Source organism: Ruminococcus sp. OM04-4AA (genome assembly GCF_003462585.1).
GTDB classification, from domain to species: Bacteria; Bacillota; Clostridia; order Lachnospirales; family Lachnospiraceae; genus Mediterraneibacter; species Mediterraneibacter faecis.
Map to the genome: position 1 here is coordinate 1 of NZ_QTZH01000025.1, position 45,541 is coordinate 45,541.

Here is a 45,541-nt window from a genome sequence, read left to right on the forward strand (position 1 = left end):
TCTGATTTTTTTATAATCCGAATTAGTTAATAGTAGTGAAGCTTTTATAAAGGTAAAACAAGAAAGACACCTTAAATCGTTCGTGTTGTATAATAAAAGAAGAAAAGAGGGCTGAATTAGATGAATTATTATATCAGTGATTTACATTTGTTTCATGAAAACTCGATTAAGTTTGATGAAAGACCATTTGAAAGTCTGGATGAAATGCACGAGACGATCAAGAAACGATGGAATAGTAAAATAACAAATGGAGACAGGGTATTTATTCTTGGAGACATAAGTTATAGAGGTAAAAATGAAGATTTGATTGCTTATATTTCTACATTGAAGGGACAAAAAATACTTGTGAAAGGAAATCATGATGATGTGTCGGATTATAGATATCATCAGCTTTTTGCAGAAGTTTGTGATTATAAAGAAGTTCATGATTCAGCTAATGGAAAGAATTATAATCTCGTTTTAAGCCATTATCCAATTTTTAGTTGGAAAAGGATGGGAAAAGGATTCATTTTATTATATGGTCATACGCATGACAGTAATGAGGATACTTATTATCAAAGCTGTTTGATGAAAATGGTGGAAAGCGATTGTCAGCATGTGTATAAAACAGAAGTTAAAGCAATAAATGTAGGATGCATGAAACCCTGGATGAATTATGAACCGCGAACATTGACAGAATTATTGTCCTATCCACAATGAATTAGATGCTAGAAGGGAGATAGTTTTATGGCTACATATGTTATTTCGGATATTCATGGACAGTACAACATGTTTATAGAATTACTCGATAAGAGTGATCTAAAAGATACGGATACTTTATACATTTTGGGAGATGTGCTTGATAGGGGGCCTCAGCCTATTAAGACAATAAGAAAGCTTATGGAAATGCCAAATGCAATATGCCTGGTCGGTAACCATGAATTTATGGCGATGAAATGTCTGGGATTTTTGATGAAAGAAATTTAAACAGACGGGAAGAATTTAAAATGAAGGGGAAAATAGCAGCTTTAAGACCCGTAAATGTTGGATCTGTCACATCAATATGTGTTCGGATAGCCTGAACACCATGCAGCATCTCTTTTCTTATTAACAGTAATGATTTGAAATAATGTCATTACCGTTAGGTTGCTATTTGTTCTTTACGCACAAATCATAGCATCCGGTCAGAATACAGTCAATAAAATGCAAAATCAACGCTTTTATTTTATTCTTGCGTACAAAAAAAGTCAATTCACTTTGTGCGTTACACACAAAATAAACCGGACAGATGTAAAAGCATTATCTCCTGAAAAAACGACATCATAAATATTTTTGCGAGTTTCCTGTAAGGAGTACACTGACTCAAAATCTCTTGCAAGTATATCGCTGTAGCGATATACTTAATACATAAGGAGGAGCTGGTATGAAAAAAATATTATATCATGGATCAGAATTCTTAATTGAAAAACCAGAGTTCGGGAAGGGTGCCAGACACAATGATTACGGAAGAGGTTTTTATTGTACAGAAAATATAGAATTAGCAAGAGAGTGGGCATGTGCAAAGCAAAAAAATGGATATGTGAATATTTATGAATTGGACATGGAAGGATTAAAAGTATTGAATCTGAATGATTCAAAATACCACATATTGAATTGGCTTGCTATTCTTGCAGATAATAGAACGTACTGGCAGAATGGAAGTATTGCAGAAGAGGCAAAAAAATACATAAAAGAGCATTTCCTGATAGATATTACTCCATATGATATTATTGTAGGATATCGTGCAGATGATTCATACTTTTCGTTTGCCCAGGATTTTGTTTCGGGAGTAATTTCGTTGGAAAAATTATCCGAGGCGATGCGGTTAGGTAAATTGGGCGAGCAGATTGTATTAAAAAGTCCGAAAGCTTTTGAGACGATTTATTTTCAGAATTATGAAAATGTAGATGCGGAAATATATTATATCAAGAAAGCGGAGCGCGAGCGTGAAGCAAGACGAGAATATAGAAGACGTAAAAAAGAAAGTGCAGATATTCATGAGTTATTCATGCTGGACATCATGAGGGAGGGTATGGAAAATGGTGATACACGCTTATTCAGATGATTATCTTACGTCAGCCCAACGAATATTGGGAGATATGTTGGATTTCGCGGTGAACACATATGATATGGATATTGATAAATTTTTTGAAATGTTTCTGGTTTCAAATGTGTCACGGCAATTTGAAATTGGAAATCCTACTTATGTAGCCGGAAAAACAGGGTGTGAGTTAGTCAAAGAAGTGATTCGGGATTCTGGGTTAGTAATGGAAGAGTACCCAGATGAGATGTATTTGGATAAATCACCAGAATATTGGAGTGGCTGGGCATTGGCCTATTATCAGTGGTATCGAGGAAGAACATTTTCACGCATCTACAGGGCGGTATCAATGACGGAAATTCGAAATATGTATGAAGTATACCACGAGATGGATTTGGCACATTTCGTGGAGCGGTTGGATGAATTATGGAACCAACATTATCCGGAGACAAATCTGAAACGAATTCGTGATTTGGCGGGACTATCACAGCGAGAACTGGCAGAACTGTCAGGAGTATCTGTGCGGCAGATACAACTCTTTGAGCAAAGACAGAGAGATATCAATCAGACCAGAGCAATTGATGTGTTGCGATTGAGCAGGGCGCTTGGATGCAAGAATGAAGATTTGCTGGAACTATGAGGATCAGGCTAAAGCAAAGAATCGTCTAAAGACAGCGAGATATGGGAAAGACCTGCATCTCGCTGTTAAAATAGATGCTCCTGAGTTGGTGTTTTAGGAAATTGTCTTAAGGACTCTTTTTAGAATTGAAGTCAGAACAGGGGCAGTTATTGCAGTAAAGATCATTCCAGGAGCTGCGCTTACTACTAAAGGCTGCCAGGCAACACCCAAGATTGTTGCCAATACCAGTCTGGCTGCAAACGTTCCGGCAGGACCAGCAATAATGAGGGCCAGTGGGTCCTTTTTTAATACTGTTAAGATAAGACCGGCTACAATACGGTACACCATTGCGATAATGACATTGTATATAGTCTGAAGACCTAATATCATCCCAATAATGCTGGCAATGATGCCGATGGTAAGATAATGTAGAAATCCTCTGATTCTTCCGATGCTTATGGCTAATGGGGCTGATAATTGAAATTCAGTTCCTGGAATGGGTGATGGGATTTTAAATAAGCCCGAGATGAACAGCAGAACAACCCACATGCCGTCCATAGTCAGATTTTTGACGCTAAAAAAATGATTGGATAAAATTCTTTCTTTTGATTCTTCTGTAGTACTCATAGTTTTCCCATCCTTTTGTTTAAAATATTTCTGCCATTTCCCATTGAGAGAGATTAAAAGCAAAGTTATTGTATACAATAAGCAACTAATTGTCAACCATTAAATAAAAAAGGTTGACAATTAGTTGCGAGTAAGTATATACTTTGCCTAAAGTATGCAAGAAAAAAGGAGAATGCAATGGGAAAAGGGATATTTGTAACCGGTACAGGTACGGATGTTGGTAAAACATACGTTACAGGATTGATTATAAAAAAGATAAAAGAGAACGGGATGACTCCAGGCTATTTTAAAGCTGCTATGAGTGGAAATGAAAGAGAGGAAGATGGAACGCTGATTCCTGGTGACGCTTTGTGGGTTAAGAATGTATCAGGAATCTCCCAGTCAGTAGAGGAAATGTGCCCGTATGTCTATGAGCATGCTTATTCTCCGCATCTGGCTTCACGTCTGGAAGGAAATCATGTTGAGATGGCAGTTGTTTTGGATAATTATAGAAAAGTAAAAGAGAAATACGACTATATAACAGTTGAGGGAAGTGGCGGTATTTTATGTCCGATCTGTTTTGATGAGGCACGTATTGGGTTGACAGATATAATAGATGAGATGGAACTTGACTGCATTCTGGTTGCAGATGCAGGACTTGGAACAATCAATAGTGTTGTACTAACTTATGAATATATGAAAAACAGAAATATGAATATAAAAGGAATGATTTTTAATCATTATATAGCGGATAATATCATGCATGAAGATAATATACGCATGTGCGAATATATGACGGGGCTTCCAACTCTGGCGAAAGTTTCCATGGGAGACGTGGACTTGAATATTGATATAGCAGAATTAATTTCATTATACAGATAACAATATAACGGAATGAGGAAAGCAAAAATAAGAATAATTTTAGGAGATAAACTTATGATCTGGTATCCATATGTACAGATGAAGAAAATGAAGACACCATATAAAATTGTAGATGCAGAAGGAGTTTATTTGTATACGCAGGATAATAAAATGATAGATTCCGTATCTTCCTGGTGGTGTATGATACATGGCTATAAAAATAAAGAAATTAACGAAGCAATGAAGAATCAGATTGATCAATTCAGTCATGTTATGCTGGGTGGGCTTACTCATGAACCAGTCTTGAAATTATCAGAAAAACTAAAAGATTTTCTCCCGGGAGATCTTGATTACTGTTTTTTTTCAGATTCGGGTTCGGTTGCTGTAGAGGTTGCCTTGAAAATGGCATTGCAATTTAATATTAATCGTGGCAGCGGAAGAAAAAAACTCCTTTCGCTTACCAGCTCGTATCATGGAGATACATTTATGTGTATGAAGGCCGGAGATGATGAGGATTATCATTTTATATTATCAGAAGATGATAAGAAGGATGTAATTCACATTCCAACGGAAATGGATGCATTGGAAAAAGTATTTCGGACACACGGAAATGAATTTTATGCATTTATTGTAGAGCCACTTCTTCAGGGAGCCGGCGGGATGAAAATGTATAGTATTGATTTCCTGAGAAGGGCAAGAGAACTTTGCAATGAATATGATGTTGTTTTTATATTTGATGAAGTTGCAACTGGTTTCGGACGTACTGGAAATCGTTTTGTGTCTGATCTTGTACTTCCGGATATTATCGTGCTTGGAAAAGCATTGACTGCCGGGTATATAGGACATGCAGTGACAGTAGCAAATCATAAAATATATAATGGATTCTATTCTGATAAGGATACAGATGCACTTATGCATGGTCCTACATTTATGGGAAATCCGGTCGCATGCAGTGCAGCATTAAAATCTATAGAAATATTTGAGCGTGAAAATTATATGGAAAAAATCAAGCATATAGAGGATATGGTTAGAAATCTGGTCTCCGGATTCACTCATCCGCTTATCAAAGAAATCAGATATATGGGTGGTTGTCTTTGTTTCCAGGTACATGACCCATCATGTCTTATCGGATTTCAGGAGTATGCATATCAACGAGGAGTATTTTCAAGACCATTTCTCGATATTATGTATGCCATGTTTCCGTATATCATACAGGATAATGAGATCAGGCAGATTGTTGATGTCATGAAAGACTGGTTCACTGAACAGAAAGGAATTTAATCTATGAGTGCGGAGGAATTGTACAGTATTAAGATGCGTGCAAGCAAAAAGGAAAACGGTACGGATGTACACATATCCGGAGCAGAGAAAATCGTTGAGGCACCGGATGTTGATATATTTGCCAATGCGCTGATAGAGAGAGGAATGCATCATTCCAAGGGTGAAGCAGATGCGTTGAACTTGAAGATAAATAAAGTCTGCAAGGAGAACATTATTTATCTTGATGCACTTTCAGTAGAGACAATTGAGGTCGAAACATGGGAAAAAGGGCAGGAAGAGATAAAAAAATATTTAAAAGAAACTGGAATAGACAATCCGCAAGATGTCATGCAATTCTTAGATGAAACTTATGCCATGAGAGGAGCTATGCTTCTTGATGTTGACAGGCTCATTCGTTTAGAACCGGATAAAAAACGTGGGATTCGTGCTACCAATATGGATCAGGAGAGAATGAAAGGGGACAGAATCGGAAACGAGAAGAATCATTATGAAGAAGCAATTGTACTTGCGACAAAAGTGGCAAATTGTCCTGGTATTATTGGTGAGATATGTATTTCAGATGATCCCGAGTACGTGACCGGTTATGTGAGCTCAAAAGAAATCGGTTATAGAAGAATCACGAAGATGAAGAGAATGGGGAGCGAAAAAGGAGGAAGAATATTTCTGTTTCGAGGAACAGATGCAGAAGAACAAAAAGCAATTGATTTTCTTCAGAATCAGCATGTGATCGTCAGAAATGTACCCAAAAAGATTTGCAAAAAATCAGATATGAAAAGACCACAGAAGTGGGATAAAATTGATAAAGCACTGGTATCTTTAAAAGAAAACCATCTTTTTCGCACAATGAAGACAATAGAATCGGCACAGAGTTCACATGTAACTATAGATGGAAAAGATTATGTATTAATGGCATCCAATAACTACCTGGATATTGCCAGTCATCCTTCCATAAAATCAGCAGTCGTAGAATCGACAGCTATGTATGGATTTGGCTCCGGTGGCTCCAGACTTACAACCGGAAATACAGTGATACATAATGCACTGGAGAATAAGATTGCTTCCTACAAGGAAACAGAAGCAGCGATCGTGTTTAACACAGGATATGTTGCAAATGTAGCAACAATATCCGCAATGGTGAAAAAAGGAGATACTGTTTTTAGTGATGAATTAAATCATGCAAGTATTATTGATGGATGCCGTCTTTCAAAAGCCAAAATTGTAACATATGCTCATAATGATATGGATGATCTGCGAAAAAAAATACAAGAGAATCCATGTGAGACAGGCATTGTTGTCAGTGATGCAGTTTTTTCTATGGATGGAGATATATTAAAGCTTCCGGAATTTCTTGATATCTGTGAAGAGAATCAATTGTTTTCCATGGTAGATGAAGCACATTCCACAGGAGTGATCGGCAAAACCGGTCATGGAATCCGGGAATACTGGCAGGAAAAAAGACAGGTAGATATTTTAATGGGAACATTTAGTAAGTCGATAGGTGGCGAAGGTGGTTATGTGGCCGGAGAGACAAGACTGATAAACTATCTGAGAAATGTGGCAAGAGGATTCATATTTTCTACTTCACTTTCGCCAGTAACCATGGCTGCGAATCTGGCTGGAATCGAAGTTCTTGAAAAGGAAATCTCAAGAGTAACAAAATTGCAGTACAATGTAAAATATTTTTGTAGACAACTCGGGAAATATGGTATCAATGTAAAATCTGAAACTGCCATAATTCCTGTTATTATTGGTGATGAGGAAAATGCACTGACAGTTTCCAACTATCTTCATGAGAATGGATATTTTATATCAGCGATACGTTATCCAACTGTTGCTAAAGGAGCAGCAAGGCTTAGAGTCGCGCTTATGTCCAGCCATACAGAAGCAGAACTGAAAAAGTGTGCAGAATTAATAGGAAAAGCCTTATTGATGAAGTAAAAATATGTTAACACTTTAGGAGTGAATAATCATCCAAAGACAGCGAGATATGGAAAAGACCTGTATCTCGCTGTCTTTTTATTAAGAAATTCTTAGTTTTCATCTGCAACAGTTTTTTTATTTGTAGACTCTAGTGTATATAACCTATAATAAAGATAATGTGAAACTATTCATAGACTTCATGAACCAATACAGGTGATTCACAAAAATGGTTATAAGAATCTTCAAATGAAAAAGATGATTCGAGAGGAGGGAACGAATGAAGGATAAAGAAAATTCAAGGGAAATACAATTCAAAGAGGAATTGGTTCGCAAGGCCAAGAATGGAGATACGAAAGCATTTTCCCTGTTATATGCCGGCGTTTGCAAGGAAATGTATAAATTCGCATTATATATGATGAAGCATACAGAAGATGCAGAAGACGCGGTAAGTGAGACCGTTATATCTGCATTTGAAAATATTGCGAAGCTCAAGAATGAGAGTAGTTTTAAAAGCTGGATCTTTACAATTTTAGGAAATCAATGCAGAAAAATGTTGGGAAAGCGTGGAAATCATGTGTCAGAGGAAGAGACACCAGAGGCTGGACACGAACCGGACTATGAGCAACATTTTGATGTGAAGGAGGCATTCGCAAGGCTTGAGGAAGAAGAGCGTATGATCCTTTCGTATTCTGTATTCGCTGGATATGGAAGTGAGGAAATTGCGCAGATGCTTGAGATGAATGCAGCAACGGTTCGATCAAAGAAAAGCAGGGCACTTGGGAAGATGCGTAAGATGTTGGAAGCAGGATGATCTATAAGAGCTGGAGTTGAAAAAAATAGAAGAAGGAGGCGGAAAAGATGGAAGAAAATAGAGAAAAGAACAATAAGAAGATTGAGAATGAAAAGCGTTTAGAACAAGATTTGAGACAGATGGCAGATGATGTGATCCTTCCGGACTCACTGGAGCCGGAGGCAATTCAGAAAATGCTTCAGGCAAGACAGGAAGAAAAGCAGCAGGGATCAAAAACGAAAAAGAACAAAAAGAACTGGAAACGTATCGTTCCGATCGCAGCGGCGGCATGTGTCTGTGTGATAGTTGGAGCGACAGTTGGAATCAAGCAGATCAACAAAGGAAACAACAAAACATTAGATGCAGCGACTATCGCATCAGCAGCAGATCAGAAAGAGACAACCCAGACACTTATAACAGCGAAAGATTATAAAGAAATTGAAAAATGTATCAAAGAGTACAATAAGCAGATGGCACGGGACAACAACAGTATGGCCATTGGAATGTATGAAAGTGCATCTTCATCAGACGCAGCATCAGCAGAAAGTAGTAATGTTAGTGATACCGGAGCTTATTCAGATACGAATCTCCGTGAGAACGGCGTGGGGGAAGCCGATATTGTCAAAACCGATGGAAAAAACATTTATACACTGTGTCGGAGTGTTGTGACAATCACAGCTATTGACAATGGGTCCATGGAAAAGCTGGCCTCGATCGAACAGGATGCAGAACGCTATGTAGAAGACATTTATGTACAGGATGATAAATTAGTTCTGTTCGGTACGTTAGGAAGACAAGTCGGAAATTCAGAGGATTCAGAAGCTTATGATGGATATTATGAGAACAATACGTATGTCCAGGTATATGACATCAGTGACCCGTCAAATCCGAAAGAGATCGGTAACATGGAACAGAGCGGAGGATATAATACATCCAGGATTGTTGATGGATATGTCTATGTGCTTAGTCAGTTCCATCCTTACGAAGACAATGTTACAGCAAGAGATCTGTGGTATATTCCGGAAGTGCAGGGAAAATCTATTGAAGCAGAAAATATTTATATGCCACAGGAAGCAGAAGGAAATGAATATACGATCATTACAGCATTTTCATTAGATAATCCATCAGAAAAAACAGACAGTAAGGCTGTTTTTGGTTATTCGGATGTGTGTTATGTAAGCGAAAATAATATTTATATTACAAGTAATTATTATGAAGATTCAGATGTGAGCAGAACATTGATCCGCAAGATTTCTTATACAGATGGAAAGCTTGTTGGTGTTGCTCAGACGAAGATCAAAGGAATGCTGAACGATTCTTTCAGCATTGATGAGTATGAAGGAAACCTTAGATTAGTTACAACAATCGATGAGATTTATTCGAATGATGATATTATGCCATTAAATGAGACGGCAGATAAGACTGAAAAAGCCGTTGCTGAAAATGTTAAGGATGCGGTACCTGGTACAAATTCACTTTATGTACTGAATGACAAACTGGAGATCATTGGCTCCATTCACAATCTGGCAAAGGATGAAACAATCTATTCCGCAAGATTTATGGGAGATACAGGATATTTCGTTACTTACCGTCAGGTGGATCCATTGTTCTCGGTAGACCTTTCAGACCCGGAGAATCCGAAGCTTCTTGGAGAGCTTAAGATTCCTGGATTTTCCGAATATCTGCATCCATATGGAGACGGAAAACTGCTTGGCATAGGGATGGATGTAAGTGAAGATGGATTTACAACAGAAGGTGTGAAACTTTCGATGTTTAATGTTACAGATCCATCCAATGTAACAGAGGAAAATAAGTATACAATTGAAGAAAGCTATGGCACAGATGTAGGATACAATTATAAAGGTGTATTTGTAGATGTTCAGAAGAATCTGTTCGGGTTTGTTACCTATCATGATGGAGTGACTTATCAGTTGTATACGTATGATGAGGCAGAAGGATTCAAAGAAGTCATGAGCAGACAGCTGAGCGGATATGAAGGCAGCAGAGGACTGTATATTGGTGACGTATTCTATCTTGTAAGCGGAAATATGATAGAATCTTATTCCATGAATGGATTTGAGAAGATGGATGATATTGTTCTGTAAATAATTTGTAACTGTTCAGAGCTAACCTCCAAAATACTACGCATTTTGGAGGTTGGCGTATCCGCCAAATAAAATTTCAAAAACAGTTTAAAAAATGCAAGTATTTTATACCTTTTTTTGAAATTTTGCTTGGCTCTGAACAGTTACAATATTTTGGATTGACAGTTTGTAAGACGAAAATTATACTAATAGGAGATGGAATTTGTTTGAAATTGTAGTTTTGTAATAAGAGAAAAGGGGTTAGAAATTATGAGTTCCAGAAATAAAGGAATTTGCTTTATTATATTGTCGGCATTTTCATTTGCGTTAATGGGTGCCTGTGTCAGGCTTGCGGGGGATGTGCCGTCCATACAGAAAAGCTTTTTCCGAAATCTGGTTGCATTCTTTGTTGCACTTATAATGATTGTGCGAAGTGGTGACGGATTTGAAATCAAGAAGGGAACTTAGGTTATATGGTTTTGCGTGCAACATTTGGCACGCTGGGAATCCTTTGTAATTTTTATGCAGTAGATCATCTGGTACTTTCAGATGCATCTATGCTGAACAAAATGTCTCCGTTTTTTGTTATTTTATTTTCGTTTCTTCTGTTGAAAGAGAAATTAAAACCGGCGCAGGCAATTGCAATTTTTGTTGCATTTATCGGAAGCCTGTTTATCATTAAGCCAACCTTTACAAATATGGAACTCTTTCCGTCAGTGATCGGTCTATGTGGGGGAATCGGTGCCGGTATTGCGTATGCAATGGTAAGGATTCTTGGTCAGAGAGGTCAGAAAGGAAGCTCTGTTGTTCTGTTTTTCTCAGGGTTTTCCTGCATCGTGACACTTCCGTATCTGTTATTTAATTTCCATCCAATGACAGGAGCGCAGATTCTGGCACTGTTTGGTGCCGGACTTGCGGCAGCAGGAGGACAATTTGGAATTACTGCAGCATATTATCATGCACCTGCGAAAGAGATATCAATCTATGATTATTCTCAGATTATTTTCTCTACGATTCTCGGATATTTTCTTTTCGGACAGGTTCCGGACAAGTACAGTGTGCTTGGATATGTGATCATTCTCACAATGGCGGCATGGATGTTCTTCTATAATAAAAGACCGGAAGAAAAAGAATAGAAACTGTTTGAAGCCAAATATATTTCAGATGAAAAGGATTATAAAATCATGGATTTTGCAAGACTTGAGAAAAATATTATAGATGTAATAAAGGAAGAACAGGCGAAGCTGGGCTACCGTAAGGAGAAGATTCGTCTGTATTATCCGCTGAGTTCTCTGAATCATTTCTTTCAGTTAGATGTGGATGAGACAGGAATGCAGGAAAAATTGAGCCGGTTTTCTGAGTATGAAGAAGGGAAGCTTGGAAGTGTTGAAGTGACAAATAAGGGGGAGCGGTTCTGTTTTCATATTCCGGAGGAAGGTGCAGAATATGTACACAATAATATGAAAGAGAATGAATTCATCAAAGACCTGATTGGGTTGATCTCTCATCATGGCTGCAAGATGCAAGATATCTTTGAACTGTTCCGTCAGCATTCGGATCAGATTACGATCGAAGAGATGCACAGCGATGAATTTGATTATATGATCTGCTTTGAAAATGATCCGGAGGATACTTACCGGTATTGCTTTAAAGATGAAGGATGCCATATCATTTACCATAGATCCTGCCGGAAGATTATGAAGAATTTAGATTTGGAAAATAACTGTCAGGTCAGACAAAAAGGAGAAAAAAGTGAAGCTTACAATACTTGGAACAGGAAATGCAACCGTTACGGAGTGTTATAACACATGCTTTGTGATCAGTGATGACGACCGTCATTTTATGGTAGACGGTGGTGGCGGAAATACGATTCTTCATCAGTTAAAAGCAGCAGGACTTAACTGGATGGATATGAGAGATATTTTTGTGACACACAAGCATATCGACCATCTTCTTGGAATTATCTGGATGATGCGTATGATTCTTCAGAATATGAATAGAGGAAAATACGAAGGAGAAGCTACAATTTACGGACACGAAGAAGTAATCCGTATTCTGAAAGAGATGGCAGGTGAAGTTCTTTCGGCGAAGGAGATGAAATATATAGATGATCGTCTTTACATGGTCGTAGTAGAAGATGGAGAAGAACGTGAGATTATTGGAAAGAAAGTAACATTTTTCGATATTCATTCTACAAAGGCAAAACAGTTTGGATTTTGTATGCAGTTAGATGAGGATGAGAAACTGACCTGTTGCGGAGATGAGCCGTACAATGAACTGGAGCAGAAATATGCTGAGAACAGTACATGGCTCTTGCATGAGGCATTCTGTCTCTACGGACAGGCGGATGAATTCAAGCCATATGAGAAGCATCACTCCACAGTAAAAGATGCATGTGAGATGGCATCAGACCTGAATGTGGAGAATCTGATTCTGTATCATACAGAAGATAAGAATATTGAACACAGACAGGAGTTGTATCTGGAAGAAGGCAAAGTTTATTATGATGGAAATCTGTTTGTGCCGGATGATCTGGATGTAATAGAACTATAAGAAATTTAATCCCACATCAAGTTTGTTATATGCTATACTTTGTTTATGATCAGGTTGAATTGATAAATTCAGGGAGAGGTGAAGGAGAATGCTTGAGTTAGTAACAGGAGGCAGCGGAAGCGGAAAATCAGCTTATGCGGAAAGCCGGATCTGTGAATGGAACAGGCAGGATCCGAAGCCTCTCTTTTATATTGCAACCATGTATCCTTATGGGGAAGAGACAGAAAAGAAGATTGAGAGACATCGGATGCTTCGTAAAGGAAAAGGGTTTGAGACATTAGAGTGGTATACAGGACTTAAGCTACATTTGGAAGAGGGATCATTACAAGGCTCAGATGTGCTTCTCGAATGTATGTCGAATCTCGTGGCAAATGAAATGTATATGGAATCCGGTGCAGGATGTCATGCAGATCAAGCCATTCTGGAAGGGATCCGAGAATTGAATCAACAGTGTTCGAATCTGGTGATCGTGACAAATGAAGTGTTTTCCGAATCGGTTCCGGATTCGCCGGAGATGAAAGAATACAAAAGGATTCTTGGCAGGATCAACTGTGAAATTGCAGCGATGGCAGATCAGGTGACAGAAGTTATTTATGGAATTACACAGCAGAAAAAGAAACCGGATACGCTAGTCAATAGAACAGAAAAACCTGGCGTGGAGAGTAACAAATCAGGAGAGTCGGTGATGTGTCAGAAAGAAAATAGAGCTCATATAATTATAGGTGGTGCATTCCAGGGAAAAGCACAGTATGCAACGAAAATTTATCCGGGACTTGAGCTGACAGACGGGATCAATTGTTCGCTGGATGAGATTGAAAATTGTGTGGCAATCAATAAATTCCATTCATTTACAAGGCGCTGGCTTTTGGAAGGAAGAACAAAGGAAGCGTTGCTGACGACACTAGAGAAGAATGAAAATCTACAATTACTAATTAGTGACGAAATCGGATATGGTCTTGTACCCGTTGATGATTTTGAAAGAGAATACAGGGAATTTCACGGGCGTGTCATGACAGAACTTGCAGAACAGGCAGATTGTGTAGAACGTGTTGTGTGTGGGATTCCGCAGAGAATAAAGTGAAAGGAAATTAGTGATGCTTTCAGAGATAGAACAGGTACTTCCTTCTGAAATAGAGAAGAGAAGTTTTGAGATTATAACAGAAGAATTAAAAGAGATGGGAAAGATTCTCTGTCCGGAGACAGAACTGATCGTGAAACGCTGTATTCACACAAGCGCTGATTTTGAGTATGCGGACAGTCTTGTTTTTACAGAAGGTGTTGTGGAGAAAGCAAAGGATGCTATCCGCAGAGGTGTGCCGATTATCACAGATACACAGATGGGAAAAGCAGGAATTAATAAGAAACGTCTGGCAGAGTATGGCAGTGAAGTGCTTTGTTTTATGTCGGATGAAGATGTGGCAGAGATGGCGAAAAAGAATGGCACAACAAGAGCGGTGGCAAGTATGGATAAGGCAGCTGCACTGGGAAGAGAGGCTATCTTTGCAGTTGGAAATGCACCGACAGCATTGGTACGGCTTTATGAGTTGATCAAAGAAGGAAAGATTAATCCGGAATTAATCATTGCAGTTCCGGTAGGGTTTGTAAATGTCGTGCAGTCAAAGGAACTGATCTTAAGTCTGGAAGATACACCGTCGATCGTGGCACGGGGAAGAAAAGGTGGAAGCAATATTGCCGCATGTATTTGCAATGCTTTATTATATCAGATGTAAAACAGATGTAAAAAAACTTTGTTAGAACTTGTTAGAAAGATAGAATAGTGGTATTATAAGACTGTTTGATTAGAAAAAAGAATAGAGAGGGAACAAAACGTGACCTATAAAGAAGCAAGGGTATATTTGGACGAGATGTCGAAATACGGAAGTGTACTTGGCTTAGATACGATTCGAGGTCTGTTGCGTGAGCTTGGGAATCCACAGGATGACTTAAAGTTTATACACATTGCAGGAACGAATGGCAAGGGATCTGTGCTTGCATACACTTCAACAATATTAAGTGAGGCAGGATACAGAACCGGGCGCTATGTCTCACCGACAGTAATCTCTTATCTGGAGCGGATTCAGATTGACGGAACATGGATTTCGGAAGATGAATTTGCAGAATTGACAGAGAATGTAAAAGAAGCTATTGCCCGGATGGAGGCGGCCGGAGAGGAATCTCCGACAGTCTTTGAAGCAGAAACGGCAATAGCTTTTCTGTATTTTAAGAAGAAAAAATGTGATCTGGTCGTACTGGAGTCCGGTCTTGGAGGAATTCTGGATGCAACGAACATCATCGGAGCACCGGTGTGTGCAGCGTTTGCAACGATCAGTGTGGATCATCTTGGTGTGATCGGAGATTCGTTGGAAGAGATTGCGCAGAACAAGGCTGGAATTATTAAGCCTGGATGTGCAGTAGTATCTGCGAAGCAGAAAGAAAATGTTCGGGAGATTCTGAAAAAAACTGCAGAAGAAAAAGGCTGTCCTTTCACAGAAGCACAGCCTGAACAGATGATGATTTTTGAAGATTCCTACCACGGAATTACATTTTCTTATAAAGAATATGAAAAGATGCATAGTCCGCTTGCAGGCCAGTGCCAGAGAGAGAATCTTGCAACAGCGCTCGAAGTTATCCGCTGTCTGAACAGATTGGGGTATCGAGTTACAGAAGCGCAGGTGCGAGAGGGGCTTTCAAAGACGAGATGGACAGGACGGTTTACCTGCCTGTCAGAGTCCCCGTTATTTTTCGTAGACGGAGCGCATAATGAAGACGCAGCATTAAAGCTGAAAGTGACGGTAGAACGTTATTTTTCGGATTATAAGAAAATCTTTATCATGGGAGTCTTTAAAGATAAAGAATATGAGAAAATCACATCTATTCTTTGCCCGTTGGCAGAAAGTATATATACTGTTAGTCTTCCAAATAAGGAGAGGACGCTTCCGGCAGAAAAGCTGGCAGAAGTAGTGAAGAAACATTGTCAGAAAGTGAAAGCTGAACAGACCATCGAAACAGCTGTTGAGGATGCAAGTAAAGAGGCAATGACCCAAGGCAAGGATATTGCGCAGAAAACTGTGATTCTTGCATGCGGATCCCTGTCTTATCTTGGAGAGGTTCAGCGGATCGTGTTGAATAACCGGCAGTGAGATATAGGAGAGAAATATAAAATGATAGATCATGAAAAAGTAGAACAGGCAGTCCGTCTTTTGTTGGAAGGAATCGGTGAAGATGTGAACCGCGAAGGTCTTATAGATACACCTGACAGGATCGCCAGAATGTATGAAGAGATATATGGTGGAATGGAAGAAGATGCGGGAGTTCATCTTATGAAGACATTTACGGTAGAAAGCAGTGAGATGGTGATAGAGAAAGATATTACATTCTATTCAACCTGTGAGCATCATCTACTTCCATTTTATGGAAAAGCACATATAGCCTATATTCCGGATGGAAAAGTCGTAGGACTGAGCAAACTTGCGCGCACGGTTGAAGTATTCGCCAGACGACTTCAGCTGCAGGAACAGCTGACAGGACAGATTGCAGATGCATTGATGGAGTATATGCAGCCGAAAGGTGCTCTGGTTATGGTGGAAGCAGAGCATATGTGTATGACAATGCGTGGAATCAAGAAACCGGGAAGCCAGACAGTTACATTGGCACGAAGAGGTGTGTTTGAGACAGACCCGACATTAGAAGAAAGATTCTTCCGTATGCTTGGAAGATAAAGAATACGTAAAGGAAAAGAAGTGAACAGACTTGAAACAGGAAAATATGTATCGGTTAAATGAAGTGGTCCATCACTGGATCTATCAGGATTATTATGGAAGAATCAAGCGGTTAGAGAAGGAGCGTATCTTTTGCTGTCATCAGATGACACATCTTCTGGATGTAGCAAGGATCGCATATATTAAAAATCTGGAAGAGAACCTTGGGTTTGAGAAAGATGTGATCTATACAGCAGCAGTACTTCATGACATTGGAAAATCATTTCAATATAAATGGACAATTCCGCATGAAGTAGCTGGGGAAAAGATTGCAAAAGAGATTTTAACAACATTACCTGAAGATGCACAGTTTACAGAAGAGGAACAGCAGCAGATTCTTTTGGCTATCCGTGGTCATCGTAGAAAACATGAGGGAATGGAACCGATTGAGGAATTGTTTTATGATAGTGACAAACGCTCGCGTATGTGCCATTCCTGTCCGGCACAGAAACAGTGTAACTGGACGGAAGAAGAGAAGAATATGGAGATAGAGATATGAGAATTGGCGGAAAAGAATTTGACCTGAAAAAAAATACCTATATCATGGGAATTCTGAATGTAACACCGGATTCCTTTTCTGACGGAGGAAGATACGACGGACTGGATCGTGCGATCGAACATGCGAAGCAGATGATTCAGGAAGGCGTGGACATCATTGATGTCGGTGGAGAATCAACTCGTCCGGGACATGTACAGATTACAGAAGAGGAAGAAATTGCTCGTGTTGTTCCGGTTATCAAGAAACTGAAAGAAGAGTTTGATATTCCGGTATCGATCGATACTTATAAAAGTGCAGTTGCAGCAGCGGCAATCGAGGCGGGCGCAGATCTTGTAAATGATATCTGGGGATTGAAATATGATCCGGAGATGGCAGGATTGATCGCAAGAACAGGAGTAGCCTGCTGTCTGATGCACAATCGTGACAATACGGATTATCAGAATTTCCTTGCAGATTTTATGAGTGATATGAGAGAATGTGTTGAGCTTGCAAAGAATGCAGGAATTGCGGATGATAAGATCATTCTTGATCCGGGAGTAGGATTTGGTAAGACATATGAGATGAACCTCGAAATCATTGATAAACTTGAAATCATGAAAGAACTTGGATATCCGGTACTTCTTGGAACTTCAAGAAAATCAGTGATCGGTCTGACACTGGATCTTCCGGTAGAAGAACGTGAAGAGGGAACGATGGTTACAACAGTTTACGGAGTGCAGAAGGGTTGTGCATTTGTCCGTGTTCATGATGTGGAGAAGAATAAGAGAGCAATCCGTATGACAAGAGCATTAATGAGAGAACATGAGGTATAGGGGACAGATGCAGAAGAAGTTCGATGAAATCAGAATTGAAGATTTGGAAGTGTTTGCAAATCATGGTGTGTTTCCGGAGGAAAATACATTAGGACAGAAGTTTGTTGTCTCAGCAGTGCTTTTTACAGATACCAGGATGGCGGGAAAAACAGATGATCTGACAGCGTCCATCCACTACGGAGAAGTCAGTGCATTTATTACTGAATTTTTACAGAAAAACACCTATCAGTTATTAGAACGTGCAGCGGAAGAACTGGCTGAAGCGTTGCTTCTTGAGTGGGACAGAATAGAAAGAGTATCTCTGGAGATTAAGAAACCATGGGCTCCTGTTCGACTGCCGCTAAAAACAGTTAGTGTAAAGATTGAACGTGAATGGCACACAGCTTATATTGCATTAGGATCGAACATTGGAGATAGCAAGTCATATCTGGATTATGCGGTGAAAGCATTGAATAAACTTCCGACGAGTCAAGTTGAGATCGTATCTGAATACCTTGTGACACCACCATATGGAGTGACAGATCAGCCTGATTTCCTGAACGGCTGCCTGAAACTTCGCACGTTGCTTTATCCATATGAGCTTTTAGCTGAATTGAACAGAATCGAGAAAGAAGCAGGAAGAGAGCGAATCATTCATTGGGGACCGAGAACGCTTGACCTTGATATTATATTTTATGACGATCTCGTTCTTGAAGAAGTAGATCTGTGTATTCCGCATGTAGAGATGCACAAGAGAAAATTTGTGCTGGAGCCGTTGGGAGAGATTGCTCCGTATAAGCGTCATCCGATCAATGGAAAAAGAGTTTGTGAGATGCTTGCTGAATTGAATGAAAATGAGAATTAATCGAATTATTAAAAAGGCTTATTACCAGTTATCATAAAAGGTGATAAGCCTTTTGGATGTAAAGTGTGAAGAAATATGTTACAATAACCGAGGTTATAAAAAGGACCTAGAGGGAAAGGAGAGGGCGAAATGTTAGAAAAAATATTTAAGCTTTCTGAAAACAAAACAGATGTAAAAACTGAAATTCTTGCCGGAATTACGACATTCATGACTATGGCGTATATCCTGGCGGTGAATCCGAGTATCCTGTCGGCGGCAGGAATGGATTCAGGTGCAGTATTTACTGCAACAGCATTAGCTGCATTTATAGGAACACTTCTCATGGCTGCACTTGCGAATTATCCATTTGCACTGGCACCGGGAATGGGACTGAATGCATACTTTGCCTATACAGTTGTTATCGGTATGGGATACAGTTGGGAATACGCATTGACTGCAGTATTTGCAGAAGGTATTATCTTTATCCTTCTGTCTGTAACAAATGTACGTGAGGCAATCTTTAATGCAATTCCGAAGAATCTGAAATCTGCAGTTAGTGTAGGAATCGGTTTATTTATCGCATTTGTAGGTCTCCAGAATGCACATATCGTTATGGGTGGTGCTACATTAGTTGAATTGTTCTCTTTAGATGGATATAATCAGCTGAATGGTGTGAGTGCAACAATGAACGATATCGGAATCACAGTTATTCTTGCGCTTGTTGGAATTTTGATCACTGGAATTCTTGTAATCAAGAATGTGAAAGGAAATATTCTTTGGGGTATTTTGATCACATGGGCAATCGGTATTGTTTGTCAGTTCGCAGGAATTTATGTTCCGAATGCAGAAGTTGGATGCTTCAGCCTGCTTCCGGATTTCAGTCACGGATTATCTATTCCAAGTATTACACCGATTTTCTGTAAACTTCAGTTTAAGGGAATCTTTACTTTGGACTTTGTTGTAATCCTTTGTGCGTTCTTATTTGTCGATCTGTTTGATACGATCGGAACACTTGTAGGAGTTTCTTCAAAGGCAGGAATGCTTGACGAAGAAGGAAAACTTCCAAAGATCAAAGGAGCGCTTCTTGCAGATGCACTTGCAACAACAGCGGGAGCTGTTCTTGGAACATCAACAACTACAACATTCGTAGAGAGTGCTTCAGGAGTATCTGAGGGAGGAAGAACAGGTCTTACAGCAGTGACAACAGCAATCCTGTTTGGTCTTGCATTGTTCCTGTCACCGATTTTCCTTGCAATCCCATCATTTGCCACAGCACCGGCATTGATCATTGTAGGACTTTACATGCTGACGAATATTACAAACATTGATTTCGATGATCTGTCAGAAGCAATTCCTTGTTATGTATGTATCATTGCAATGCCATTCTTCTATAGTATTTCAGAAGGAATCTCAATGGGAATCATCACATATGTGGTTCTGAATCTGTTAACAGGAAAAGCAAAAGAGAAGAAACTAAGTCTTCTGATGTATATTTTAGCAATTCTGTTTGTTTTGAAATATGCATTCCTATAAATGGGATTGAATGACGTCAGAAAGATATCAAAATAAAAATAGAAAAAATCAAGAGCTGGACAGAAGTATATTGAAAACTTCTGTTCAGCTCTTTGTGGTTGAAAAATGTCTGAGCAACTCTTTTAGAGCAGTTGCTCAAAGGTGTCATAAAATGTTGGGTAAGACACATCTACGCATTTACTGTCAAGAATCTTTGTAGTACCTTCTGCAACAAGTGCAGCAATACTGAATGCCATTGCAATTCTGTGGTCTAACAAAGTATGAATAGAAGCACCGTGAAGAGGTCTTCCGCCATTGATGATCATTCCGTCTTCAGTAGGTGTTACATCACAGCCCATTGCTTTCAGATTATCTGTTACAGTCTCAATACGATCAGTTTCTTTGACTTTCAGTTCGGCAGCATCTTTGATTATAGTAGTACCTTCCGCCATGGCTGCCATAACTGCAATAACCGGAATCTCATCGATCAAAGTTGGGATGATGTCTCCTTCAATTGTAGTTCCATGCAGTCTACTTGTGCGGACAAGAACATCTGCAATTCTTTCCCCACCTTCTGTACGTTCGTTAAGGAGGGTGATATCACCACCCATATCTTCACATACTCTCAAGATTCCTGCACGTGTCGGGTTGATTCCTACATTTTCTACAAGAATTTCAGAATCAGGGACGATCAGTCCGGCAGCAATGAAATAAGCAGCGGAAGAGATGTCTCCCGGAACTGTGATTTTCTGTCCGTAAAGTTCTTCACAAGGACGGATGATAGCGGTTGCTTTGGAAGAACCAATCTCAAAAGTAGAGCGGATATTTGCACCGAATTCTTTCAGCATTAATTCTGTATGGTTTCTGGAAAGACTCGGTTCTGTGACAGAGGTCTCTCCATCTGCGTAAAGACCGGCGAGCAGCAGACAGGATTTTACCTGCGCACTGGCAACCGGCGAATCATAATGGATTCCATGAAGCTGCGCAGGGGTAATATAAAGCGGGGCACATCCATTGCGGAGAATACTGGAAATATGTGCGCCCATCTGTGCCAATGGTTCAATGATTCTTTTCATTGGGCGGGAGTTCAGTGATTCATCTCCGGACAATTTAGAGTCAAACGGCTGTCCGGCGAGAATACCGGAAATCAGTCTCGTTGTTGTTCCGCTATTTCCCACATCAAGGATCTTCTCTGGAGCACTCAGTCCATGCAATCCCTTTCCGTGTACGATAACGGAAGAATAATCGCTCTCAACTTCAATCTCAATACCAAGCTCTCTGAAACAACGGATAGTCGCGAGACAGTCGGCACCAGAGAGAAAGTTGTGGATCTGCGTTGTTCCGTTTGCAATCGAGCCGAACATAATGCAGCGGTGGGAGATGGATTTGTCTCCCGGTATTGTAACTTTTCCTTTTAATCCTGTAATATTACATAATTCCATAATCTTATTCCTCATTTCTGCTATCAGACTTCATAGATGACATAGCGATATTTCTGCAAAAGTACAGAAGCTCTGTTTGCAGAATCTTCATCATAAAATTCAATACGAAGAACTCCTTCCTCGAATTCACGGTTGTGGATGATTCCGATATTCTTGATACTGATGTTATTACTTGCAAGAATTGTGGCAATCGTAGCAATTCCACCTGTTTCATCGATGATATCACAATAAAGTGCAAACTGCTTTTTGATCGGTCCTGCAGATCCGTTCGGCATGGAGTTCCTGTAATCTTTGGAATTCTCAAACAGAGCGTACAGGGCAGGTTCATTTCCTTCATCCACAAGATCCTTTGCATGTGAAAGAGCTTCAATATATTCACCTAAGATCTGGGAGATGTTCTCACTGTTTTTCAGACAGATCTGCTGCCACATGACCGGGGAGGAAGAAGCAATTCTCGTAATATCTTTAAATCCCCCTGCGGCCAACGCTTTCATCATACCTTCCTTTGAATCCGTATCATGTACAAAATTCACAAGTGTGGATGCAATAATATGCGGCAGGTGGCTGATCGTTCCGGTAATATGATCATGCTCGTGGTAATCCAAAATAACAGGAAGAGCTTTTAATGATGAAACAAAGTTTTTGTAAGCATCCACTTTTTCTTCCGCTACTTTAGCAGAAAGAGTCAGGATATAGTATGCATTTTCAATCAAATGAGCTTTGGAATTCATAAATCCACTCTTCTCAGAACCAGCCATCGGATGTCCGCCAATGAAATTCGCTTCCATTCCCAGACGGATCACCTCTTCGTGGATGGAAGTCTTCACGCTTCCAACATCTGTGAGAATACAGTTTTCATCCAGGAGATCTTTCAGCTGGGAAAGATAGGCTGCATTGTAAGTGACCGGTGCACAGAGGAAAATGTAGTTACATCCCCTGAAATTGTCATCAATGGATGAACAGGAAGTATGAATCGTGCCTTCCTGTATTGCCAGTGCAAGGGATTCTTTATTTTTATCGAATGCGATGATGTCGTAATCCGGATAATACTGGCGGATTGCCTTCGCAATAGATCCGCCGATAAGTCCAAGTCCGATAAATCCAATTTTTTTAGCATTCATAGTTGTAAAATCCTTTCTGTTGTTGTGCAAAACATATCTTACTATTCAGAAATCTTAAGTCAGTAAGAAACATATATTCGTATTTTAACACTTTGCTCTGTAAAAGTAAATTATTATTCACAAATGCCTCTGGTTCTAATTTTTGACCAGATAACTTTGTGGATAAAAGTTAAAATTGTATAAATTGTAAAAAATAGTTGTAATTAATCTGAATATTTAGTACAATATACCCATGGTATGTATATCAACGACAGAAAATGATGTACATAATAGCTACATAACAAGGAGGCAGCAGTATGAAGGTTTACAGAACAGACGAAATCAGAAATGTGGTATTACTTGGTCATGGTGGAAGCGGAAAGACAAGTCTTGCAGAGGCGATGCTCTACGTATCAGGTGCAACGAATCGTATGGGAAAGATTTCCGAATCCAATACGGTGAGCGATTTTGATAAAGAGGAGCAGAAACGTGGATTTTCAATCAGCACAAGTCTGGTACCGATCGAGTGGGAGAAAGCGAAGATCAATATTCTTGACACACCGGGATATTTTGATTTTGTCGGAGAAGTAGAAGAGGCAGTCAGTGCAGCAGATGCAGCGGTTATCGTAGTATCTGGTAAGGCAGGAGTACAGGTTGGAACGGAAAAAGCATGGGAGCTTTGTGACAAATATAATCTGCCGAGAATGATCTATGTGACAGAGATGGATGTGGATGATGCAAGTTTCCGTCAGGTAGTAGCAGATCTGACAGAGAGATATGGAAAGAAAATCGCACCACATTTCCAGCCGATCCGTGAGAACGAGAAACTTGTAGGATACATTAATATTATTAAGAATGCCGGAAGAAGATATACAGGCATTGGACAGAGAGAAGAGTGCGAGATTCCGGATTACTGTATGCCGAACCTTGAGATTTTGAGAGATTCTCTTATGGAAGCTGTAGCAGAGACAAGTGAAGAGTTTATGGAGCGCTATTTTAATGGTGAGGAATTCTCTGTAGAAGAGATCCGTGCAGCCATGAGAACAGAAGTAATGGATGGGGATATCGTACCGGTTGCGATGGGATCCAATGTCCAGGCACAGGGAGTAGCCAACCTGCTTTCAGATATTGTTCGTTTCTTCCCGAGTCCGGATAAGAGAACCTGTGCAGGAATCAACCGCAGAACAAACGAGATCTTTGAAGCGAATTATGATTTCGCAAAAGCAAAATCAGCGTATGTATTTAAGACAATGGTGGATCCATTTATTGGAAAATACTCTTTTGTAAAGGTATGCTCCGGAGTACTTAAAGGAGATGATGTACTTTATAATGCAGACACAGACGCAGAAGAGAAACCAGGTAAACTTTATACCATGTGCGGAAGTAAGCCGAGCGAAGTGACAGAGCTTTTTGCAGGCGATATCGGAGCAATCGGTAAACTGACAAATACAAGAACAGGAGATACTCTTTCCGTAAAGGGAACACCGGTATCTTACGCAAAGACAGATTATTCTGTACCATATACATATATGAAGTATCGCGTAAAGAATAAAGGCGATGAAGATAAGGTATCACAGGCTCTTGCAAGAATGACAGCAGAAGATGTTACATTGAAAGCTGTGAATGACAGTGAGAACAGACAGTCTCTTCTTTATGGAATGGGTGAGCAGCACCTTGAGATCGTGGCAAGTAAACTGGCGGCAAGATATAAAGTAGAGATCACACTGGAGACACCAAAAGTTGCATTCCGTGAGACAATCCGTAAGAATTCTGACGTTGATTCCAAGTATAAGAAACAGAGCGGCGGACATGGACAGTACGGACATGTTAAGATGAAATTCGAACCGTCAGGTGATCTTGAAACTCCATTTGTATTCGAAGAATGTGTCGTTGGAGGAGCAGTTCCGAAGAACTACTTCCCGGCAGTAGAGAAAGGTCTGCAGGAATCTGTAGTGAAAGGACCTCTTGCCGGATATCCGGTAGTTGGTGTGAAAGCTACTTTATACGACGGATCCTATCATCCGGTAGACTCTTCAGAGATGGCATTTAAGACAGCTACGATCCAGGCATTCAAGAAAGGATTCATGGAGGCATCTCCGGTACTTCTTGAACCAATCGCATCCCTGAAAGTTACAGTTCCGGATGATTACACAGGAGATATCATGGGAGACCTGAACAAACGCAGAGGACGTGTGCTTGGCATGATACCGGTAGCTGGAGGGAAGCAGGTTATTGAAGCAGATATTCCAATGACAGGACTGTTTGGCTATTGCACAACACTTCGCTCCATGACAGGTGGAAGAGGATCTTACGAATATACATTTGCAAGATATGAGCAGGCTCCATCTGATGTACAGGAGAAAGAAATTGCTGCAAGAGCAGAAGAAGCATAATTAAAGATTCAGGCAATATAAAGAGTGTGTTATCCGGCTGATAAAAAGGAGTGGATAGCACGCTCTTATTGCTTGTTTTAGAAAAAAACGGTAACATTGTATTTCACAAAAAAATCACAAGTTTGCGAATATGGTTGTACTTTCAAAACAAAGGTGCTATAATTCATCTGCCTGTCTACATTAGACAGGTATGTTATTGTTTATGAAATCCTGTGAACAGTGACATAAAGTGACTGTGTAGAGCAGTTATAACATTATTATAATAATATGAGGGATAGGAAAATGAGGATTATTATTATCGGTGACGGAAAGGTTGGTTACAAGCTTGCCAAGCAACTTTCCGCCGAGAAATACGACATTGTAATGATTGACAGTAATGAGAATAAGTTGAGATTTGCTATGGATCGTCTGGATATCGCCTGCGTGACGGGAGATGGCGCAGACGCAGAAGTACTTAAACAGGCAGATGTGGCGCATGCTGATCTGGTGATTGCCTGTACATCAGCAGATGAATGCAATATGTTAAGCTGTCTGATCGCCAGAAAATTAGGTGCAAGACATACGATTGCCCGTGTGCGTAATCCGATTTATTATCGTCAGATCGGACTTCTGAAAGAAGATCTGCATCTTAGCATGGCTGTAAACCCGGAACTTATCGTGGCAGATGAGATTAGCAGACTTCTGCTCTTCCCGGATGCGAGTCAGGTGGAGACTTTTGTAAAGGGACGTGTAGAATTGATTGAATTACCGGTTGCGGAGGGAAGTAGCCTGGCAGGGTTAAGCCTTGCGGAAATGTATAACCGGTTCCAGATCCGTCTGCTTGTCTGTGCAGTGGAACACGGAGATGAAGTTCGGATTCCGGATGGAGAATACAGGATGCGTGCAGGAGACCGTCTGCATATTGCGGCATCTCATAAAGATTTAGAGGCATTTTTTAAAGCAAATGGAAAGCGTAAGGACAAAATCAAAAAAGTCATTATTTGTGGAGCCGGAAGAGTTGGTTACTATCTTGCACTTCAGCTTAGCACACTTGGTATGCAGGTGAAGATTATAGAACAGAATCGCCAAAGATGTGAAGAACTTTGCGAATTACTTCCAAAAGCAACCATCATTAATGGAGATGCAACAGATCACGACCTTCTTGTAGAAGAAGGGATTGATGAAGCGGATGCATTTGTTGCCCTGACAGGGATGGATGAAGAGAACATTATACTTTCTCTTTTTGCAAAGAGTCAGAATGTGGACAAAATTGTTACGAAAGTCAATGAAGACAGACGCGCACGTATGGTAGAAGACTTTGGAATTGATAGTATTGTTTCTGTTAAAACAGCTACAGCAGACGCAATCATGAGTTATGTCAGAGCGCGTAAAAACTCTCAGGGAAGTGCGAATGTTGAGACAATGTATCAATTGGTTGATGACAAAGTTGAAGCACTGGAATTTATTGTTAAGGCTGAGACAAATTATACAGGAATTCCACTGAAGAATCTCTCGTTGAAACCGAATAATCTGATTGCATGTATTGCAAGAAAACGTCAGATCATTCTTCCAAGCGGAGAGGATTGTATTCAGGTAGGAGATAATGTGATCATTATCACGATGGAAAAACGGATTGAAGATATTAAAGATATTTTAATGTAGGTGCAGCGCGATGAATAAGAAGATGATAATATATATTTTGGGGAAAATGATGGGAGTCGAAGGATTACTTCTTCTGATCCCAGCGTTGGTTTCCCTTATATATCATGAAAAAAGCGTAATTTCTTTTCTGATTGTAGCAGCAATCCTGCTCGCAATTTATATGGTGTTTGGAAGGAAACTTCCGGCTTCAAAGCAGATTTACGGAAAAGAAGGTTTTGTTATTGTTGGGCTTGCATGGATTTTATGGTCCGCATTCGGAGCACTTCCGTTTGTAATTTCGGGAAGTATTCCACATTATATTGATGCGCTTTTTGAGACGATTTCCGGTTTTACAACAACCGGATCTACAATCCTGGTAGATATCGAGGCTCTGCCAATGGGAATTTCCTTCTGGCGAAGCTTTACACACTGGATCGGTGGTATGGGAGTACTTGTATTTGTTATGATGATCACATCTTTGGATGATGAGAATGCAATGCCGCTCATGCGTGCGGAAGTACCGGGACCGGAGGCAGATAAGCTTGTACCAAAGGCAAGACATACGGCACGGATTTTGTATGGAATGTACTTTGTACTGACAGCAGCAGAAGTGGTTTTCCTGCTCTTTGGCGGAATGAACCTGTATGATGCACTTTTACATGCATTCAGTACTGCCGGAACGGGAGGATTTTCTAATAGAGCTGCAAGCGTCAGCTTCTACGACAGTGCATATATTGATGGTGTGATCACAGTATTTATGATTTTGTTTGGAATTAACTTTAACTTGTACTTTTTCATATTGCTCAAAGACTGGAAATCCATTCTGAAAAATGAAGAGCTGTGGGCATATCTTGGAATAGTAGGTGTGTCAATCGCTATAATCACAGGAAATATCCTCAAGATTTATGGAACGGTTGCACATGCATTCCGTTATGCATCTTTCCAGGTCGGTTCGATCATTACGACAACCGGATTTGCAACCGCAGATTATGACCAGTGGCCGGAACTCTCGAAATCAATATTATTGGCACTTATGTTTGTGGGAGCCTGTGCAGGATCCACCGGAGGAGGTATTAAAGTAAGCCGTTTGCTGATCATTGTGAAATCAATCCGCAGAGAAGTGCGTAAGATGTTACATCCGAACGCCGTTACAATCATCAAAGTCAATGGCAAAAAAATCGGACAGGATACATTGAAGAATGTAAATCTCTATCTGACGTGTTACATTATGATTCTGATCGTATCAATTTTACTTGTTTCTATTGATAATTTTGATTTTGCGACAACATTTAGTGGGGTACTCACAACGATGAGCAATGTAGGACCAGGTATTTCAAAGGTTGGTCCGGTGATGAATTTCCACCCATTCTCAGCATTATCCAAGCTGGTATTCTGCTTTGATATGCTGATTGGAAGATTAGAGATCTTCCCATACCTGCTTCTTCTTTCTCCGGAACTCTGGAGAAGAAGATTCTAGACGATTTTTGTTAATCATGTGCGGAAAAATTGGAATGAAATAGATTTTTTCGCACATTTTATTTTTATATATTAGAAAGCTTTCCTAATATATAAAAACGCTCCGCTAGGTGGCGCAAGCGACTGCCACAGACGCAAGAATGTGCTTGGCACATTCTTTGTTCTATGGTAAAATGAAAGAACCTTGTTGAAGAAAGGAAGAGGTGAGATGAACAAATTTAAAATGAAAGTGACAGCTGTCATAGGAGTGATTCTGTTGATTGGAATCTATTACTATGTGACACTCCCGGCAATCAATATTCATGCATCGGAATTCTGGATGTATCTTGTGGTGTTGGTCATTCTGGCAGCTGTGGTATTTATCAGAAAGAAAAATTTAAACCGTTACGACTGGAAAGAGTCAAAGGGATTAAAGGTGATTCTTGGAATCCTTGCGGTACTTGTGATCGCATATGTGGCAGGAACAGTTTTGTCTTCTCCGATTGTGAATGCGAAGAAGTATCAGGAACTTTTGACGGTGAAGAATGGAGAATTTACGAAAGATATCGAAGAATTATCTTTTGATCAGATTCCATTGCTTGATAAGGATTCAGCAGAGCTTCTTGGTGACAGGAAGATGGGAAGTATGGTAGATATGGTATCCCAGTTCGAGGTAGATGAACTGTATTCCCAGATTAACTATCAGGATCAGCCGGTGAGAGTTTCTCCTTTGAAATATGCCAGCGTGATCAAATGGTTTACGAACATGAGAGAAGGAATCCCGGCCTATATCAAGATTGATATGGCAACACAGAACACGGAACTCGTAAAACTGAGTGAAGGGATGAAGTACACGACAAGTGATCATTTTAACAGAAACATTTACCGTCATCTGAGATTTAACTATCCGACCTATATTTTTAGTGATCTGAGTTTTGAAATTGATGAAGACGGGGTTCCGTACTGGATTTGCCCGGTGAAGAAGTACAATATCGGATTATTCGGTGGAACAACAATCGGAAGAGTTGTACTTTGCAATGCAATCACAGGGGAGACGAAGGATTATGCAGTGGAGGATGTCCCACAGTGGGTTGACAGAGTATATTCCGCAGATCTGTTAGTTGAGCTTTATAATTATCACGGAACATTGAAACATGGTTTTTTTAATAGTGTATTGGGACAGAAAGATTGTCTGAATACAACTGACGGATACAATTATCTTGCAATCGATGATGATGTATGGGTATATACAGGTGTTACTTCAATTACCGGGGATCAGTCGAATGTAGGGTTTGTTCTGATGAATCAGAGAACAATGGAGACAAAGTTCTATGAGATCGAAGGAGCAACAGAGCGTTCGGCGATGTCTTCCGCAGAAGGACAGGTGCAGAATCTGCACTATATGGCAACATTCCCACTGCTCTTAAATATTTCCGGTGAACCGACCTATTTCATTGCACTGAAGGATGATGCCGGTCTGGTGAAGAAGTATGCGATGGTAAATGTACAGAAATATCAGATCGTTGCAATTGGAGACACGGTCAGTGAATGTGAGGATTCTTACACCAATCTGATGTATAAGAATGGGATCAAGACAGAAGCTGAGGATACAAGATCCGTAGAGACACTGACAGCTAAGATCACAAAGATCGCCCAGGGCGTTATAGATGGTGATTCTCATTATTATATCATGCTCGAGGTTCGGATGAGATCTTTGATGTATCTGTTGTAGATTTCATTGATATTATCCGGTTTAATGTCGGAGATGAAGTTACAGTTGAGTATAAGAAGGGGGAGCAGGTGGATACAGTTCTTTCCCTGAATGGAAAATCGAGTGAACAGATCAGCACAAAGGCTGAGAAAGAAGAACAGACAGAAGATACGGCAGGAGATTCTGCACAGACAGAATAAGAGAAAAGAGTAAAAAAAGAAGTAGAAGAATGTACCGCCCCCAAAAGTTAGACCAAAAAATCTAACGATTGGGAGGTCGGTACAAGCTGTACTTCTTTTTTAATTCTTGTAAATATTTAATTCAGACCCAAATCAGTTGAATCTTTCTGCATCTTACTTGTAATGTTCTTACAGAACTGTGCATCCAAGTGTGTCAACATCTGCGATCTCAGCCTTATCTGCGCTGACGCTGAGGTAGAAGTCAATCTTGGCATCTTCGGAAATCTTATTTAATTTCTCGATGAATGTCGGAAGACTTTCTAATGTGATATTAGCCTGCTTTAAGATACTGTCGATGAAAACAGCTTCGATATCATGATTGCCAGCAGCCATACCATAGAGGAAACCTACGAATTCTTCTAAGGTAAGGATGTCAGGATAATCAGCCATCTTGATGACACGGATATTGAAATCTACAGAATAAGTGTCTTTGCTGCTCCTTTTAATAAATACGACGTTACCGGAAGAAGTCTTAACCTTCTCGTTTGCAAGATCGATCATCTGCTGTGTTTTTCCGCTGCCTCTTGGGCCTGTGATTAAATTTACCATGGCGAATCTCTCCTTTATGTAAGTGTGTATAATGTTTGAGATTTTCTCACCTCTCAAATATTTATAAATTCATTATACACTAAAGATATGTGAGTAACAACTAAAAAAGTGTTAAAATTTGAAAAAGTTTTATGCGGAATTACCATAAGAAATGAGCGGCAAGATGCTACCACGGCAATGAGAAAAGTTCTCAAAAACTGTATTGAAAATCATTTTCATTTATGTTAACATAATACTTGAATGAAAACCATTCTCAAAATAAAACTAAGGAGAACGATATGCCGACGGAAGTATTATCCTACTATCTAAAAAATAAAGATCGGAAGGTGAGGCTTGGATTTCAGGTTATATTACAGTGTGCGCCTTTTCTGAAAGGGCTTAAAGTATCTGGCCTGATTTCAATGGAAAATGAATCATATTCTGAATTGGAAGAAATGTTTTCCGGGATGGAGATCAATTTTTATAAATTATCCTGCTCAGAGGGGAAATGCCTTGTCCTTTTCTATCGCCCCAAAGAGCTGGAAGAATATATGAACCAGCCAAAACTCCGCGAACTGATCGGACAATACGGATATAAGGAAAGCAATATCGAGGAAATGCTGGCACATCTGTCAGAACGTATCTGCGAGTGTACTGCACAAGGAAATGGATTTCCGCATGAGATAGGAGCTTTTCTTGGATATCCGATGGCAGATGTGCAGAGCTTTATTGAAAAAGATGGCAAAGATTTTATTATGACAGGATACTGGAAAGTATATAGTAATCCTGAAAAAGCGAGAATGATTTTTCATGAATATGACCGAGCAAAAGATTGCGCGGTAAATGAGTATCTGGATGGGAAAAACATCCGTGAAATCGCATTGAATCAAAGAAAGTGGAGGAATTTATAAAATGAGTATATCAGTTGTATATTGGAGTGGAACCGGTAATACACAGGCAATGGCAGAGGCGGTTGTCGAAGGAATCAAAGCGGCAGGTCAGGAAGCAGAACTTCTGGAAGTAGGAAATGCAGATGCAAAAATAGTGGCGGCGGTAGATGCGTTAGCGCTTGGATGCCCGGCGATGGGGGCCGAGGTGCTCGAAGAATCTGAGATGGAGCCATTTGTAGAAGAATTGGAATCTCTTGTTTCAGGAAAGAAGATTCTTTTGTTTGGTTCTTATGGATGGGGAGACGGAGAATGGATGAGAGATTGGGCAGATCGCATGAAAAATGCCGGAGCTCAGTTGATTCGTGAAGAAGGAATCATTGCAAACGATGCCCCGGAAGATGATGTGCTTGAGGAACTTAAAGAAGCAGGAAAAGAGCTGGCAGAGTAAACAATAGTATCTTATTAATGAATATTAGTAATCTTAATTGAAAAAACTGCCGGAAATATATTGCATTTCTTATAACATAGTGCTATTCTTACTTCTATCGTGTTAAAGCACGAAAGAGAAAAATTTGTTGTCATTTACATCTGACGTAAATGACAACAATACTCAGGAGAGTCTCTTTAAAAAGAGCGCCGAAGGTGTAAGCGGTCATGGATGCAGTTACATGCCGCGAGTCTCTCAGGCAAAAGGATGGAGGAATAAAGAAATGTTTGCACAAATCGACAAAATCATCACTGCAATCGACAATGCTGTGTGGGGGCTTCCGTTAATCTGCCTCATCATGGCAACAGGTATCTTTCTAACAGCCAGACTTGGTCTTGTACAGATCAGGCATCTTGGCAAAGCTTTCAAATTCATGTTTAAAGATGAAGAAGACGGTAGCGGAGAAGTGACCAGCTTTGGGGCACTTTGTACAGCTCTGTCAGCAACGATCGGAACCGGTAATATCACAGGTGTTGCAACAGCAATCGCACTTGGTGGTCCGGGAGCGTTGTTCTGGATGGTTATCGCGGCATTCTTTGGAATGGCGACAAAATACGCAGAAGGTCTTCTGGCAATCAAATATCGCACAATCGACGAAGACGGGCATGTACTCGGCGGACCATTCTATTATATTGAAAACGGAATGGGTAAGAAGTGGACATGGCTTGCGAAGATTTTCGCATTCTTCGGAGCCGGAGTTGGTCTCTTTGGAATCGGTACATTTACACAGGTGAATAGTATTGCATCTGCAGTTAAGAACTTCTTTGATCCGGATATGGCACATACAGTTTCTTTGCTCGGAGGAAACTATTCATGGGCTACTGTGATCGCAGGATTATTCCTGACAGTGTGTGTAGGTCTTGTTGTTCTTGGAGGAATCCAGAGAATTGCAAAAGTATCTGAGATTATCGTACCATTTATGGCAGTTCTTTATGTAGGACTTGCAGTAATCATCATTATTACAAATATCACAGCTGTTCCGGCAGCACTGGCTTCTATCGTGAAATCTGCATTTACAGGAAGTGCACTTGCGGGAGGAGCAGTTGGATCCATGTTTGTAGCAATGCAGAAAGGTGTTGCAAGAGGAATCTTCTCAAACGAGTCCGGACTTGGTAGTGCACCGATCGCAGCAGCTGCAGCAAGAACAAAAGAGCCGGTCCGTCAGGGACTTGTGTCTATGACAGGAACATTTATTGATACAATTGTAATCTGTACGATGACAGGACTTTCCATCGTGATCGCCGGTTCCTGGCTGAACCCGGAACTTGAAGGTGTGGCAATCACAATGGATGCTTTCCAGAAAGGACTTCCATTCCCATCGTTCGTAGCGACATTCTCCCTGATGCTGTGTCTTGTATTCTTTGCATTCACAACAATTCTCGGATGGAACTATTACGGCGAGAGATGTGTGGAATACCTGTTTAACAGAAATAAGGCTGTTGTAATGGGATATCGTATCCTGTATATCCTTGCAGTATTCATTGGACCATATATGACAGTAAAAGCAGTATGGAATATCGCGGATATCTTCAATGCACTGATGGCATTCCCGAACTTGATTGCACTTCTTGCATTGAACGGAGTGATCGTCAAAGAGACAAGAGATTTCCATGCAAAACATAACGGATCTTATTAGAAAAAGAATTGACCGAATTATCTGTGAATTCGAAAAATAAATAGAATTATTACCTGAAATAAAACGAAAGAAAAGGCAGCCAAAGTCCTTGAATAAGGACTGTTTGGCTGCCTTTTCCGCAGGTGTGAAAGGAGAATGAGTAGACAGATAATTCATAGACAGTTTTGGTTTTGTATAACAGATGGAGTAAAGATTATCAGTTAAATGAAAAACTCAAAAAATGTAGCAGATGTTCTGAAAATACATGATACTGTGTTTTGGGGATTGCATTATACTATATTTTGTATTAGAATAAGTATCAGAAAGCACGATAGAAACGGATAAAACACAAGATATCGTGCAAAAATAAGAAAAAGTGAGGAGACTGATCAATGAAAATTATCAAGCGAAATGGGTCGGAAGAGACATTTGATATACAGAAAATTGTGGTTGCTGTGACGAAAGCGGATAAGGATAATGGGGAGCGTACGCTGACAGACAGCCAGATTGAAGATATCGCAGAATATGTGGAATTCAAGTGTAACAAGCTGAATCGTGCAGTATCCGTAGAAGAGATTCAGGATATGGTAGAGAATCAGATTATGGCTACCGGAGCTTTTGAACTTGCACGTAAGTATGTAAGATATCGTTATAAGAGATCCCTCGTACGTAAGGCGAATACAACAGACAATCGTATTCTGTCACTGATCGAGTACAACAACGAGGATGTAAAGCAGGAGAACTCGAACAAGAACCCGGCAGTCAACAGCGTACAGAGAGATTATATGGCAGGAGAGGTCAGCCGTGACCTGACAACAAGAATGCTTCTCCCACATGATATTGTGGAGGCAGACAGAGAAGGAATCATTCACTTCCATGATTCTGACTATTATGCACAGCATATGCATAACTGCGATCTTGTCAATCTGGAGGACATGCTTCAGAACGGAACTGTGATCAGTGGTACAATGATTGAAAAACCACACAGCTTCTCTACAGCATGTAATATCGCAACTCAGATCATTGCCCAGGTTGCAAGTAACCAGTATGGTGGACAGAGTATCTCACTTACTCATTTGGCACCGTTTGTAGATGTTTCCAGAGAGAAGATCCGTAAGGAAGTGATCAGCGAACAGGAACTGGTCGGAATGGAATATCCAGAAGATGTGCTCAATGAGATCGTAGAGAGAAGACTGAAGAAAGAGATCACAAAGGGTGTCCAGACAATCGAATATCAGGTGATCACACTGATGACAACAAACGGACAGGCACCGTTCCTTACAGTTTTCATGTATCTGAACGAAGCAAAGAACGAGAGAGAGAAGAAAGACCTGGCGATGATTATCGAAGAGACACTTCGTCAGCGTTATCAGGGAGTTAAGAATGAAGCCGGAGTATGGGTGACACCGGCATTCCCGAAACTGATCTATGTTCTAGAAGAAGATAATATCGAAGAAGGAAGCGAATATTATTATCTGACAGAACTTGCTGCAAAGTGTACTGCAAAGCGTCTTGTTCCGGATTACATTTCCGAGAAAAAGATGAAAGAGCTTAAAGAAGGAAATTGTTTCCCGGTTATGGGATGCAGAAGCTGCTTAAGCCCATGGAAAGACGAGAACGGAAACTACAAGTTCTACGGACGTTTCAATCAGGGAGTTGTTACGATCAACCTTGTTGACGTTGCACTTTCTTCCGGTGGAGATATGGATAAGTTCTGGAAGATCTTTGATGACAGACTGGAACTTTGCTATCGCGCATTGATGTGCAGACACAACCGTCTGAAAGGAACACTGTCTGACGCAGCACCGATTCTGTGGCAGTTCGGAGCACTTGCCCGCCTGAAGAAGGGAGAACCGATTGATAAACTTCTCTATGGAGGATATTCAACGATTTCTCTTGGATATGCAGGACTTTACGAGTGTGTGAAATATATGACAGGAAAATCCCATACAGATCCGGATGCTACACCATTTGCACTGGATGTTATGAAGCACATGAACGATGCATGTAACCAGTGGAAAGAGGAGACGAACGTTGCTTTCAGTATCTATGGTTCACCGATTGAAAGTACAACCTATAAGTTCGCAAAATGTCTGCAGAAGAGATTTGGCATTGTTCCTGGAATTACAGATAAGAGTTATATTACAAACAGCTATCATGTATTTGTCGGAGAAGAGATTGATGCTTTCTCAAAACTGAAGTTTGAATCTCAGTTCCAGGCACTTTCTTCCGGTGGAGCGATCAGCTATGTAGAAGTTCCGGATATGAAAGACAACATTGCAGCTGTACTTCAGGTCATCCGTTTCATTTATGACAACATTATGTATGCGGAACTCAATACAAAGAGTGATTACTGTCAGGAATGTGGATATGACGGAGAGATTCAGATTATAACAGATGAGGAAGGAAAGCTCGTATGGGAGTGTCCACATTGCGGAAACCGCAACCAGGATACACTGAATGTTGCAAGACGTACCTGCGGATATATCGGAACGCAGTTCTGGAATCAGGGAAGAACGCAGGAGATCAAGGAGAGAGTTCTGCATCTGTAGAATTGATATCCGGCAGAAATGCTGATTGTTCGTAATGGATTAATGCTGATGCGGATTGTTGAAAAGATGTAGTGAAAAATCAGATAAAGTCCATAAGAGATTAAAATAATGAGCTGTCGCGCGATAGCTCATTATTTTTGTGCGTCTTGCAAGAAATGCGGGACAGGTCAATAAATGTCCTTTGGATATTGACAAACTCTGTCCTTGGGTATTGGGGCTTTTAAAGTCCCAACTCTTTCAATAACTTCTTCTGATATTCCCTGTCGGCAGCTGCTTGAGAATCTCATCAGTTCTGTTTAGTTCGGATAACTTCAAAATCAGCTGATTAATCCTGTTTTCTCCAAGAGATTCCCCTTCTTTTATGCCTTCTCTTATGCCTTCTTCTCTTTTTTCATCTAATTCATCTTTCATTAATTCTAATAACGCATTACACATATCTCGTTTTCCCTCCTTTAGCCGATTCTCGTTTGCTTTTACTATAATCTCCATAACAGACTGATACAGCTGATTCTCCTTGTTCTTTTTATAATCCTCTAAAAGCTGTCTGGTAACAGACATATCTTCCAGGGTATCTGTCAAACTATATAACCAAAGATTTTTCTCCGGTGACAACTGATTTGTTACAAGAACCTGAATCGGTAAGATATCTCCAATTACATAATAAATCCCTTCTTCCGGATTATCAATAGTGTAGTGGCGTACTTCTTTCAAATGTCTGATCAGTTCTCTTGGATATCGTTTTGACACTAAGGTGATCGTCAGCTCCTGAATCGGGATTTCATTTACTTTACCTGTATCTGCTTTATAAAAATTTGTATATCCATAAACCTTATAGAAATCGTCCACGGAAAGTGAATCGGATGGTGATTTATATTCGATAATATTATACTTGCGGAATATTTTCCCGATATTTTTATGGATCGGCTCTGCATTTTTCTTTTTAATGATCAACACATCAATTGCCATTGGCTTTGAACTTAATAGATACTCCCGTTCAAATTTTAATTTTTCTTTTTCTTCTCTGAATTCAATCTGTAAGTCTGCATAAAATGCAGGATGCCACTGAAACAGCTTTCCATCTGCCGGCTGCTGTTTTTCCGGCAATTGCTTTCTCTTTTGTTTCATCTAAGAGACCTCCTTATGTGATTTTCACAGAAGTTCTCTCTATCAGAAAACCTCTGCTTTAAATAATGGATTTTAAAAGCATGAATTTTCTGATTTGGCAGGTACGTTCTACCTGTAATGAAACCTTTTATATGAATTTAGATGTTTTAGAAAATATGCTTTAAAATAGGATAACATATTTATGTACAATGTTCAATGCTTTTCGATAATGAGCTGTTGCTTCTGAGCAGCATCACTTAAGATAGCAAAAGATGAAAAGATATGGTATGATAGGAGTAAATGGAAAGAAAATTCCAATCAATGCTATGATACGAAATGTATTTTGGAATAAGTGGAAAAGAGGATTCAAAGTGAACTACGGAGAAATCAAAAAATGTGATATTGCAAATGGAGAGGGTGTTCGTGTTGCCCTTTTCGTGTCAGGCTGCAGGCATCATTGTAAGGGATGTTTTAACAGTATGACATGGGATTTTAATTATGGAAAGAAATTTACGGAAGAAACAGAAGAAGAGATTCTGGAAGCGTTGAAGCCGAGTTATATTGATGGATTGTCATTGCTTGGTGGAGAGCCATTTGAACCTGAGAACCAAGAGGTGCTTGTGAAGCTTTTAAGAAAAGTGAAAGAGCGTTATCCGGAGAAGAACATCTGGTGTTACAGTGGTTATTTGTTCGATGAGGAACTGAAGAAAGAAAGCAGAGCGAGATGCGAGTATACGGATGAGATGCTTTCTATGCTGGACGTACTTGTGGATGGAAGATTTGAGGAAGATAAGAAAAATATTACACTGCTGTTCAGAGGATCAGAAAATCAGCGTTTGATCGATGTGAAGAAATCACTGGAGCAGGGACAAGTGGTGGAATGGAAACCGGCAATAAAAAGAGGCCTTTAAGAAGAAAAAGCCTTGACTTATAATCATATAGTTTTTATAATGAATAGGTATATTGTAAAAACGCAGATGAGGAGTAGTAGAAGGAAAAGATGCTTTTCAGAGAACTGTCGGTTGGTGTGAGGCAGCAGCACAGACTTTGAACTGACCTCGGAGTTCTTTCGGTGAAAAGATGTTATATTGATTAGCCGGAGGCGGGAGTTCCCGTTATAGAATGAATGAGTGCATTTGAACTTTGTGTCAGATGAATAAGAGTGGTACCACGGAATTAAAGCCTTTTCGTCTCTTGGATATATGAGAAGAAGAGGCTTTTCTTTATATTGATGAAAGAGAGGAATTAAGTACATGGGTACAAAGATTGTTTACAATCACAAAGCCATTGAGAAAAAATGGCGTGAGAAATGGGAAGAGACACCGGTCAATCCAAGAAATGGAAAAGACGGAAATAAGAAGCCGAAATATTACTGCCTGGATATGTTCCCGTATCCATCAGGAAATGGTCTTCATGTAGGACATTGGAGAGGATATGTAATCTCTGATGTATGGAGCCGTTATAAATTACAGCAGGGATACTACATCGTTCATCCAATGGGATGGGATGCTTTCGGTCTTCCGGCTGAGAACTATGCGATCAAGATGGGCGTTCACCCGGCAAAATCAACAGAGGCGAACATCACGAACATCAAGAGACAGATCAATGATATCGCAGCACTGTATGACTGGGATATGGAAGTAAATACAACAGATCCTGAGTTCTACAAGTGGACACAGTGGATCTTTGTTAAGATGTTCAAGGAAGGTCTTGCTTACGAGAAAGAATTCCCGATCAACTGGTGTCCGTCCTGTAAGACAGGTCTTGCGAACGAAGAGGTTGTGAATGGTAAATGTGAGCGTTGTGGTGCAGAGGTTACAAAGAAGAACCTTCGTCAGTGGATGCTTCGCATTACAAAATACGCAGATCGTCTTTTAAATGATCTTGATAAACTTGACTGGCCGGAGAAGGTTAAGAAGATGCAGGCTGACTGGATCGGAAAATCTTACGGTGCAGAAGTTGACTTCCCGGTAGAAGGAAGAGATGAGAAGATCACTGTTTATACAACAAGACCGGATACACTCCACGGAGCTACATTTATGGTACTTGCTCCTGAGCACGAACTGGCAGCATCTCTCGCAACAGATGAGACAAGAGAAGCAGTAGAGAAATACATTTATGATGCATCTATGAAGTCCAATGTTGACCGTATGCAGGACAAAGAGAAGACAGGAGTCTTCACAGGAAGCTATGCGATCAACCCACTGAATGGAGCAAAGACACCAATCTGGCTGTCTGATTATGTACTGGCTGACTACGGTACAGGAGCAATCATGTGTGTACCTGCACATGACGACCGTGACTTCGAGTTCGCAACAAAATTCAATATTCCGATCATTCAGGTTATCGCAAAAGACGGAGAAGAGATTGAGAATATGACTGAGGCATATACAGATGCAGTCGGAACCATGATCAACTCCGGTGAGTGGAATGGTATGGAGTCTTCTGTGCTTAAGAAAGAAGCTCCACATATGATCGAAAAGATGGGAATCGGACGCGCAACAGTAAACTACAAGCTGCGTGACTGGGTATTCTCCCGTCAGCGTTACTGGGGAGAGCCAATCCCGATCATTCACTGTCCGAAGTGTGGAAATGTTCCGGTACCGGAAGAAGAACTTCCACTTCGTCTGCCAGAGGTAGATTCCTACGAGCCAACAGGAACAGGTGAGTCACCACTTGCTGCAATCGATGAGTGGGTAAACTGCAAGTGCCCGGTTTGTGGAAGTGATTCCAAGAGAGAGACAAACACAATGCCACAGTGGGCAGGATCCTCCTGGTATTTCCTGCGTTATGTAGATAATCATAATTCAGAAGCACTCGTTTCCAGAGAAAAAGCAGACGAGATGCTTCCGGTAGATATGTACATCGGTGGTGTAGAACATGCTGTACTTCACCTTCTGTACTCCAGATTCTATACAAAATTCCTGTGCGATATCGGAGCAATTGACTTTGATGAGCCGTTCCGCAAACTGTTTAATCAGGGAATGATCACAGGTAAGAACGGAATTAAGATGAGTAAGTCTAAAGGAAATGTTGTATCACCGGATGATCTCGTACGTGATTACGGATGCGACTCCCTGAGAATGTATGAGCTCTTCGTAGGACCACCGGAACTTGATGCAGAGTGGGATGACCGTGGAATTGACGGTGTAAACCGTTTCCTGAAACGTCTCTGGAATATCCTTATGGATAGCAAAGAGAAGGATATTCAGCCTACAAAAGAGATGATCAAACTTCGTCACAGAATGGTATATGACATCACAACAAGACTTGAAAGCTTCAGCCTGAATACAGTTATTTCCGGATTCATGGAGTACAATAATAAGTTCATGGAAATTGCAAAGAAAGAGGGCGGAATCGACAAAGAGACACTCGAGACAATAGCAGTACTTCTTTCTCCATTCGCACCACACTTTGCAGAAGAGATGTGGGAGCAGCTTGGACATGAAGAGACAATCTTCAATGCAGGATGGCCGAAATATGACGAGAACGAGATGAAAGATGATGAGATCAAGATTCCGGTTCAGATCAACGGTAAGACAAAAGCTGTAATCGAGATCCCGGCTGACATCTCCAAAGATGATGCAATCGCAGCAGGTAAAGAGGCAATCGCTGATAAGCTGACAGGAAATGTGATCAAGGAGATTTATGTTCCGAAGAAGATTATTAACATTGTAATGAAATAATTGAGAAGAAATTCTCACAACAGAATAAAGTGCTTGGAAATATTGAAAAGTTTGCTTGAAATCAAGCTTTACAGACATTTTTCTTTAAAGAAAAGGTATCGTAGAATGCCGCAAAATATCGTAACAGATTTTTAAAAAGGAGTAAATTTGGAGTAAAAGTTGAAAGAAAATGGAGTAAATATTTCAAGAAGACATTAAAGGAATGACGCAGATAGTAGAGATATTGTCTGCGTTATTTTTAGAAAAAGGATTGGAGAGATACATTATGATACAAAGTAAAAGAATTGCAGAGTTAATGGACATTTATAAACAGGCAGAGAAATGCTATAAATATAATCAGAGTAGTTCGTTTTATAGATGTTTGGAAAATAAACTTGTTTTAGCGGCAAGGAAATATAATGACGAAAAAGAGATTTTGGAAGAGTACAAAATAGCTTGTCAATCCTATTTAGATAGTAATATATTGAAGACTAATATTAGTATTGCAACGTTGGTGCTTTCAATAGCAGGATTATTAAAGTTAATAGATGTAAAGGTTACAGTTGAAGCGGAAAATTCGGTTGTAATTGCTATTATAATTTCAGTTGTGCTTATTGTATGTTTCGGAATACATATACACATGAAAAGAAGAAAATTATTAGAAATATCACATGTGCTTGAAAAGATAGCAATAAAAAATGTCCCGAGTAATGAGAAAAATTCTTGCGATAGAGAAAAATAGTTGGAAGAATTTATGGAAAGTACGGAATATTTTAAGTATAGCCTGCAACGTGTCGCTCGACAAAATGCCAAAAGAAGTGAAAAAAGAAAGACGTGTATTAACAAGAGAAGAACAGGAGAAATTTTTTACATTCGCTTCTTCCTACATACACATCAATGTTCTGAAATTTGCTGTGACAACAGGTTGTCGGATTGGAGAAGTGCTTGGGCTGAAATGGGAAGATTGTGACTTTGAAAAAAGAGAAATTACAATCAATAAGACAATTCATTATTCAAAGGCTTCTAGTCCCGTCGAGGTTCAAAGTTTTTCTACACAACTGCCAAAACCATATCAAGCAATCGTGTTATTTCTATGACAGATGAAGTATATGAGATTTTGCAAAATCAGAAGATAAAGCAGACAGAACAGAAGATGTGGAAACGCTCAATATGGAAACAACACAAAGAATTTCAAAATTTGGTATTTACCTGTTCAGACGGTTCGCCAGTTTACTATTATAACGTCAATAGTGCAATCAAAGACTATGTGGCAAAAATCAATGTAATAGAGATTGAACTGGCAAAGGAAGAAAAGAGAGAACCGAAGATATTTGAACTGTTTACCTGTCACACTCTGCGGCATACATACGCTACAAGGTGTTATGAAAATGGAGTAGATCAACAGGTAGTGCAGAAACTCTTAGGTCACTCTACGTTGGCAATGACAACCGATTTATACACGCACGTTTCAGAAGAAAAGAAAAAAGAAGAAGTAGCCGAACTGAAAATATTGGATTAAAATTGGAGTAAAAATGGAGTAAATTAGAAGATAGATAGCGAAAAACAGCGTAAAATCAACATTATCTGTGTCATTTTTGTTTTGGAAATAGCGTATATGTGTGATTAATGAAACCTAAAGGTGGATATGTATGAATAATTGAAAATATACATGACAGTAGTGAAAAAATATGCTAACATTATATAAAAGAAATCGGATTTAACTAATGAAAAGGAGGGGATTTTATGCCGAAGAAAATTATGTTAGCACTATCAAATGCAGAAGGAGATTGTGATAAACCGATACACTGTGAAGACCTTGATAAAAATGATTATGAGACAAAATACAAAGGACATTTGACTTGTATAAAAGGTTGTAAAGCTAGGATTAAATACACTGAGAGAAAAAATAATGTGAAATTTTTTAGTACATGGAATAAAGAAGGTGATTTACACGATGAGGGGTGTCCATATCATGTGGATTACAAGGGAAAGCGAGGAAGAGCTAAATTAAAAGCATATTATGAAGGAATACAATTAGATGATGATACTATTTTAAAACGTTTGCAATGGAAAATGGAACGGCTATTAAAAATACATGATGAAAATGAAATAGAACATCCTCGGAATGGAAGTGCTAAAATTACAAATACGGGAGAAGGAACAGTAGATGTTTCAGTAGAAGATGAAAATGGTGAGAAAAGTGGAAACGCACCTAATTTGAAATATGAAGACGCTAACTTTATTATCAAGGATGATGAAGGATGTATGAAGTCGGTATTTGGTGTGATTGATAATGTACAATTGAGGTCGGAAAAGTCGGGAGCAACATATGCGTATTTTAATCTTAAGACAAATCATTCAGTAGTTAATATTTATTTTCCGGAAGCTTTTTACAGTAATGAAGAAGCAAATGGCGTGGAGGAATTTGAAGTTTATATAAATCGAGTGAAGAAGATGGTGGAGACAAAAACAGAAGATGTGATGGTAATAGCATATGGAGATATAAGAGTGAAAAAGAAAATGGGTGTTAATGTTAATATTATTTCTCCCAAAAGAATTCTTGTAAATAATAAAACGTATTTTAGTATTTCAAACGAAATATCAATGAGGAGAGTTAGATTTTTCTAGCTCTCCTGCTGTGGAATTATTATAATAGTAAATCAAGGGGGTGTGGAAATGAGAATAGCAATTATCGAAGATGATGAAATCACTCGTCTGGAGCTTTCTAAACTATTGAACACACAAGGATATGAAACAGTCTTGTTGACTAACTTTGAAAATCTGACAAAGGAATTAAAGCAATATTGCGTAGAGCTGGTTTTGCTTGATATTAACCTGCCGTATGAAAATGGCTATGAAGTATGCAGGAAAATAAAACAAGCTATGCCAGTACCTATTATCTTTGTAACAAGCAGAGATACAAATGCTGACGAATTGAAAAGTATTCAAGTGGGTGGAATTGACTTTATCACAAAGCCGTATGACACGCTTATTCTTCTTGAGAAGATCAAGCGTGCATTGCAGTTATCAAACCCGAATAATTTCCGTGAGCTTGTTAAAAAAGATTGTACCCTTGATTTACATTTATCTATTTTGAAGTATCAAGAGAAAAGCATTGAATTGACAAGAAATGAATTTCGTATTTTATACTACTTCTTTATGAACGAAGATAAAGTTATCAGTAAGGAAGAACTATTGGAAAAGCTGTGGAACGACAAATATTATTTAGACGAAAATGTATTACTGGTTAATATGACCCGTCTAAAAAAGAAAATGAAAGAAATCGGTATTGTTCATTTATTGGAAAATATACGAGGAAAGGGTTGGAAACTGTGAGCTTTTTTACATTCTTAGAAGAAAAAATAACAGAGATATTGTTTCAGCTTTTCTTTCTTGCCTTAGTAGCATTTCTCTTGATTTTCTACGGCGTAGATACGCTATTTGTTGTATTGCTGGTAATTCTGTTCATCAGCATACAAGGGCTTTTTCAATGGTGTTTGTATCGGAAGAAACGTAAGGCTTCGCAACATATTATTGATTTAGTAGACGGACTGGAAGAAACCTACTATATTGCAGATGTTTTACCAAAGCCAAAAGAATTTCAAAATGAAGCCTATTACTACGCACTAAAAAAAGCCTGCAAATCTATGAATGATGAAATCGGTAAAATCACAGAGGAAAAGCAGGATTATCAAGAATATGTGGAAAGTTTCGCCCATGAAATTAAAATACCGATAGGAGCATTGTCTTTGACGTTCGATAATACGAAAAATTACACGTTAAAAAAAGAAACAGACAAGATATTTCAGTTGGTGGAACAAATGCTCTACTATGCAAGGAGTGAAAATACGGAAAAGGACTATTTTGTAAAACAGTTGCAGTTAGACGAAGTGATACATAATGTCATTCTGAAATTTCGTCATTCACTTATGGAAAGGAAAGTAATTATCAATATCCATGACATAGAGAATGTTGTATATACTGATGAAAAATGGCTGACATTCATTCTATCTCAAATCGTGCAAAATGCGATTAAGTATTTTGACAAGCAGGAAAACAAACTGACGATATACAGTCAAGACAACGGAACAAATATACTGCTTGTAATTGAAGATAATGGCTGTGGAATAAAAACGTCTGATTTATCCCGTGTATTTGAAAAAGGCTTTACTGGTTCTAACAGAAACAAGGCAAATGCAACAGGTATGGGACTGTATCTATCTAAAAAATTATGCGATAGGTTGGGGTTGAAATTGGATATTGCTTCTACGGAAAAAGAATATACAAGACTGACAATTATATTTCCAAAAGGAACAGTTCATAATTTTTCAGAGTAATTTGAAAAACCATGCCAACATTGATACGGTGCTTTAAGGGGGCTTGCGTTATGGAAAGCTTTAAGTACAATTATTTGCAATCAAATCCCACCTAATAGCACACTATTAAAAATTGAATATGTTTTAGCTTTAAAGGCTCGTACAGACTATATGTTTTGTGCGGGCTTTTTTCATACCCGAAAAAATTTAAAAAATTTTTCAAAAGAGGTCATTAAATCACACCTAG

General features: G+C 39.5%; 40 protein-coding genes, 1 pseudogene, 1 riboswitch and 1 other annotated feature. Of the genes and pseudogenes, 36 read left to right on the plus strand and 5 right to left on the minus strand.

Annotation, left to right across the window (positions count from 1 at the left end; genetic code table 11):
- Positions 1-120: 120 nt before the first annotated feature.
- The 4 genes from DXB52_RS08735 (at position 121) to DXB52_RS08750 (ending at position 2,699) form a co-directional block, all read left to right on the plus strand.
- Positions 121-699 (plus strand): metallophosphoesterase, encoded by a 579-nt coding sequence (locus DXB52_RS08735; protein ID WP_118106978.1) that lies wholly within the window; start codon positions 121-123, stop codon positions 697-699.
- A gap of 27 nt (positions 700-726) precedes the next feature.
- Positions 727-966, plus strand: coding sequence for a metallophosphoesterase (locus DXB52_RS08740; protein WP_118106980.1), 240 nt, complete (start codon positions 727-729; stop codon positions 964-966).
- A 436-nt stretch (positions 967-1,402) separates the two neighbouring features.
- Complete coding sequence (locus tag DXB52_RS08745; RefSeq protein ID WP_015527853.1) at positions 1,403-2,083, plus strand: DUF3990 domain-containing protein; 681 nt, start codon at positions 1,403-1,405, stop codon at positions 2,081-2,083.
- Complete coding sequence (locus DXB52_RS08750) at positions 2,058-2,699, plus strand: helix-turn-helix domain-containing protein (protein ID WP_015527854.1); 642 nt, start codon at positions 2,058-2,060, stop codon at positions 2,697-2,699. Before DXB52_RS08745 ends, DXB52_RS08750 begins: the two co-directional genes overlap by 26 nt.
- A 93-nt stretch (positions 2,700-2,792) precedes the next feature.
- On the opposite strand, the gene DXB52_RS08755 is transcribed toward DXB52_RS08750, so the two are convergent.
- Complete coding sequence (locus DXB52_RS08755) at positions 2,793-3,305, minus strand: hypothetical protein (RefSeq protein ID WP_198425385.1); 513 nt, start codon at positions 3,303-3,305, stop codon at positions 2,793-2,795.
- A 177-nt stretch (positions 3,306-3,482) separates the two neighbouring features.
- Between DXB52_RS08755 and bioD the strand changes: the two genes are divergently transcribed.
- The 16 genes and pseudogenes from bioD (at position 3,483) to DXB52_RS08835 (ending at position 20,198) form a co-directional block, all read left to right on the plus strand.
- Positions 3,483-4,166 (plus strand): dethiobiotin synthase, encoded by a 684-nt coding sequence (gene bioD / locus DXB52_RS08760; RefSeq protein ID WP_055148739.1) that lies wholly within the window; start codon positions 3,483-3,485, stop codon positions 4,164-4,166.
- 54 nt (positions 4,167-4,220) lie between these two features.
- A complete protein-coding gene (bioA, locus tag DXB52_RS08765) occupies positions 4,221-5,426 on the plus strand; it encodes an adenosylmethionine--8-amino-7-oxononanoate transaminase (protein WP_015527858.1) in 1,206 nt (401 codons plus the stop codon).
- Between the two features lie 3 nt (positions 5,427-5,429).
- Positions 5,430-7,364, plus strand: a complete 1,935-nt coding sequence (gene bioF / locus DXB52_RS08770) for an 8-amino-7-oxononanoate synthase (protein WP_117569393.1) — start codon at positions 5,430-5,432, stop codon at positions 7,362-7,364.
- Between the two features lie 259 nt (positions 7,365-7,623).
- Entirely contained in the window at positions 7,624-8,157 is a 534-nt protein-coding gene (locus DXB52_RS08775) for an RNA polymerase sigma factor (protein WP_054753541.1), read from the plus strand.
- Between the two features lie 47 nt (positions 8,158-8,204).
- Complete coding sequence (locus DXB52_RS08780; protein WP_118106982.1) at positions 8,205-10,241, plus strand: beta-propeller domain-containing protein; 2,037 nt, start codon at positions 8,205-8,207, stop codon at positions 10,239-10,241.
- Positions 10,242-10,490: 249 nt separating this feature from the next.
- Positions 10,491-11,356 (plus strand): annotated as a pseudogene (locus tag DXB52_RS08785) (DMT family transporter).
- Positions 11,357-11,404: 48 nt separating this feature from the next.
- Positions 11,405-12,025: a DUF3877 family protein gene (locus tag DXB52_RS08790; protein ID WP_118106985.1), complete on the plus strand. Its 621-nt coding sequence runs from the start codon at positions 11,405-11,407 to the stop codon at positions 12,023-12,025.
- Positions 11,973-12,773: an MBL fold metallo-hydrolase gene (locus DXB52_RS08795; protein ID WP_117569395.1), complete on the plus strand. Its 801-nt coding sequence runs from the start codon at positions 11,973-11,975 to the stop codon at positions 12,771-12,773. The genes DXB52_RS08790 and DXB52_RS08795 overlap by 53 nt, the downstream gene beginning before the upstream one ends.
- Positions 12,774-12,861: 88 nt before the next feature.
- Positions 12,862-13,854: a bifunctional adenosylcobinamide kinase/adenosylcobinamide-phosphate guanylyltransferase gene (locus DXB52_RS08800; RefSeq protein ID WP_118106987.1), complete on the plus strand. Its 993-nt coding sequence runs from the start codon at positions 12,862-12,864 to the stop codon at positions 13,852-13,854.
- Between the two features lie 13 nt (positions 13,855-13,867).
- Positions 13,868-14,503 carry a precorrin-8X methylmutase gene (locus DXB52_RS08805; RefSeq protein ID WP_015527867.1) on the plus strand — a complete coding sequence of 212 codons (636 nt, stop codon included), beginning with the start codon at positions 13,868-13,870 and terminating at the stop codon, positions 14,501-14,503.
- 99 nt (positions 14,504-14,602) lie between these two features.
- Complete coding sequence (locus tag DXB52_RS08810; RefSeq protein ID WP_227159809.1) at positions 14,603-15,913, plus strand: bifunctional folylpolyglutamate synthase/dihydrofolate synthase; 1,311 nt, start codon at positions 14,603-14,605, stop codon at positions 15,911-15,913.
- Between the two features lie 24 nt (positions 15,914-15,937).
- Positions 15,938-16,492, plus strand: a complete 555-nt coding sequence (gene folE / locus DXB52_RS08815) for a GTP cyclohydrolase I FolE (protein ID WP_472520057.1) — start codon at positions 15,938-15,940, stop codon at positions 16,490-16,492.
- Positions 16,493-16,523: 31 nt separating this feature from the next.
- Positions 16,524-17,030, plus strand: coding sequence for an HD domain-containing protein (locus DXB52_RS08820; RefSeq protein ID WP_330362767.1), 507 nt, complete (start codon positions 16,524-16,526; stop codon positions 17,028-17,030).
- Positions 17,027-17,842: a dihydropteroate synthase gene (gene folP, locus DXB52_RS08825; RefSeq protein WP_118106989.1), complete on the plus strand. Its 816-nt coding sequence runs from the start codon at positions 17,027-17,029 to the stop codon at positions 17,840-17,842. The genes DXB52_RS08820 and folP overlap by 4 nt, the downstream gene beginning before the upstream one ends.
- A gap of 7 nt (positions 17,843-17,849) precedes the next feature.
- On the plus strand, positions 17,850-18,686 hold the full coding sequence (folK, locus tag DXB52_RS08830) for a 2-amino-4-hydroxy-6-hydroxymethyldihydropteridine diphosphokinase (RefSeq protein ID WP_117834983.1): 837 nt from the start codon (positions 17,850-17,852) through the stop codon (positions 18,684-18,686).
- Positions 18,687-18,815: 129 nt separating this feature from the next.
- Positions 18,816-20,198 carry an NCS2 family permease gene (locus tag DXB52_RS08835; protein WP_015527871.1) on the plus strand — a complete coding sequence of 461 codons (1,383 nt, stop codon included), beginning with the start codon at positions 18,816-18,818 and terminating at the stop codon, positions 20,196-20,198.
- A 122-nt stretch (positions 20,199-20,320) separates the two neighbouring features.
- Here the strand turns inward: DXB52_RS08835 and aroA are convergent, their stop codons facing one another.
- Together aroA and DXB52_RS08845 are read right to left on the minus strand one after the other, a co-directional pair.
- Entirely contained in the window at positions 20,321-21,619 is a 1,299-nt protein-coding gene (aroA, locus tag DXB52_RS08840; protein ID WP_118106991.1) for a 3-phosphoshikimate 1-carboxyvinyltransferase, read from the minus strand.
- Between the two features lie 23 nt (positions 21,620-21,642).
- The gene (locus DXB52_RS08845) at positions 21,643-22,740 is read right to left on the minus strand and encodes a prephenate dehydrogenase (RefSeq protein WP_118106993.1); all 1,098 of its coding nucleotides are present in this window, start codon (positions 22,738-22,740) and stop codon (positions 21,643-21,645) included.
- Positions 22,741-23,036: 296 nt separating this feature from the next.
- Between DXB52_RS08845 and DXB52_RS08850 the strand changes: the two genes are divergently transcribed.
- The 4 genes from DXB52_RS08850 to DXB52_RS08865 all read left to right on the plus strand — a co-directional run bounded on the left by DXB52_RS08850 (position 23,037) and on the right by DXB52_RS08865 (position 29,919).
- Positions 23,037-25,112 carry an elongation factor G gene (locus tag DXB52_RS08850; protein WP_015527874.1) on the plus strand — a complete coding sequence of 692 codons (2,076 nt, stop codon included), beginning with the start codon at positions 23,037-23,039 and terminating at the stop codon, positions 25,110-25,112.
- Between the two features lie 282 nt (positions 25,113-25,394).
- Positions 25,395-26,753 (plus strand): Trk system potassium transporter TrkA, encoded by a 1,359-nt coding sequence (gene trkA / locus DXB52_RS08855; RefSeq protein ID WP_015527875.1) that lies wholly within the window; start codon positions 25,395-25,397, stop codon positions 26,751-26,753.
- 46 nt (positions 26,754-26,799) lie between these two features.
- On the plus strand, positions 26,800-28,209 hold the full coding sequence (locus DXB52_RS08860) for a TrkH family potassium uptake protein (RefSeq protein WP_330663375.1): 1,410 nt from the start codon (positions 26,800-26,802) through the stop codon (positions 28,207-28,209).
- A gap of 207 nt (positions 28,210-28,416) precedes the next feature.
- Positions 28,417-29,919, plus strand: a complete 1,503-nt coding sequence (locus DXB52_RS08865; protein ID WP_472520053.1) for a CvpA family protein — start codon at positions 28,417-28,419, stop codon at positions 29,917-29,919.
- A gap of 347 nt (positions 29,920-30,266) precedes the next feature.
- On the opposite strand, the gene DXB52_RS08870 is transcribed toward DXB52_RS08865, so the two are convergent.
- Positions 30,267-30,686, minus strand: coding sequence for a hypothetical protein (locus DXB52_RS08870; protein WP_020435926.1), 420 nt, complete (start codon positions 30,684-30,686; stop codon positions 30,267-30,269).
- A 278-nt stretch (positions 30,687-30,964) separates the two neighbouring features.
- Here DXB52_RS08870 and DXB52_RS08875 point away from each other — a divergent pair, with 278 nt between their 5' ends.
- The 4 genes from DXB52_RS08875 to nrdD all read left to right on the plus strand — a co-directional run bounded on the left by DXB52_RS08875 (position 30,965) and on the right by nrdD (position 36,209).
- The gene (locus tag DXB52_RS08875) at positions 30,965-31,576 is read left to right on the plus strand and encodes a DUF3793 family protein (protein ID WP_118106995.1); all 612 of its coding nucleotides are present in this window, start codon (positions 30,965-30,967) and stop codon (positions 31,574-31,576) included.
- A gap of 1 nt (position 31,577) precedes the next feature.
- Positions 31,578-32,003 carry a flavodoxin gene (locus DXB52_RS08880; protein ID WP_117539365.1) on the plus strand — a complete coding sequence of 142 codons (426 nt, stop codon included), beginning with the start codon at positions 31,578-31,580 and terminating at the stop codon, positions 32,001-32,003.
- 153 nt (positions 32,004-32,156) lie between these two features.
- Positions 32,157-32,263, plus strand: a riboswitch (glycine riboswitch).
- A 2-nt stretch (positions 32,264-32,265) separates the two neighbouring features.
- On the plus strand, positions 32,266-33,678 hold the full coding sequence (locus tag DXB52_RS08885; protein ID WP_117569402.1) for an alanine/glycine:cation symporter family protein: 1,413 nt from the start codon (positions 32,266-32,268) through the stop codon (positions 33,676-33,678).
- A 371-nt stretch (positions 33,679-34,049) separates the two neighbouring features.
- The gene (nrdD, locus tag DXB52_RS08890; RefSeq protein ID WP_117539361.1) at positions 34,050-36,209 is read left to right on the plus strand and encodes an anaerobic ribonucleoside-triphosphate reductase; all 2,160 of its coding nucleotides are present in this window, start codon (positions 34,050-34,052) and stop codon (positions 36,207-36,209) included.
- A gap of 237 nt (positions 36,210-36,446) precedes the next feature.
- Here nrdD and DXB52_RS08895 read toward each other — a convergent pair whose 3' ends face one another.
- Positions 36,447-37,334 (minus strand): hypothetical protein, encoded by an 888-nt coding sequence (locus DXB52_RS08895; RefSeq protein WP_472520054.1) that lies wholly within the window; start codon positions 37,332-37,334, stop codon positions 36,447-36,449.
- Positions 37,335-37,684: 350 nt separating this feature from the next.
- On the opposite strand from DXB52_RS08895, the gene nrdG reads away from it, so the two are divergent.
- The 8 genes from nrdG to DXB52_RS08930 all read left to right on the plus strand — a co-directional run bounded on the left by nrdG (position 37,685) and on the right by DXB52_RS08930 (position 45,315).
- The gene (gene nrdG / locus DXB52_RS08900; RefSeq protein ID WP_117539606.1) at positions 37,685-38,224 is read left to right on the plus strand and encodes an anaerobic ribonucleoside-triphosphate reductase activating protein; all 540 of its coding nucleotides are present in this window, start codon (positions 37,685-37,687) and stop codon (positions 38,222-38,224) included.
- Between the two features lie 54 nt (positions 38,225-38,278).
- Positions 38,279-38,511, plus strand: a binding site (T-box leader).
- 55 nt (positions 38,512-38,566) lie between these two features.
- Positions 38,567-40,999 carry a leucine--tRNA ligase gene (gene leuS / locus DXB52_RS08905; RefSeq protein WP_117569403.1) on the plus strand — a complete coding sequence of 811 codons (2,433 nt, stop codon included), beginning with the start codon at positions 38,567-38,569 and terminating at the stop codon, positions 40,997-40,999.
- Positions 41,000-41,201: 202 nt separating this feature from the next.
- Positions 41,202-41,720, plus strand: a complete 519-nt coding sequence (locus DXB52_RS08910) for a hypothetical protein (RefSeq protein WP_117569404.1) — start codon at positions 41,202-41,204, stop codon at positions 41,718-41,720.
- A gap of 76 nt (positions 41,721-41,796) precedes the next feature.
- A complete protein-coding gene (locus DXB52_RS17035; RefSeq protein WP_472520055.1) occupies positions 41,797-42,075 on the plus strand; it encodes a tyrosine-type recombinase/integrase in 279 nt (92 codons plus the stop codon).
- The gene (locus DXB52_RS17040; RefSeq protein ID WP_472520056.1) at positions 42,072-42,497 is read left to right on the plus strand and encodes a tyrosine-type recombinase/integrase; all 426 of its coding nucleotides are present in this window, start codon (positions 42,072-42,074) and stop codon (positions 42,495-42,497) included. Before DXB52_RS17035 ends, DXB52_RS17040 begins: the two co-directional genes overlap by 4 nt.
- Positions 42,498-42,721: 224 nt before the next feature.
- Positions 42,722-43,606, plus strand: a complete 885-nt coding sequence (locus DXB52_RS08920; RefSeq protein WP_118106997.1) for a hypothetical protein — start codon at positions 42,722-42,724, stop codon at positions 43,604-43,606.
- A gap of 48 nt (positions 43,607-43,654) precedes the next feature.
- The gene (locus DXB52_RS08925; RefSeq protein ID WP_055152489.1) at positions 43,655-44,314 is read left to right on the plus strand and encodes a response regulator transcription factor; all 660 of its coding nucleotides are present in this window, start codon (positions 43,655-43,657) and stop codon (positions 44,312-44,314) included.
- Positions 44,311-45,315: a sensor histidine kinase gene (locus DXB52_RS08930; protein WP_007286197.1), complete on the plus strand. Its 1,005-nt coding sequence runs from the start codon at positions 44,311-44,313 to the stop codon at positions 45,313-45,315. Before DXB52_RS08925 ends, DXB52_RS08930 begins: the two co-directional genes overlap by 4 nt.
- Positions 45,316-45,541: the final 226 nt, after the last annotated feature.

Bases quoted from the DNA above. Each gene is read 5' to 3' on its own strand.
- leuS (WP_117569403.1), top strand. From the start codon at position 38,567: ATGGGTACAAAGATTGTTTACAATCACAAAGCCATTGAGAAAAAATGG.
- folP (WP_118106989.1), top strand. From the start codon at position 17,027: ATGAGAATTGGCGGAAAAGAATTTGACCTGAAAAAAAATACCTATATC.
- bioF (WP_117569393.1), top strand. From the start codon at position 5,430: ATGAGTGCGGAGGAATTGTACAGTATTAAGATGCGTGCAAGCAAAAAG.
- DXB52_RS08750 (WP_015527854.1), top strand. From the start codon at position 2,058: ATGGTGATACACGCTTATTCAGATGATTATCTTACGTCAGCCCAACGA.
- DXB52_RS08845 (WP_118106993.1), bottom strand. From the start codon at position 22,740: ATGAATGCTAAAAAAATTGGATTTATCGGACTTGGACTTATCGGCGGA.
- DXB52_RS08740 (WP_118106980.1), top strand. From the start codon at position 727: ATGGCTACATATGTTATTTCGGATATTCATGGACAGTACAACATGTTT.
- DXB52_RS08735 (WP_118106978.1), top strand. From the start codon at position 121: ATGAATTATTATATCAGTGATTTACATTTGTTTCATGAAAACTCGATT.
- DXB52_RS08865 (WP_472520053.1), top strand. From the start codon at position 28,417: ATGAACAAATTTAAAATGAAAGTGACAGCTGTCATAGGAGTGATTCTG.
- bioD (WP_055148739.1), top strand. From the start codon at position 3,483: ATGGGAAAAGGGATATTTGTAACCGGTACAGGTACGGATGTTGGTAAA.
- DXB52_RS08755 (WP_198425385.1), bottom strand. From the start codon at position 3,305: ATGAGTACTACAGAAGAATCAAAAGAAAGAATTTTATCCAATCATTTT.
- DXB52_RS08835 (WP_015527871.1), top strand. From the start codon at position 18,816: ATGTTAGAAAAAATATTTAAGCTTTCTGAAAACAAAACAGATGTAAAA.
- DXB52_RS08860 (WP_330663375.1), top strand. From the start codon at position 26,800: ATGATGGGAGTCGAAGGATTACTTCTTCTGATCCCAGCGTTGGTTTCC.
- DXB52_RS08790 (WP_118106985.1), top strand. From the start codon at position 11,405: ATGGATTTTGCAAGACTTGAGAAAAATATTATAGATGTAATAAAGGAA.
- DXB52_RS08875 (WP_118106995.1), top strand. From the start codon at position 30,965: ATGCCGACGGAAGTATTATCCTACTATCTAAAAAATAAAGATCGGAAG.
- DXB52_RS08800 (WP_118106987.1), top strand. From the start codon at position 12,862: ATGCTTGAGTTAGTAACAGGAGGCAGCGGAAGCGGAAAATCAGCTTAT.
- bioA (WP_015527858.1), top strand. From the start codon at position 4,221: ATGATCTGGTATCCATATGTACAGATGAAGAAAATGAAGACACCATAT.
- DXB52_RS08780 (WP_118106982.1), top strand. From the start codon at position 8,205: ATGGAAGAAAATAGAGAAAAGAACAATAAGAAGATTGAGAATGAAAAG.
- DXB52_RS08910 (WP_117569404.1), top strand. From the start codon at position 41,202: ATGACGCAGATAGTAGAGATATTGTCTGCGTTATTTTTAGAAAAAGGA.
- nrdD (WP_117539361.1), top strand. From the start codon at position 34,050: ATGAAAATTATCAAGCGAAATGGGTCGGAAGAGACATTTGATATACAG.
- DXB52_RS08885 (WP_117569402.1), top strand. From the start codon at position 32,266: ATGTTTGCACAAATCGACAAAATCATCACTGCAATCGACAATGCTGTG.
- DXB52_RS08895 (WP_472520054.1), bottom strand. From the start codon at position 37,334: ATGAAACAAAAGAGAAAGCAATTGCCGGAAAAACAGCAGCCGGCAGAT.
- DXB52_RS17040 (WP_472520056.1), top strand. From the start codon at position 42,072: ATGACAGATGAAGTATATGAGATTTTGCAAAATCAGAAGATAAAGCAG.
- DXB52_RS08850 (WP_015527874.1), top strand. From the start codon at position 23,037: ATGAAGGTTTACAGAACAGACGAAATCAGAAATGTGGTATTACTTGGT.
- folK (WP_117834983.1), top strand. From the start codon at position 17,850: ATGCAGAAGAAGTTCGATGAAATCAGAATTGAAGATTTGGAAGTGTTT.
- DXB52_RS08805 (WP_015527867.1), top strand. From the start codon at position 13,868: ATGCTTTCAGAGATAGAACAGGTACTTCCTTCTGAAATAGAGAAGAGA.
- trkA (WP_015527875.1), top strand. From the start codon at position 25,395: ATGAGGATTATTATTATCGGTGACGGAAAGGTTGGTTACAAGCTTGCC.
- DXB52_RS08920 (WP_118106997.1), top strand. From the start codon at position 42,722: ATGCCGAAGAAAATTATGTTAGCACTATCAAATGCAGAAGGAGATTGT.
- aroA (WP_118106991.1), bottom strand. From the start codon at position 21,619: ATGGAATTATGTAATATTACAGGATTAAAAGGAAAAGTTACAATACCG.
- DXB52_RS08925 (WP_055152489.1), top strand. From the start codon at position 43,655: ATGAGAATAGCAATTATCGAAGATGATGAAATCACTCGTCTGGAGCTT.
- DXB52_RS08870 (WP_020435926.1), bottom strand. From the start codon at position 30,686: ATGGTAAATTTAATCACAGGCCCAAGAGGCAGCGGAAAAACACAGCAG.
- DXB52_RS08775 (WP_054753541.1), top strand. From the start codon at position 7,624: ATGAAGGATAAAGAAAATTCAAGGGAAATACAATTCAAAGAGGAATTG.
- DXB52_RS08745 (WP_015527853.1), top strand. From the start codon at position 1,403: ATGAAAAAAATATTATATCATGGATCAGAATTCTTAATTGAAAAACCA.
- DXB52_RS08880 (WP_117539365.1), top strand. From the start codon at position 31,578: ATGAGTATATCAGTTGTATATTGGAGTGGAACCGGTAATACACAGGCA.